Here is a 57,671-nt window from a genome sequence, read left to right as displayed (position 1 = left end):
AAAAGTAACCACTAATAAATAGTTGAGATGTAGGTTGGGTTGAGCGTAGCGAAACCCAACGAAAAAATACCCTACCAACAATGACAGATGCTTTGCATTATCGATTGATTAAGCTTTGACTCTTTTACTTCTCTTTGTGCAAATATTTTTTAAGTGAATTATTCACAAAGAGGATAAGAGGCGCTGCGCTTTTAGAGATAAATACACTGTGGCAGTTTCACTATAGAACGAACTATAAACACTGAGATATTTGGAAAAAATCACGCTACTGCCAAAAAGTAACTACTAATAAATAGTTGAGAAGTAGGTTGGGTTGAGCGCAGCGAAACCCAACGAAAAAACACTCTACCAATACGCACTACCACTATGCATTGTTGCAGGTTTATATAGCCTACTGACTTTCAGCTTAAACCAGCCTATTTAGCTGCGCCGTTCTATACTGACCGCTGATAACTTATAGCTGAAAACTCTTGTTTTAACCCACAAAAAAGCCGCTGTATTTTGCAATACAGCGGCTTTTAAACCATTACTCTAAATTAATAGATTATGATTTTGGAGCACGACCCGCACGCTTACGCTCACTTTCAGTTAAGTGACGCTTACGAATACGAATGTTCTCAGGTGTTACTTCTACTAACTCGTCATCATCGATGAACTCAAGCGCTTGCTCAAGTGTGTAGTTCAATGGTGGCGTCAATGTTTGTGCTTCATCTGTACCAGATGCACGAACGTTAGTAAGTTGCTTACCTTTAAGGGCGTTAACTGTAAGGTCGTTATCGCGGCTATGAATACCGATAACCATACCTTCGTAAACTTCAACACCGTGACCGATGAATAATTTACCACGCTCTTGTAAGTTAAATAATGCGTTAGTAAGTGCTTTACCTGTAGCATTTGCAATCATTACGCCGTTCTTACGAACACCTAGCTCGCCACCTTTGTGCGGACCGTAGTGATCGAATGTATGGTAAAGTAAACCAGAACCTGAAGTTAACGTCATGAACTCAGTTTGGAAACCGATTAAGCCACGGCTTGGGATCATAAAGTCTAAACGCATACGGCCCTTACCATCTGGTGCCATATCAGTAAGTTCACCTTTACGAAGACCAATTTGCTCCATGATAGAACCTTGATGCTCTTCTTCACAGTCAATTGTTAGTGTTTCGTACGGTTCTTCTAATACGCCATCAACAGTGCGTAAGATTACTTCTGGACGAGATACAGCTAGCTCATAACCTTCACGACGCATGTTTTCGATTAAGATACCAAGATGTAATTCACCACGGCCCGATACGCGGAAGCTATCTGGGTTGTCAGTATCTGCAACACGAAGTGCAACGTTATGTACTAATTCTTTGTCTAAACGCTCACGAATATTACGTGATGTTACAAACTTACCTTCTTTACCACAGAAAGGAGAGTTATTTACAGAGAACGTCATTGTTACTGTTGGCTCATCAACACTTAGTGGTGGTAATGCTTCAACGTTGTTAGGGCAACAAACAGTATCTGAAATCTTAAGCTCGCCAAGACCTGTTACCGTTACAATGTTACCAGCGTAAGCTTTATCTGTTTCGATACGCTCAAGACCTAGGTAGCTTTGTACTGAACCAATTTTGCCGTTACGCGTAGAGCCATCAGCACTAACAATCGTTACTTGCTGGTTAGGCACAACAGAACCACGTTTGATACGGCCAATACCGATTACACCTTTATAAGAGTTGTAATCAAGCTGAGAAATCTGCATTTGGAAGTCACCTTCAGGATCTGCATCCGGTGGTGATACTTCGTCAACGATCATTTGGAACATAGGTTCCATGTTGTCAGACGGCTCGTCTAAATCTAGTGTAGCCCAACCGTTGATTGCTGAAGCGTAGATTACTTTAAAGTCTAGCTGTTCGTCAGTTGCACCAAGGTTGTCGAATAAATCAAAGATTTGATCCATAACCCAATCAGGACGTGCACCTGGCTTGTCGATTTTGTTGATAACAACAATTGGCTTTAAGCCTTGCGCGAATGCTTTTTGCGTTACGAAACGCGTTTGCGGCATTGGACCTTCTTGAGCATCAACAAGTAATAATACTGAGTCAGCCATCGAAAGTACGCGTTCAACTTCACCACCAAAATCGGCGTGTCCCGGGGTATCTACGATATTGATATGGTAGTCTTTCCAAGAAATGGCTGTGTTTTTAGCCAAAATGGTAATACCACGTTCTTTCTCAATGTCGTTTGAGTCCATCACACGCTCTTCGTTACCGCCGCGTGTTTCTAATGTACCTGATTGCTCAAGTAGTTTGTCAACCAATGTCGTTTTACCGTGGTCAACGTGCGCGATAATCGCTATATTTCTTAACTGTTCGATGCTCATATTTTTACTCAGAGAAGTTTATTCTCATTGATCCTGCAAGATCTACGCACTCATCTGCGTTTTCACCAGATGTCCCAGCATAGGATTTAAAAGGGCGCATATTATCCCTCATTAATGACATGGATGAAAGTTTATCCAATACAATTTTAAAAACTTTCTTAATACTTTTACTAAGTATCTGTTTTTTATATGACAATTATATGAAATAAATTTCGACAAATTACATAAATTGTCGTTTTTTAGCTAATTTGTTGATTGCTTTGGCACTATTTACTATTTAAGTTAAGCTGATTTAGGTGATTAAAATACGTGCAGAATCGAGCGTGAAATTTTTGCACCAATGTGGATATTTTACGCACCACAAAAGTGCAAAGCGCATGACCGCTTTTGTGCAACCATAATTTTTAACTTAATAAACAGCAAGTTAAAATAATGGCATAAAATCGGCTTACTAAAAACCAAAGCATTTAATGCAGCAATAATAAAACCCAACAGTTGGAGGACACATGTCACAATCGGTTTTAGATTTTATTAAAGAAAATGACGTTAAGTTCATTGATTTACGCTTTACTGATACTAGAGGTAAAGAACAACATGTTTCTATTCCTCATCACCAAGTAGATGAAGATTTTTTTGAAGACGGCAAAATGTTCGACGGCTCTTCAATTGCAGGTTGGAAAGGCATTAACGAGTCAGACATGGTACTTATGCCAGTAGCTGATTCAGTAAAATTAGACCCATTCACAGAAGAAGCTACGCTAATCGTGCGTTGTGATGTTGTAGAGCCATCTACACTACAAGGTTACGAGCGTGACCCTCGTTCAGTTGCTAAACGCGCTGAAGAGTACATGAAATCTACCGGTATCGCAGATACAGTTTTATTTGGCCCTGAGCCAGAATTCTTCCTATTTGATGATGTTAAATACAAGTCAGATATGTCAGGTTCTATGTACAAAATTGATGCTGTTGAAGCAGCATGGAACTCAGATAAAGACTACGAAGGTGGTAACACAGGTCATCGCCCAGGTGTTAAAGGTGGTTACTTCCCATGTTCACCAGTTGACTCTTCACAAGATTGGCGTTCAGCTACTTGTTTAGTACTTGAAGAACTAGGCCAAGTAGTAGAAGCGCATCACCACGAAGTTGCAACAGCAGGTCAAAACGAAATCGCAACTCGCTTTAATACAATGGTATTAAAAGCGGATGAAATCCAAGAGATGAAATATGTTATTCATAACATGGCTCACCTTTACGGAAAAACGGCCACATTTATGCCTAAGCCTGTTGTAGGCGATAACGGTTCTGGTATGCACTGTCACCAATCTTTAGCAAAAGACGGTGTTAACCTTTTTGCTGGTGATAAGTACGGTGGTCTTTCTGAAGATGCACTTTACTACATTGGCGGTATTATTAAGCACGCTAAAGCAATCAATGCGTTTGCAAATGCCTCAACTAACTCGTACAAACGTTTAGTACCAGGTTTTGAAGCACCGGTAATGCTTGCATACTCTGCACGTAACCGTTCTGCATCAATCCGTATTCCAGTAGTACCATCTGAAAAAGGTCGTCGTATCGAAGTACGCTTCCCAGATCCAACTGCTAACCCATACCTTGCTTTCTCTGCAATGCTTATGGCTGGCCTTGACGGTATCAAAAACAAGATCCACCCTGGCGATGCTATGGACAAGGATTTATACGACCTACCAGCAGAAGAAGCAGCAGAAATTCCACAAGTTGCATCTTCACTAGATGAAGCGCTAGAAGCACTTAGTGCTGACCGTGAATTCTTAACGCAAGGTGGCGTATTCACTGATGATTTAATCGATGCTTACATTGCACTTAAATCTCAAGAAGTTGAAAAACTTAACATGACAACTCACCCAGTTGAGTTTGAAATGTACTACAGCGTTTAATACGCCGTAGACAAAATTATCGATAAGATAATAAATGTGTGTTCTCAAGCCCGCTCAGCGGGCTTTTTTTTATGGTAAATTAGGGTTATCTCCACTAAAGTTATGTAATTACAAAATATGCAGGGTAGCAATGTGAATTACAGGATATTATTACTATTTTTTGCTTTAGGATTAAGCATTTATAGTTATGCAGGCAATAAGAAAATTTATGCTTGGAAAGATAAAAATGGTGTTTTAGTGTTCTCAGATACACCACGTAGTGGCGCGCACGAAATAAAACTAAGCAGCCAAGATCTTACCCTGTCTGAGACCGATAAACACACCCCTGGTTCACCACAGCCAACGCACCCTAACCGTTTTCAAATTATGATATCGTCGCCTACACATAACCAAACCGTACGCGAAAACACCGGCTCGGTGTACGTAACAAGCCGCATAACACCGCGTTTTGAAGCTGGCTTTACCATACAGCTATTTTTAAACGGTAACGCTTATGGGCCCGCAAGCGATTTATCAACGTTTGCCATACGGGATGTAGAAAACGGAGCTCATACTTTGTATCTCAAACTTTATAATAAACAAAATCAAGCCATTGCTATCAGTCAGCCCAGTACCTTTGTGATGCAAAGAAAGGCTGTAAACTAAGTACAATGTCTCATGAAGCAAAATTAGCGCAGCAGTATTTACTGATTAAAACTTGCTTGCAAATATTAACGCACTAAAGTGGTGCAAAGATGTCAAACGAACAAAATTTTAGCCCTGAACTTCTCAATGCCATTTGGCAAAATCAAACTACATCGGTCATGTTACTTGATAAAAGTTTTACCCTTGTTTATGCCAACACCAGCACCAGCGAACTACTCGGCTTGGGTAAAAAGCGCATTATTGGGCAAACCTTTAACAGCTTATTTAATTACCATTCTGTGGATTTAGAGCGCATAGCCCAGTACTCACTTGTTGATGGTGTAGATTGCAGCCAGCACAGAGCTGACGTGGTCTTTATAGATTCTCGCCATGCAAAAATAGCCATTACATCACGCCAAGTTAAGTTTAAAAACGAACGCTATATTTTACTTGAGTGCCGTAAAACCGATGAAGAAATAAAACACGACAAAGCCTCTAACCAAATGCATCAATATCAAGCTGCACGAAATTTAATTAGAGGGCTTGCTCACGAAATTAAAAATCCTTTAGGGGGAATACGCGGAGCGGCGCAGTTATTGCAGTATGAGGTAGATCAACAAGAAAGGGACGAATGCGCTGAGCTTATAATTGAGCAAGCCGACCGATTACGCGAATTAGTTGATAGGCTGCTTGGGCCAAATCAGCTTCCGCAAAAGTCGTATGGCAATATTCATCAAACACTTGAGTCGGTTGTTAAATTAAGCACATTAGATAATTGTAAAAATATTAGTCTAGTTAAAGATTACGACCCAAGTATCCCTGATGTGTTTATTGACCAAGGCAAGGTTCAGCAAGTTGTACTTAATATTGTACGCAATGCTCAACAGGCGTTAGTTGATGGCGGTGAAATAAAAATAAAAACCCGCATTAATCATCAGTATCGCCGCCCCGGAAAAGCCCCTAAAAAAGCCTTGTTGATCCAGGTTTCTGATAATGGACCAGGCATAGACCCTAGCGTTCGCGAAACATTGTTTTACCCGATGATCACCAACAAAGAAGGTGGCTCAGGGCTAGGGCTTTCAATCGCACAAACGCTCATAGATCAGCACGACGGTTATATAGACTGCGATAGCTGGCCTGGCCATACTGAATTTAATATCTATCTGCCTTTTGCAGATTAATGTTTTGGAGTTGGCATGAAAACAGTTTGGCTTGTAGATGATGACGCATCAATTCGCTTTGTATTAGAAAAAGCGCTGACACGCGCAGGGTTTGAAGCAGAAAGCTTTGCAAATGCGCAAGACGTGTTAAGCGCGCTAAAATTTAGCCAGCCAACCGTGTTGGTATCTGACGTACGGATGCCAGGCATGGACGGCATGGCATTGCTTGAACTCATAGCAGAGCAAAACCCAGGGCTGCCGGTTATTATAATGACCGCCCACTCAGATTTAGACTCAGCGGTTAACGCATTTCAAAAAGGCGCGTTTGAGTACTTAGCCAAGCCATTTGATTTAAACGAAGCCGTGGCATTAATCGAAAGTGCCTGTAGAGCAAACTCAACTAAAAAAACTAAGCGTAAACAAGTTCCACCTAAAAGCGCGCACATTATTGGCGAAGCCCCTGCGATGCAGGAAGTGTTTAGAGCGATAGGTAAACTGTCGGCTTCAAGTATGAGCGTACTAATTAATGGTGAGTCAGGCACAGGTAAAGAGCTTGTTGCCAGCGCTTTACACAACCACAGCCCACGTAAAGAAAACCAGTTTATTGCATTAAACATGGCCGCTATTCCAAAAGAGCTTGTGGAGTCTGAGTTATTTGGCCATGAAAAAGGCGCATTTACTGGTGCCGATAGCGTTCGTAAAGGCCGCTTTGAACAAGCCAATGGCGGCACACTGTTTTTAGATGAAATTGGCGATATGCCACTGGATGTGCAAACACGTTTATTACGTGTACTCGCCGATGGTGAGTTTTACCGTGTGGGCGGGCACCAGAGTATTAAAGTAGATGTACGCATTATTGCTGCAACGCATCAAAATTTAGAAGATTTAGTAAAACAGGGTAAATTTAGGGACGATTTATTTCATCGTTTAAACGTTGTGCGCCTTCGTTTACCGGCTCTTAGAGAAAGAACTGAAGACATTGAACGCCTAGCGCAGCACTTTTTACACAAAAGCGCAAAAGACCTACAAGTAGAAAGTAAAGTACTAAGCCCAAAAGCCACAGAGCAGCTTAGGCTATTTAGCTGGCCTGGTAATGTTCGCCAACTCGAAAACACCTGTCGCTGGTTGACCGTTATGGCCCCTGGTGAATTAGTAAGTGAGCAAGACCTACCACCAGAGATCATTGATGCAGCGCCTGTTCAACAAGAAGGTGATTGGCTCGATGCGTTTCAGCAATGGCTCAATCAAGAGCTTAAGCAAGGTAAAGAAAACATTTGGCCCGATATTCAAGCTCAACTTGAAACTCGCCTTATAAAAACAGCACTGGCTAATTGCTCTGGCCATAAACAAGATGCAGCCATAAAAATTGGCTGGGGGCGCAACACGTTGACCCGCAAATTAAAAGAGCGCAATATTAGCTAGCTTCTAACCGTTACTCGTTGGCCCTAGGATGAAATTAATAGAACATATTCCATTGTTTAAACAAATGGAAATAGTGAATAGATTGCACTTTTTTAAAGACTTCACCCTTGCTGAACGCCAAGTTCTACTAGAGTCGTTTGGGTTATTGTATTTAGTTAACCAGCATCAGTTTTTATTTAAACAATACGATAACGACAAACGCTTATACATTGTATTAAGCGGTGCGTTACTTGTTTTTAAACATAACCACTTGCTGGAGCTTGGCACTATAGAGCCCGGTGAGTTTATCGGTGAAGGCGCATTTATTAATAACCGCGAGCGCAGTACGAGCGCTCGCGCTAAAACCGACACCATCGTACTTGCCATTACCCCAGAGGCACTTACTCGCTTGCCTAATGTAATACGCGAAAAAATTAAAGATAGAATCATAGAAGGTATGAGCCTGCGCATTGCAAAGCTTAGTGAGCACATAGAAACCCACGGTTAACTCTATCACTCAGTCCATATAAACAATTTGTAGTGAGCAATCAAGCCAGCTGGGGAGATTAACATGCGCCGTAAATGTATACGTATCGGATGGCTTAGCGCCAAAAGGCGTCGTTACAAGCGGCTGTGAGTGGCTATATGTTTGCGAGTAGGTTTTATAATAAATAACAACATAACCATATAAAAACTCCCAACCTAACCTTACAACAGCGCCACTGGGTAAGGTAAAGTCAGCATATTTATCTGTAAATGTGACGAGTAAATCATTGTACTTGTCTTCGCTGCATTGAGTTGTTCGTAACTTTTTAGGCATAACAAAAGTTGACCCCGCCACTGCATTTTTTAGATAAAAGCCTATATTGCCATCACCATAAAAGTGATTTGATCGTGTGGTGTAGTTAATTTCGGGCTGATAACCTAGCTCTTGCATAATAATAGCTAACTGCTCAGTTTCTTTTGGGTAAATTTTATCGCTTGATAAGAGTAATGTAGCCTCACCAAAGGTAGATGGGATTTCTAGCGCTACGTATTCATAAGGAAGATTTTGTGCTTTTAGCGCAGCATCGAGCTGCTTGCGCTGCTCATCTTGCAAGTTTTCACTAAAAACATAAACGGTAGGTTGTTGGCACGCAGTTAATAATAGTGCCCACATACAGATTAAAATGCGATTTTTCATAGCGACCCCCAATGATTACAACTGTAGTCTATTGGAGGTAACTATCTATAGCAACTTAATACTCATGTGCTTAATTAAGTATTATTGTACGTTGGTATAATTTGTTTGGCTGTCTAACCAGGCATCTACACTTTGGCGTGTATATAAAACTTCATTAAATAAGCGATGACGTTCAAATTCCAGTTTTGATTTTTTAAGTGTATCGCCACTAATTAGCCGACTGTGCGTATCGTTAAACTTAGAAATAACCGAAAAGCCGCGTTCATCTTGCTCTTTTTGTGTTTTTACCGAGTTAGCTAAGTGAGCTCTTACATCATCTGCTGTCAGCATATCTGAATTATCTAAGCCCATTAGCTCTTTTTTCATTGCTAATCTTATGCCCATTTACTGCTCCAATTATATGCAGACCTAAACAATTAAAACGGTGAAATAATTACCATGTTTTAGGTACGATTTTTTATTTGCCAAAGCAATAGCAAATAGCACACCAAATTTTTGCTAGAGCATACGCATCAAATGCTGCAGTTTTTTTAAAGTTGAAAAAAGTTTTATATTTATCACTCTTTTTTATCCCACTCGGGCGAGCTTGCTAGGTGCAAAAAACAGTGCAAGCCTTTATACTTGCTGCTTATGCGCCACCAACAGAGATAACCATGTCAGAAGAATACATTGAAATTGAACTTGAAGAAGAACCTATAGAGCTTTGTAAATTACTAAAAGTACTAGATTTAGTAGAAGGTGGCGGCCAAGCTAAAAACCTGATAGCGCAAGGTTATGTTGGGGTTAACCATGAAATATGTACAATAAAACGGAAAAAATTATACAGTGGCGATGTACTAGAATTTGATGGCGAGCTTTTTCAACTCACTTTAAGTGAAGATGCGACTCCTGTAGAGCGCCCAGTGGCAACAACCCAGCCACAGCCAGAAAAAACACCTAATGAAACAGCTCAAAAGCCGGCAAAAAATAAAAGAAAGCGCACTAAAAAGCCAAAGGTTGATGAAAATACAGGGCGCCGCCCTATCTCATTTGGCTAGCCATTAGCGCTTTGTGCCATTTTTATTATATGTATAGGCTAGCTTGAACAGTTAGCCTTTTTGCTCTTTAATTACCTCGTAAAATATAATAAAAACAAGGTAATAATATGACAACCTCAGCCATACCCAATTGGTTTAAACCCGCCCTGTGGGCAGCACTTATCTGGAATTTATTAGGTGTGTTTGCATTTATAATGCACCTTATGATGACCCCCGAGATGATAAGTAAACTTCCGTTAGATCAACAAGCTGCATATTCAAACGTGCCTTTATGGTCTACCATTGCGTTTGCTGTAGCGGTATTTGGTGGCACCCTTGGCTGCATACTACTATTGGCCAAAAATGCACTTGCAACGCCTACCTTTGCGCTATCGTTGGTAGCGATATTTATTCAGCAATTTTATAATTTCATTGTGATAAATAGCATTAAAATGCTGGGGGTAAGCGCGGTGTTTATGCCTATTTTAGTGATTGTTATTGCGTTTTTGCTTTTATATTTAAGTATAAAAAGCAAACAACAAGGTTGGTTGAACTAACTTTCCCCCCTTTTGTAAACTCATTATTTTGCTACTTGAAAAAACAATTTTAGGTAGCACTTCTATACTTAGTACTGTCTAAAAAACATGCATTGCGCTACCTGCTTTTTAGCCTGATTTGTCATATTTATTATCTCTGGTATGCACTTTGCAAACTATTGGCAAATAAACACGTTATTTTATCAAGGACATAATCCTAACTATCAAAGGGGCAAAAAATGAATAGTTTCGACACCCAACAACAATTAACGATTAATGGCGAGCAATACCATATTCACTCACTTAAAGGATTAGGCGACAAAGCAAAGCGATTGCCCTTTTCTCTCAAAGTATTACTAGAAAACCTGTTACGCAATGAAGATGGCGTAAATATTAAAGAACAAGACATTCAAGCCCTTCTTAACTGGGACCCTAAAGCAAAGCCCTCAGCTGAGGTGGCCTTTACGCCGGCACGTGTGGTAATGCAAGACTTTACAGGTGTTCCCGCCATTGTTGATTTAGCTGCCATGCGTGATGCAATGGAAAAGCTAGGTGGCGATCCTGCAAAAATAAACCCGCTTTCTCCTGCTGAACTTGTAATTGACCACTCAGTACAAGTAGATGGCTACGGTGACGACGGTGCGTTTGATTTAAATGCCAAGCTAGAATACGAACGAAATAAAGAACGCTACGAATTTTTACGATGGGGGCAAACTGCTTTTGATAATTTAAAAGTAGTGCCACCAGCTACAGGTATTGTGCACCAAGTAAACTTAGAGTTTTTAGCGCGTGTTGTTTTTAACGACAGTGAAAACGGAAAATCAATAGCCTACCCAGACACCCTTGTAGGGACTGATTCGCACACCACCATGATTAATGGTTTAGGTGTGTTAGGCTGGGGCGTAGGTGGTATTGAAGCCGAAGCAGCCATGCTTGGGCAACCAATTAGCTTGCTTATTCCTCAGGTAGTGGGCTTTAAATTAAATGGCCGCTTACCCGAGGGCACCACAGCTACCGATTTAGTGCTCACCGTTACCGAAATGCTACGTAATCACGGCGTAGTGGGTAAATTTGTTGAGTTTTATGGTGATGGCCTAGCTGATTTACCGCTCGCCGATAGAGCAACCATTGCCAACATGGCGCCAGAGTACGGTGCAACATGTGGTATTTTCCCCATTGATGATGAAACAATTAACTACCTGCGTTTAACGAACCGCGATGAAGATCACCTCAAACTGATTGAAGACTACGCTAAACACCAAGGCTTATGGCGCCATGAAGGCGACGAAGCGCATTACACAGACACCCTTGAGCTTAAATTAGACGATGTAGTACCTAGCCTTGCTGGCCCTAAACGCCCACAAGACAGAATTACACTTGATAAAGCCGGTGATGTGATAGGCCAGCACCTAAAAGGTTTCCAAGATGAGCGTATGGCTCGTCGTGATAAAAGCGATATTGAAGAAGCGCGCATTGAAAGTGAAGGCCCAACAACCAACCCTGATGAACCGGTAGACGAAGCGCAGTTTATGGGTGCAGCCAAAGTGAAGTTTAAAGGCCAAGAATTTGAACTAAACGATGGCGCCTGTGTTATTGCCGCTATTACAAGCTGTACAAATACCTCTAACCCCAGTGTTATTTTAGCTGCAGGCTTAGTGGCTAAAAAAGCTAAACAGCTGGGTATTAATGTAAAACCGTGGGTTAAAACATCGCTTGCACCCGGTTCGCAAGTGGTAACCGACTACCTTGAAAAAGCAGGCCTAATGGATGACTTAGAAAGCTTAGGCTTTAACTTGGTCGGTTATGGTTGTACCACGTGTATAGGTAACTCAGGCCCGCTTGCAGATGAGATTAGCGAGGCTATTCAAAAACACAAGCTAGTTGTAAGCTCTATTTTATCGGGTAACCGTAATTTTGAAGGGCGTATACACCAAGACGTTAAAATGAACTTTTTAGCCTCGCCTCCACTTGTGGTAGCGTATGCCATTGCAGGGCGTACAGACATAGATGTATACAACGAGCCATTAGCGCAAGATGAAAACGGTAACGATATTTACCTAAAAAATATTTGGCCAAGCGTGAGCGAAGTCAGCGAACTAGTACAAAAAACGGTAACCAGAGAAATGTTCGAAAAAAGCTATGCCAACGTATACGAAGGCGACAGCCGTTGGCAAAAAATCCAAATTCCTGATGGTAAGCTCTATGATTGGGATGACGGCTCAACTTACATTAAAAAAGCACCATTCTTTGAGGGCATGAGCGTTGAACCACCAGGCGTGCCAACAATTGAAGGGGCGCGTTGTTTAGCTAAACTTGGCGACTCAGTAACCACTGACCATATTTCTCCTGCGGGGGCCATTAAAGCTGAAGCGCCAGCCGGTATTTACTTACAGGAAAAAGGCGTAGAAAAAGCGCAGTTTAACTCGTACGGTTCACGCCGTGGTAACCACGAAGTGATGATGCGAGGCACATTTGCGAACGTTAGGCTTAAAAACTTACTCGCACCAGGTACAGAAGGTGGCGTTACTCGCACCCAACCTGATGATAAGCTTGCCAGCATTTACGATGCCGCAATGGAATATGAAAAGAGTAACACACCATTAATTGTGTTAGCTGGTAAAGAATACGGTACCGGTTCATCACGCGACTGGGCAGCAAAAGGCTCACTTTTATTAGGTGTAAAAGCGGTGGTTGCACAAAGTTATGAGCGTATTCACCGCTCTAACCTTATTGGTATGGGTGTGCTGCCTTTACAGTTTAAAGAAGGTGAGAGCCACGAATCATTAAATTTAACTGGCCAAGAGCAGTTTGATATTGAAGGTTTGTACGACAAAACGAATGAAGTGAGTATTATTGCCACTAATGCTGAGGGCAAAAAAGTCAGCTTTAGCGCCGATGTACGCATAGATACCCCTAAAGAGTGGGATTACTACAAGCACGGCGGTATTCTACAATACGTTTTACGTAACATGCTTGACTAATCATATACTTAAAACTAAAAAGCCTAGCAGTCGCTAGGCTTTTTTATGCGCTAAATAATTAACGAGTATTGCAACTTGGTATTGCTTTTAACTGGTTATAAGCCCTTAGCATAACGAAGGCGCAGTAACTCAGCTCACTAATTACAAACCCCGCACGATTAAAAACCCCTCATATTAAGTAAGTTTTAATGCTAAGCGCACAATAAAATTTAGTACCCACCTATACTTTGCATCTCTTTACTGCGCTGCTCTAATTTTTGCTTTGCCTTTTCGGCATCTTCAAACAGTTTTTGAATAGATTCAGCGTTGTAAACGGTAGGTGTAGGTGGTTGAATACTCTTTTTTGAGGTACTTGCACTGCTACTCAAAATTGAGGTGTCTTCTGCGGCTACAACAGTGACATCGCGGGCATCAAGTTTTACCTCAATACTTTTGCCATCTGCATTAGGCGTATCTGAAAAATGCCATTGGCCGTTTTTATCTTGCCACTTATAAATTTTGCTACCGGGTTTAATTGTCGCCGCATCATTGTTTACACTCTGCGCAATTTTATCGCCTGCTTGCTTTGCGCCTTGCACTGCCTGATTAAGCGTATTGGTAGATAACGCGACCATTTTTTCTTTAATTTTGTGAGATTCAGCACTAATAGATGAACTAGAAAGCCATGTTTGGCCATCTGGCTTTTTTAGGTAAAACAAAGAGATAACAGCAATGATCATGACTGATATTGCCAAGTAGGTGAAGTATTTCATAGCGTTCCTGCTTAAAAATGAATCCTTGAAAGGCAAGTCTAATAAAAAATACTTAATCAGGCAATTTTTTTGCAATAAAAAACGCAACCTAAGTTGCGTTTAAATAGTTGTTTAGCATTCGCTTTTTTTAAATACCATCGCCGTCAATATGCAGTCCGCATTCGCGGTTTAAACCAAAAAAGCGCGTTTCTTCTTCGCTCATACCTGGCTCAAGTTTACGCGTAGTATGCACATCACCCATCGACACATAACCTTGCTCCCATAATGGGTGGTAAGGTAAATCATGCTTGGTAAGGTATTGATAAACATCGCGGTTTGACCATTCAATAATCGGGTACACTTTTACCGTACCTCGGCTTATCTCAACAAACTGTTTATCTGCACGGGTCGATGATTGGTCACGGCGCAGGCCACTAAACCAAGTACCGGCACCTATTTCTTTTAATGCGCGGGTCATGGGCTCTACTTTATTAAGCTGATTATATTGCTTAATACCGTCCTCGCCTTGTTCCCATAATTTACCGTATTTAGCTTCTTGCCATGCAGGGCTTAGCTCAGCTTTATACACCTGTAAATTAAGTGATAGGCGCGCTGTCATTTGCTCAATAAACTGATACGTTTCTGGAAATAAATAACCCGTATCGGTTAATACCACAGGAATATCAGGACGCTGAGATGTTACTAAATGCAGCATGACCGCCGCTTGAATACCAAAGCTTGATGATAAAAAAGCTGTATCGGGTAAGTTCTCTAGTGCCCATGCAACACGCTGCTCCGCACTCATTGGTGCAAGTATGCCGTTTGCATCTGCAAGCAATGCCGCTTGGCTTTGCTTATCAAGCTGTAATATGTTTTTAAATTCACTCATGGTCAATTTTAAACCTCACCCACGCTCCGCGTGGGTATTTAATTAAGCGTGAAAATCGGTTACTGATACTTTTACTTCAGCAACAATGCCTTTGCGAATTACAAAGTCACCAAAACATTCACCGTCGTTTCGCTCACTTGCCCACTGGCCAATTAGCTTATCAAACGCGTCTAGGTAAACATCTTCACCTACGTTTTCTAGGTACAGTTTAGGAATGCGTGTACCTTCTAAATTACCGCCTAAGTAAACGTTGTATTTACCAGGGCCTTTACCTACTAAACCAGCTTCTGCAAGCATTGCGCGGCCACAACCGTTAGGACAACCTACAACACGCATAATAATGCTGTCATCAGGTATGCCATGCTTAGCAAGTAGTGCTTCGGTTTTTTCAATTAAGCTTGGTAAGTAACGCTCAGCTTCGGCCATAGCAAGCGGACACGTTGGCAATGCTACACACGCCATTGAGTTTTTACGTTGCTCAGTGTCTTTGTCATCAATTAGGCCGTGGTTACGGGCAATTTCTTCAATGACTGCTTTTTGATCGGCAGGCACACCGGCAATAATTAAGTTTTGGTTAGCCGTCATGCGCATATCGCCTTGGTGCACTTCTGCAATTTTACGACAGCCTGTTTTTAATGGTTTACCTGGGTAGTCTAAAATACGGCCACTTTGTATAAATAGCGTAAGGTGGTGCTTGCCATCAATGCCTTCTACCCAACCGATACGATCGCCACGGTGAGTAAACTCATAAGGGCGGCTTGGTGCAAAGCTTACACCGGCACGTTTTTCTACTTCGGCTTTAAATACGTCAGACCCAACACGGTCTAGTGTGTATTTAGTTTTTGCATTTTTACGGTTAGAACGGTTACCCCAATCGCGCTGCACTGATACAACGTGCTCAGCAATTTTTAAGGTGTCTTCTAGAGCAATAAAACCAAAGTCGTCAGCTTTACGCGGATACGTAGCCGTATCACCGTGGGTCATAGCTAGGCCACCACCTACAAGTACGTTAAAGCCAACAAGCTTGCCACCTTCAGCAATGGCAACAAAGTTTAAGTCATTCGCATGCACATCAACTTCGTTGTTAGGCGGAATGGTAACCGTGGTTTTAAACTTACGCGGTAAGTAGTTAGAACCTAAAATTGGCTCTTCTGTAGTTTCTGCTTTTTCGCCATTTAACCAAATTTCAGCGTATGCTTTCGTTTTTGGAAGTAAATGCTCAGAAATTTTTGCAGCCCACTCATACGCTTCTTGATGTAACTCTGACTCAACAGGGTTAGTCGTACATAGTACGTTACGGTTTACATCGCCCGCGGTGGCAATAGAGTCAATGCCAACGCTATTAAGCATTTGGTGCATGCCTTTAATATTTGGCTTTAATACACCATGAAATTGAAACGTTTGACGTGTTGTTAAACGAATACTGCCGTAGCTTGTTTTTTCATCGGCAAATTTATCAATTGCTAGCCATTGCTCAGGCTTGATAATACCGCCAGGCATACGTGCACGTAGCATTACGTTGTGCAGCGGCTCTAGCTTTTGCTTTGCGCGCTCTGGGCGTATATCGCGGTCATCTTGCTGGTACATACCGTGAAAACGTATAAGTTGGAAGTTATCGGCTGTGAAACCACCGGTAATTTCATCTTTTAAGTCTTGCTCTATGGTGCCACGTAAAAAGTTACTTTCTCTTTTCAAACGTTCGTTATCAGAAAGTTTTACGTTTTTATCTTGTTCGCTCATTTTAAATCCTAAATTTGTTACAGTGACGGCTGCTAGCTGTTAATAAAATAAGAAACGTGATTAATACACGTCTTTCTGATAGCGGTTAGCGCTACGTAAGTCTTTTAAATATTGCTCTGCGTCTTCGTAGCTTTTACCGGTGTTTTCGCTGATGATATCAACTAAGGCGTTGTGTACATCTTTTGCCATGCGGTTTGCATCACCACACACATAAAAATGCGCACCTGCTTCTAGCCACTCAAAAATTTCTTTTGAGTTTTTGCGTAGTTTGTCTTGTACATATACTTTTTCGGCTTGGTCACGGCTAAATGCAACGTCAACTTTGCTTAATAGGCCTGATTTTAAATAACCCTGAATTTCTACTTGATACAAGAAGTCTTGTGTAAAGTGTGGGTTACCGAAAAACAGCCAATTTTTGCCTTGTGCTTCTCGCGAGTCACGCTCTTGTAAAAATGCACGGAATGGCGCAATACCGGTACCTGGGCCAACCATAATAATGGGGGTATTATCATCGCTAGGTAAACGGAAGTTGTCGTTGTGCTCACTAAATACTTTAACTTTACACCCTTCTTCAGCACGGCGTGCTAAATAACCAGAGCAGCCACCTAAATGTTCGCTGCCAAAGGCGTCAAACTCAACTAAACCTACCGTTAAGTGCACTTCCTCTTCAACCTCGCTTTGGCTTGAAGCGATTGAGTATAAGCGCGCTTGTAGTTTACGTAGGCAATCAACTAAGGTTTGTGCGTCTATTTTTGCAGGATTTTGTGCCACTACATCAAAAATTTGACGAGGCTCAATGTACTCACGCATAGCGGCTTTATCTTCTACAAGCTTTAGTAGCTCTGGCGTGCCCGTTGCAACTGCGTATTTTTCTACAAAGCCTGGGTATGACTGAGTAAGCTCTAACTTTTCGATTAATGCATCGCGAATAGGCAGTGATTCTTCGCCCACTTTTACAAGTGTGCTTGGATCGATTTGCGTGTGTGTTAGTAGCTCATCTACGCGGGCTTCATCATTTAAAAAGTACACGCCTAATGAATCACCAGGTAAGTAGGTGATGTCTGAGCCTTCAAGGGAAATCTCAACATGGCGTACATCTTTAGTCGAATCGCGCCCTGTAATTTTTTGTACGGTAACAAGCTCTGCCGCAAATGGGTTTTGCTTAGTGTATTGACTTGCTGCCGCTGTTGGCGCGCCAAATGGCATTGATACAACTTGGCCGCCCGCAGCATCTTGCTGCGCTTTTAGATCAGGTTCGAATGCATCAAGTGCACCGGTGATCCAAGTGGCTGCTTCATCATCGTAATCAACATCTAGGTCGGCACGTTGGAAAATAGTTTCTGCGCCAAGTTTGTTTAAACGCTCTTCAAAGTCTTTTGCTGTTTGGCAGAAAAACTCATAGCTAGAGTCACCTAAACCCAGTACCGCGACTTTAACGCCATCTAACTTAGGTGCTTTTTTGGTAGTTAAAAATTCATACAGTGTTTCAGCATCTTCAGGTGGTTCACCCTCACCGTAGGTAGATACAACAACGGTTAAAAACTTTTCTTTTTTCAGGGCTGTAGGTTTGTAGTCAGACATGCTCACAAGTTTTACAGCTAAACCGCGCGACTCTGCTTGCTCTTTAAGCTTAGTCGCCACACCTTTTGCATTACCTGTTTGCGAACCATACAAAATAGTAAGTGGCGCAGCATCGCTTGCAGCCGCTGTAGGCGCTTGCCCACCAAGAGCCGCAGAATTAGCATTTGCAGCTAAGTAACCACTTACCCACGCTTGCTGAATCGGATTAAGTTCTGCTACTAAGCCTTGCAGCTTTTGTACTTGCTCTTGCGATAGCGGGCTTGCCGCTGCGTTAAGTTGACCTAACAACATGAATTTGTTCCCCATAACCCTGAAAATTACATACAGCCCACATGATGCGCTGTTCAAAATGAGTTTTACCTCACCCAGAGTAACTCTGCTGAGGTTTTATTAGTGTGCAGGATAGCGGGCTATGCGGTGAGAAAAAAAGAATAGAATCTGCTTTGTTATTCCATTTAGTTATTAATTTATATAAAGACCTTCAAAAACAGCTTAAAGGTTGATTATTGCCATTTTATTAATTTTGTATTTAACAAATTTGTAACCTTGTGCAGATAGTGTATGTTATTTACTCAACTATAAAAAATAGGAACAATCATGTCACACGGGACATACAAAAATAAGTTACTTAGCACGGCATTACTAATTGCCGCCACCCCAGCAATGGCCAATGTCGCAAATGGCGGCTTTGAGCAGTGGACAGGCAATACGCCTGACGCGTGGACCACAATTGATAGCGGTATTAATGTGTCGCGCTCAACCAGTATCGTAAATAACGCAAACAGCGCGGCGGCTATTAATGTGACCACCGGCTCGCAAAGCAATACCGACTTATTACAACAAGTTAGTGTGGAGGCGGGCAAAACATATGATTTCTCAGTGGATGTATATCACACTGAAGGAAGCATAAGCGCCCGCCTGTATGTAGATGGCTACCAAGGGTACTCTAACCAAGCGCAAACTAACCAGTGGCAAACAATTAGCCACAGTTATACGCCTAGCAGTAATAAAACCATTACTGTTGGTTTACGTTTTTACGATATGAGCGGCTTTGATGGCAATGAAACCGTTTATGTAGATAATTTTTTGCCTAATACAGATGGCGGCGCTTCAGGCAGCTGTAACGACCATAGCCTTACTTTAACACTTAATACCGATAACTACGGCAGCGAAACCAGCTGGGTGGTTAACAACAGCCAAGGTAGCAGCGTAGCCAGTGGCAGTGGTTATGCCTCTAACACACAATATAATGAGCAACTCTGTTTAACTGATGGCGCATACACCCTAGTTATAAGTGATAGCTATGGCGACGGTATGTGCTGTAACGTAGGTAATGGTAATTACGCGCTCACTCAGGGCAGCACCACACTTGCCAGTGGCGCAAGTTTTAATAACACAGATAGTACAACTTTTGAATTAGGCGATAGCTCTGGTGGTGATACTGGCGGTGGCACAAACCCAACACCAACAGGTTATTACGTAACAGCTCAGGGTCTATCTGGCTATGCATTAAAAACTGAGCTTTATAACATTATCAAAAATCACAGCTCGCAAGGTTACTCGGCTATTTGGAACTTTTTCGATTCTTCAGCACGCGATAAATACTTTGAAAACGATAACAGTATTTTAGATATGTATAGTGAAAAGCCAAATGGTAGCGACAGCTATACTTACACCGCGGTGAGCGATCAGTGTGGTACTTATAACAGTGAAGCAGATTGCTATAACCGCGAGCATTCGTTCCCTAAAAGCTGGTTTGGCGGCACAAATGAGCCAATGAATTCAGACGTGCACCACATTTATGCAACCGACGGTTATGTAAACTCAAAACGTAGTAACTACCCTTTTGGTGAAGTGGCTAGTGCATCATTTACATCAACAAACGGTAGTAAAGTCGGTTCAGCAGCAAGCTCTATTAATTACTCAGGTACGGTGTTTGAGCCAATTGATGAGTTTAAAGGTGACTTTGCCCGCGCTTATTTTTACATGGCAACCCGCTACGAGAATGTAATAGGCTCGTGGCAAAATAACACAACTGCCAGTAATGCAGTCCTTAATGGCACAAGCAATCAAGTATTCGAAAACTGGGTGGTAGCTATGCTACTTAACTGGCATAACGCCGACCCTGTTAGCCAAATGGAACTTGACCGTAACCAAGCAGCTTATGAGTTTCAAGGTAATCGTAACCCGTATATCGATCACCCTGAATTTGTTGAGATGATTTGGTAATAGCTTGGTTATAACTTTTTAGCCCCAGCATTAACTGGGGCTTTTTAATAACTGTACTTTTTGTTTGGCAATAAGTGACGCTACATACTGCTTTTCTAAATCCCACGGATGACGCTTCCAGCCCTTAAAACCAAAACCGATAATATACACCTGTGCTTGCTGCTTTAAAAAGTGCTCAATGGCTAACATTCCCGAACTGGGTGTTTTAGCTTTAAAAGCAGGTTTACCAAACGTATATAAGTGTTTTAATAATACTGCTTTATCGTGCTGGGCGATTCGACTCACGTTTGCATGCGGGCTATATTTACGTATTATTTCACCGCCATGGTCAATACAGCCCCTGCGGTTAATTAGCTTATAAAAAGGTTGAGTAAATAAGTTAGGTTTTGGGTCAGTGATCATGACATTTTTCAGCTGCGTTATATCTATATCTGGAAACGCTGCGCAAAGCATCGCGCCTTGCTTACCTCTTCCTACTAGCCATAAATCAGTACATTTACGGCCTAAGTATGCAGGCATGTTTGCACACATATTAAAGCGCACCACTCTATCAAAGCTGTTTAGGGCTTTACTTACATCCTTTTCGACGGGGCCATTACCTATAATTAACACTGTTTGCTTAGCCATACTACGCTCCTTGTACCTTTATTAGCGCATACTAACGTGCTCGCCACTCTTTACCAGAAAACTTATATTAAACTTTTTTTGCAGCCACTCACTGTGCGGTAAATTAACAGGCATTACTTTGGGTTTAAGGCCTGCTCTGCACGATCTATTGATTCGTAGCGTTTGCCTGTAATTTTTATCAGCCATACTTTATCTGTAAAGGTGCGGCTTAAATACACTGTTTGCCCATTTGGGATTTGCGGCATAAAGGAAGAAATAGATTCCCACTTGCCATCAACCTGCTCTTTTAACTTCAAGCTGGCGTTAAAGTGCGACCCCTCTGCGTTAGGCTTTACTTCAAGCGCCGTCATTTGCGTATCATCACCAATTTCTATCATTGCGCTTTTATTTAATAGCGTGAGTAGCTGAGGTTGATGCGTAGGGCTTAGATTTTTTAAAGCCTGCTCTATTTTACTATCTACGGTAATCTCATTCTGTAATTTATAAATACTGGCCTTAATTGCAAAAACAGGCTCTGCGTAACTGGGGTTTATAAAAAACAGTGAACTGATAAGCACTAAAATAGCGCTAGTAAATTTATTCGGCATATTATATCTCCTTATTAAAATCGAATTGAGCATACCTTATATTTTATTAAATTTAATATAAGCTATTAATATTCATAATATTCTTTATATTAATAAGCATGAATATACGCTTTTAGACTATTTATAAATACTAATTTTAGCGATAATAAAACGCTTAACTAATCAAATAAGAGCAGAGGGTATGCAAGCGTTAGGAATGGAGTTAAAACGCCTTAGAGCAAATAAAAAGTGGACTCAGGCTTATGCTGCGCGTGAAATTGGAATTCAACAGTCGTACCTTTCAAAGCTTGAAAATGGACAGTTTATCCCCTCAACTGAGGTAATTGAAAAGCTTAAACTTTGCTATGGCGAAGGCTGTATTGATAAATGCCTACCTATAAGTTCAGCGATAGATAAGCCCTCAAACATCACTTTAATTATGAGCCTGACTTTATTTATATGTGGGCTGATAGCGTGGTTGTGTGCAACATATGAAATTTTTTATCCACAAACCTACTTTACCTATCAAGCAAAGCTAGGTGACTTTTTAGCCTTTAACGTCACTCAGCAATACCAAGGCGAACGCTTTATTGAGGGGGATGTGACCTATCAAATTGTAGGAGAAAGGCAAGTCAGTCGAATCGAGAACCGCTTCTTAGTGGTAGGCTCTGCCGTGTGCATATTAATATCTATTGTTGCAGCTTTACTCTCGCAAAGGCATAGGTTTGGTAAATTATAGAGCTGTTATTTAGTTGTTCTTGTAAATTACTCCGGTATTACTCTACCTCAAACATCTATACAGTCGTACATCAGAAATTTTTATCTGTCGCTATAAATGCCTCATCACTTAACACGATTGGTATTATTTTCGATTAGTATTAGGACTATTACGTATTCGTGGTGTGCTTTTTTCTCAAGTGTTCTAGTCTCAACCCAAGCTACGGCGCTTCACTTCACTGCGAGCAGCTAACGACTGAAAGCTTCAAACTTACAGCTTTTTTAAACGCAAACAAAAAGCCCCGGCTAATGCCAGGGCTTTTTTTACAAAACTTACTTAATTTAAAAATTAAGCTTGTTTTGGACTAGAAACAACGTCTACTAAAGTCCAAGATTTATTCTTAGAAATTGGTGCGCATTCACGGATAGTAACTACGTCACCCGCTTTTGCTGTGTTGTTTTCGTCATGTACGTGTAGCTTAGTAGTACGTTTGATGAATTTCCCATAGATTGGGTGCTTCACGTAACGTGCGATAGCAACAGTGAAAGATTTTTCCATCTTGTCGCTTACTACACGGCCTTGAAGAGTACGAATTTTATCGCTCATTATTGACCTGCCTTCTGGTTAATAATTGTTTTTACACGCGCGATATCGCGACGTACTGTTCTTAGCGTGTGTGTCTGAGCTAACTGACCAGTGCTTGCTTGCATGCGCAGGTTAAACTGCTCACGAAGAAGTCCTAGAAGTTCAGCATTTAGCTCTTCTACGCTTTTGTCTTTTAGTTCGCTTGCTTTCATCACATTACCGTCCGAGTTACGAAAGTTGTTTTGAATGGCAGTTTACGAGCTGCAAGGTCAAACGCTTCACGAGCAAGCTCTTCAGAAACACCTTCCATTTCGTAAAGTACTTTACCAGGCTGAATTTCAGCAACCCAATATTCAACAGAACCTTTACCTTTACCCATACGAACTTCAAGAGGCTTTTCTGTGATCGGCTTGTCAGGGAAGACACGGATCCAGATTTTACCTTGACGTTTCACGTGACGCGTCATAGCACGACGAGCTGCTTCGATTTGACGAGCAGTCATGCGGCCACGACCAGTAGCTTTCAAACCGAAAGTACCGAAGCTTACTTTGTTACCGTTTTGCGCTAAACCGCGGTTGCGGCCTTTGTGCATTTTACGGAATTTTGTACGTTTTGGCTGTAACATTACTCGCTACCTCTACTTAGCACTTTTCTTGGCTTTCTTTGGTGCGCGTTTAGCTGGCTTCTCTTGCTCTTGTACTAGTGGTAAACCACCAATAACTTCGCCTTTGAAGATCCAAACTTTAACACCAATGATACCATAAGTGGTTAAGGCTTCAGAAGTTGCGTAGTCGATATCAGCACGAAGAGTATGTAGAGGTACACGACCTTCACGATACCATTCTGAACGTGCGATTTCTGCGCCGCCAAGACGACCGCTAACTTCAACTTTGATCCCTTTAGAACCGATGCGCATTGCATTTTGTACCGAACGCTTCATAGCGCGACGGAACATAACACGACGCTCTAGCTGAGAGGCAATGCCGTCTGCTACTAGTTGTGCATCTAACTCTGGTTTACGTACTTCAGAAATATTAATCTGAGCAGGTACACCTGCGATCTTAGTTACCGCTTGACGTAGCTTTTCAACGTCTTCGCCTTTTTTACCGATAACAACACCCGGACGAGCCGTGTGAATTGTTACGCGGATCGATTTTGCTGGACGCTCAATAACGATTTTAGACACAGAAGCCGCTTTTAATTCCTTTGTAAGGAAAGTACGTACTTTGTGATCGCCAAAAAGCTGATCAGAGAAATCTTTAGAACTCGCGTACCAGGTAGAAACCCAAGGTTTAGATATACCTAGGCGAATACCAGTAGGATGAACTTTTTGTCCCATTACTTATACTCCTAGCTATCTGAAACCACAACAGTGATGTGGCTTGTACGCTTAAGGATGCGGTCTGCGCGTCCTTTAGCACGTGGCATAATACGTTTCATTGTAGGACCATCGTCCACAAAAATCGTAGTTACACGTAGCTCATCAATGTCAGCACCTTCGTTATGCTCTGCGTTAGCAATAGCAGACTCAAGTACTTTTTTAACTAATACAGCCGCTTTTTTCGGGCTGTACGCCAGGATTTCTAGAGCGCGATCGACAGGTAGTCCGCGGATCTGATCTGCAACTAGACGAGCTTTTTGCGCCGAACCAGAGGCGAATTTATGTTTAGCTAATGCTTGCATTTATCATTCCCCTCTTAGCGTTTCTTCGCTTTCTTATCCGCAGCATGGCCACGGTAAGTGCGAGTTGGTGCAAATTCACCTAGTTTGTGACCGATCATTTCGTCAGAAACGAAAACTGGTACATGCTGGCGACCATTATGGACAGCAATGGTCAATCCGATCATGTTAGGTATGATCATTGAACGACGGCTCCAAGTTTTAATTGGCTTCTTTTCACCGCTTTCCAAAGCTTTCTCTACCTTCTTCAGCAAGTGTAGGTCTATAAAAGGACCCTTCTTGAGAGAGCGTGGCATGGCTATTCCTCAATATTACTTAGTACGACGACGTACTATAAATTTATCCGTACGCTTGTTCTTACGCGTCTTAGCACCTTTAGTAGGCTTACCCCATGGAGACACAGGATGACGACCACCAGATGTACGACCTTCACCACCACCGTGTGGGTGATCTACCGGGTTCATGGCAACACCACGAACTGTCGGACGAATACCACGCCAGCGATTTGCACCTGCTTTACCAAGTGAACGAAGCATATGCTCAGCATTGCCTACTTCACCTAGCGTTGCACGACAATCAGATTGTACTTTACGTACTTCGCCAGAACGAAGACGTAATGTTACGTATTGACCATCACGCGCAAGGATTTGAACGTATGCACCAGCAGAACGTGCGATTTGAGCACCTTTACCTGGTTTTAATTCTACGTTGTGAACAGTCGAACCTACAGGCATGTTACGCATAGGTAATGCATTACCAGGCTTGATTGGTGCATCAACACCAGACTGGATTGCATCGCCAGCTTTTAAGCCTTTAGGTGCGATAATGTAACGACGCTCACCGTCTGCATATAATACAAGAGCGATGTTTGCGCTACGGTTTGGATCATATTCCAAACGCTCAACAGTGGCTGGAATGCCATCTTTAGTACGTTTAAAATCGATTAAACGGTAATGATGCTTATGACCACCACCGATATGACGAACCGTAATACGACCATTGTTATTACGACCACCTGATTTAGAGTTTTTCTCTAATAGTGGTGCGTAAGGTTTACCCTTATGTAAATCTGGGTTAACCACTTTAACTAGGTGACGACGACCCGCAGAAGTTGGTTTACACTTTTGAAGTGCCATAATTCTAACTCCCCTTATTACTCGGCGCCGCCGACAAAGTCTAGCTCGCTACCTTCTTTAAGAGTAACGTAAGCTTTCTTCCAGTCGCTACGACGACCGAAACGCATGCCAGTACGTTTTGTTTTACCCTTAACGTTAAGTGTGCGAACACCCGTTACTTCTACTTCAAAAAGCTTCTCAACTGCTGCTTTAATTTCAGCTTTAGTTGCGTCATTTGTTACTTTAAAAACAATAGTATTGTTTTCTTCAGCAGCAATTGTGCTTTTTTCAGAGATATGTGGAGCAAGGATCACTTTTAAAAGACGTTCTTCACGGATCATGCTAGCGCCTCCTCAAGTTGCTTAACAGCAGCAGCTGTAATAAGTACCTTGTCGAAAGCAATTAAGCTTACAGGATCGATACCAGCTACATCACGCGTGTCAACCTTGTACAGGTTACGTGCCGATAAGAAAAGATTTTCATCTACTTCTTCAGTCACGATAAGAACATCTTTAAGCTCAAGTTCTTTAAGCTTAGAAACTAGTTCTTTAGTCTTTGGTGCTTCAAGACCAAAGCTTTCAACAACGATTAAACGCTCTTGACGAACTAATTCAGATAAGATGCTTTTGATCGCACCGCGGTACATTTTACGGTTTACTTTTTGGCTGTGGTCTTGTGGTTTAGCTGCGAAGCTAACGCCACCTGAACGCCAAATTGGACTACGGATTGTACCAGCACGTGCACGGCCAGTACCTTTTTGAGCCCATGGTTTTTTACCACCACCGCTTACTTCAGAACGTGTCTTCTGAGCACGAGTACCTTGACGAGCACCTGCTGCGTATGCAACAACTACTTGGTGTACTAATGCTTCGTTAAACTCACGTCCAAAAGTAGCTTCAGAAACTTCAAGAGCGCCAGAAGCGTCTTTAATTGCTAATTCCATCACTAAATCTCCAGGACTTATGCTTTAACAGCTGGTTTAACGATAACGTCACCGCCGATAGCGCCAGGTACTGCACCTTTAACTAAAAGCAAGTTACGCTCAGCGTCAACGCGAACTAGTTCTAAGTTTTGAGTCGTTACACGCTCAGCACCCATATGACCGGCCATTTTCTTACCTTTAAACACCTTACCAGGTGATTGGTTTTGACCGATTGAACCAGGAGCACGGTGAGATAGAGAGTTACCGTGAGTAGCGTCTTGCATGCTGAAATTCCAGCGCTTAACACCACCTTGGAAACCTTTACCTTTAGAAGTACCGGTTACGTCAACTTTGTTGATTTCGTTGAATAATTCAACAGTAAGCTCAGCGCCTACTTCAAAATCGCCTTCACCACCATTTAGGCGGAATTCCCACAGACCGCGACCCGCTTCAACACCAGCTTTAGCGAAATGACCCGCTGCTGCTTTGTTTACACGGCTTGCTTTTTTAGTGCCTGCGGTTACTTGAAGCGCGTTATAACCGTCTGTTGCGTCAGATTTGATCTGAGCAATGCGGTTAGGAGTCGCTTCGATAACTGTCACAGGGATAGATACACCATCTTCAGTGAAGATACGTGTCATACCCACTTTACGACCGACTAGACCTAATGCCATTTTCCTATAACCTCTCTAATCTTTCGATTAACCCAGGCTGATTTGAACATCAACACCAGCAGCAAGATCTAAACGCATTAATGCGTCAACAGTCTTGTCAGTTGGTTCTACGATGTCGATCAGACGTTTATGGGTGCGGATCTCGTACTGATCACGCGCATCTTTGTTTACGTGCGGTGAAGTTAGTACAGTAAAACGTTCAAAGCGTGTAGGTAGTGGGATTGGACCACGTACTTGTGCGCCTGTGCGTTTCGCAGTTTCCACGATTTCCGCCGTTGATTGGTCAATCAAACGGTGGTCAAAAGCTTTTAGGCGAATACGAATGCGTTGATTTGACATTCTTAAACCTCAATATAAAGAGCATTTAAAGAGCATAAAAAAACGACCGAAACAATCTTAATAATTAAGATGCCGGTTGTTGATTTATATCTACGATGAGTTCCAAATCGGAACTCCTGTTTATTAGCTTGAAATCCAAGCTTAATTTATCCCTTCAAGTTCCAGAGGAATCTTGAAAGCCTGCGTATTATAGTGATATTGGTGATAAATGCAACAACTAATTGCAAATTAATTACGGGTGTAAGGCTGCCCAAATAACCGCCACTGGTTATTTATAGCTATAATTGAACTGCTCAGCGCCAAATTAGTCTTATGTTTATAATTTAACCGATTACGCAAATTACAGGATTTTATAGATATTATGGTATCCTATGCGCTAATTTTGCTTTTAATACTCTCAATATGGTGAGTCGATGCGTTTATTAAATTATTGTTTGAATTTTCTTACTAGCTGCGTAAGCCGTGTTTTGGTAAAAAGTAAGGTCCTTCCCCAAAGCCCTATAGAGCAATATGACCTTAATCCTGAACACCCTACTTTTTATATAGTACGTTTAAATTCGCGTTTCGATTTAGCCGCGCTTACTAATGTATGTAAAAAGCATGGTTTGCCTAACCCATGCGAATATCAAACGTTAGGAAACCAAGAGTTGGCCCGCTTTATTGGTATTAAAAATCCGCCGCCTTTATTTGGCGATACCGCTAAACCGACCGCCGCTTTATCACAGGGTAAGCAAATAGTTGAGCATTTATTAAATAGCGGGCAAAAGAATGTACAAGTGGTGCCGGTAACTATTTTATGGGGGCGCGACCCAGGAAAAGAAAAGCCAGGTATTCGTACCTTAATTACCCACTCTCTTACGCCTAGTTGGTTTAGAAAATTTTTCGTTGTGCTTTTTTCTGGGCGCGATAACTTTATTCGCTTTAGCCAGCCACTCGATTTATCACTTATCGTGAACGAAAAAGCCGACGTAAATGAGCTACCACAAAAACTATTGCGTGTTGCTCGTGTGCACTTTAAACGCCAAAAACTGGCCGCTACGGGCCCTAAAATGCCCTCGCGCGAGCAACTATTTAACTCACTTTTGGCTTCGCCGACAATAAAAAAAGCAATTCAAGATGAAGCAAAGTCAAAAGGAATAAGCCAAACAGAAGCCCGCCAAAACGCGTTAAAACTACTAGATGAAATTGCTGCTAATTACTCTGAGGCAATGATACGTGTAGGCGACAGAATTTTAACGTGGCTGTGGACTAAGCTTTATAACGGTATAGATATAAAATACACCGAGCAAATTCATGAGCTAACAAATAAAGGTCACGAGATAATCTATATGCCGTGTCATCGCAGCCACATGGATTACTTGTTACTTACCTATGCCATATACCATCAAGGTTTGGTGCCGCCGCATATTGCCGCGGGCATTAATCTTAACTTTTTCCCTGCCGGTGGTATTTTTCGCCGCTCAGGGGCGTTTTTTATCCGCCGCTCCTTTGCCGGTAATAAACTTTACTCAGCCGTATTTAAAGAGTATTTAAGCCAGCTATTTATTAAAGGTTACTCAGTTAAGTTTTACACTGAAGGCGGGCGCAGCCGCACAGGCCGATTACTACCGCCAAAAACCGGTATGCTCGCCATGACGTTGCAAGCAATGCTACGCGGCATAGACCGCCCGGTTTCTATTGTGCCGGTATACATTGGCTATGAGCATGTAATGGAAATCAATACCTACTTAAAAGAGCTTGCCGGTAAAGATAAAAAAGGCGAGTCCATTTTTGGTATTTTTAAAGCCATTAAAAACCTTAAAAATTATGGCCGTGGTTACTTAAACTTTGGCGACCCTATTTCTATAAACCAATACTTAAACGACAACCAACCAGATTGGCGCGATGCAATACACCCTACCGATGTGCAAAAGCCGCAATGGCTAGGCCCTCAAGTAGCCGCATTAGCCGACCAAGTAATGGTAAAAATTAATAATGCCGCAGCACTCAACGCTGTGAATTTACTGGCTATGATTTTGCTAGTTAACGACAAGCACGCGTTAAGTAAGCCTAAGCTATTAGCGCAACTAGATTTTTACTTACGCCTACAACGCGATGCAAGCTATAGCGATAAAGTCACCGCCCCCGATGAAACACCAGAGCAGCTATTAACGCACGCCATTAAGCTTAATAAGTTTGATGTTATTAGCGATGAATTTGGCGAAATTATTGCAATTAACGATAAAGAAAAAACTCTGTTTAACTATTATCGTAATAATATTTTGCACTTATTTGCTGTGCCAAGCCTTATTGCTTTGCACTTATTTAAGCAACACAGTAGTACGGTAGAGCAATGCCAAAAGCTTGTTTCGGCTTTTTACCCTCTGTTTGCAAAAGAATGGTATCTACAGCCGCTAGATGAAAACTACATAAGCCGTATTTTGGCTAACTTTAGCGATCAAAACTTAATTGAGCTTGATGGCGATACCATTCATGTTACTAACACGAATGATTCGTTAGCCAAACTTGAAATGCTAGGAAGGTCGCTTAGCTTTACGTTGCAACGTTATGCTATTGTTGTGGGCTTTATTCAAACCAGTAACGGAATTGAAAAAGCCGAACTAGAGCGTGAAAGCCAAGTACTGGCAAACCGTTTAGGCACCTTACACGGCATTAAAACCCCGGAGTTTTTTGATAAAAAAGTACTGGTAAGCTTTATTGATAATTTACGCGGTGAGCTGCTAATTACTGAAGGTGAAAATGGTATTCACGGTAGTACACAACTGTGTGAAATATACATGTACTTAAAAACCTTATTACCTGCGCGTATATGGCAATCGGTTAGCGACATAGTGCAAGATCAATGTAATTAGCGAGTTGCTGTAATTTAAGCTCTAATTAAACACCATTAAAAAAGCCTCAACATTTAACATGTTGAGGCTTTTTTGTACGTTTAGTTATTAAACAGCAACGCTACATAGAGACGCTTATCTCTTGGCAAAACCTTTAGCGAAAGCACTGCTAATTTGCGCTTAACGGCCAGTCTATTGCCAGTAAGTCTAATCAAATTAACGCTGGCGCATCACCCCTTCTTGAATCGTTGATGCGACTAAATTACCTTGGCGGTCAAAAAACTGGCCTCTTACCAAGCCTCGCCCAGAACTAGCACTTGGGCTGTCTATGGTATATAAAATCCAATCGTCCATTCTAAATGGGCGGTGAAACCACATAGCATGGTCAATCGTTGCCACTTGCATATTTGGCTGCATAAACGATACGCCATGAGGCTGTAATGCCGTAGGTAAAAACTCAAAGTCAGAGGCATACGCTAATAAGTAATTATGAATGCGTTGATCGTCGGGCATATCGCCATTGGCTTTAATCCAAATGTGCTTTACGGGCTCAATAACCTCTGGCTTAAACGGGTTATGAAAAGTAACCGGGCGCATTTCAATAGGCATCTCGCGTATAAACTTATTACGGATCACCTCGGGTATGTGGTGGGCGTTTTCTTGATAAAACTCAAGCGACGAGCGAAGCTCCTCTGGTGGCGGTACATTAGGCATGGTTGCTTGATGCGATAAGCCTTCTTCTTCACCCTGAAACGACGCAGTCATATAAAAAATAGGTTTACCGTATTGAATAGCGCTTACTCGGCGGGTGCTAAAGCTTTTACCATCGCGGATGGTTTCTACGTCGTAAACAATCGGTTTTGCGGCGTCGCCGGGGCGTAAAAAGTAAGAGTGTAATGAATGAACAACACGTCCTTTTGGTAGCGTTTCTTTTGCAGCAGACAATGCCTGCCCCATTACTTGGCCACCAAATACCGCTCTAAACCCTAAATCTTGGCTTTGCCCACGATATAAACCTTGTTCAATTTCTTCAAGTGACAATAACGATAATAAATCATCTAATACTTGGCTCATTTGCTGTTCTCTCAATCCCCAGATAAGCTAATGATACTATACAATGCAGCTATGTAAATCTAACTAAATGAGTAACGCTATGAATTATTGGTTATTTAAAACTGAGCCCGATGCTTTTTCGATTGATGATTTAAAAACAGCGCCGCAACAAACCACCCTGTGGGAAGGCGTGCGTAATTATCAGGCACGTAACTTTATGCGTGACGATATAAAATTAGGTGACTTAGTATTTATTTACCACTCTAGCTGCAAACAAGTAGGCGTTGTGGGCATAGCCACTGTTACTAAAGAAGCCTACCCCGACCCAACTCAGTTTGATTTAAATAGTGACTATTACGATGCGAAGGCCACGCCGGACAAGCCACGCTGGTTTGTAGTTGAAGTAACCTATAAAAGCCATTTAAACAAACGCGTAAGCTTAAAAGACATTAAAGCTAACGAGGCTATTACCGAATTAGCCCTTAAAAAAGCAGGCCGTCTTTCGGTAATGCCAGTCACACAAAACGACTGGGAGCAAATAATAGCCATGAGCAATTAAGCTCAGTAAGTAAATATCAAGCTGTATTAGTAGCTAACCATTAACGGGCTAAAGCTTGGCTATGTTTGACCTCATTTGGCCGTGTTTGATACGATCCCCCGCGAGTTATAATTGGGGGATTAATGAAACTACTGTATTGGTTAGATGAATGGTTAACGCTTTGCCGTGATGAACAACAAACTAAGCTGCCTATGTCTGGCGGCGACCTACTCGGCGATGTGTATGTAAAATACGAATTTGTTGATTTAAATAAGCCCCTGCTTTTTACTTTTTCCCCCGCGGGCACCAACGTCCAAGAACACGACCTAACCGATGACTTTGCCCCTTGGGGCTATCACTTAGCGCAAAAACAAAATGTTAATGTTATTTCGTTCCAACATTTAGGCAAAAGCAATTGGTTTAGAAGCCGTAATTTAATCTTCTTTTTGGAGCAGTTATCAAGCTTACTTACACCGTTTAAGTGCCGCTTAGGCTATGGCCTTAGTCGCGGTGGTTTTGCTGTTGGCGCATTTGCAAAATTACTTAAATTAGATCAGGTTTTATTTTTTCATCCTGTTAGCACCAAAAACACCGAAACAGTTCCGTGGGACACCCGCTCCAGCACAGAGCTTGCGCAGCAATTTGATTGGCAAAGTGAGTATAACGACCTCGATTTAGGCCATGCTAAGGGGTATATAATTTATGACCCCACCAATAAAATAGACCGCCTACATGCTAAGCGGTACCCGCAACTGACCCATTTAAGAGTGTTTGGCATGGGCCACGGTACCCACGCAAGCTACCTCACTAAGTTTGGCTTTTACAAACAAGTGGCTGTTGATTTTATACGCCACCAGCAAATTGATATAGCGCAGTTTCGTTTGCAAACCAAAACCTTGCGCTTAAAAGAAGAGTATTATCAAAGCCTAAATAAGGCAAATGCGAGTTCGCCTCATCGCTTGGCATTATTAAGTACAGCACATCAAATTTTAGCAGATGAAAAAGAAGTGCATGTGCAAGAACATCAGGCCAAAATAGATATTCAGCCGTTAATAGATGTCGCACTTAAACATCAAGATGAACACCCAAATGATGCTATTCAATTATTAGAAGTTGCCCAACAAATAGTGCCAGATGACCCGCTGGTTGAGCACAAACTCAAGCAGCTAGAATAGACCTATGACGGTTTATTCTTCTTTCTTTTTTTGTGACCATGCTTGGGCACAATCGTAAAATACATAAAAAGCCCCAACCACGAAAAAATAATTACGCCTAATAACCAGCCGTTTTTTTCGTGGCCTTGGGTGCGCTTACTATTAACCACTATCACCACGGGTAATATATAAGCGCTTAAAATAATTATTAAAAATACTACTTCATTCATTATTTAACCTAAGCCTTGTTATTTGGCCAAGCTTTGCCAATCTACTTCATTTGTTAGCACACGTTCAAGGGCAATGTAGTGCAGGATATCGCCCGCATTTACCTTGTAATCAAGTGGCGGATTTAAATCCATATTTTGTGCACTTAAGTTATGCGCCACCCCTAACAAAATAGCATTATAGTCATGCTTAAAATGATGAAATAAAGTACCAAACTCCATCTCTTCGCATTCACTTGGAATAGCTAGGCTAAACTGCGTGTCGCCGTGCAATGTAGATAATAGCTCTTCTTGTACTCGACTCGAGCCTGGGTCTTGCATTGAGCGTACTAAAATCTCAGCCGACTTAGCGCTACTACACTCCACATTTTGGCAATGCTCAAGCAACATATCGACCTTGGTTTCATCTAAAAAGTGCGCGCTAATATGGCACTCATCTTTAACTAAACGGCTAATACGCAGTGCCGTTGTAAATGTTTGGTCGTCATCTTGCCCATCAATAATAACTTTGTCGGCACGGCTTATAGCTACACGCTCAAGCTCTTCTAAATCGGTAAAACTTGTTAGGCGGGCAAAGTCGACATTTTCGTTAGTTAAAAATGGGTGATCCATTTGCTCGGTCACCGCCAACAAAATACGGCGGTCGGTACGTTTGGTATCGGCCAGGATATAATCAATCATCTTTTTTGTTCGGGTATCGTGCCAACCAAAAATAATAATGTGGTTGTTACTGTGAGCAAAGTTTTTATCACCAGTCATAGCGCGCCTAATTAAGTAAGTCACTGTTTGCCCTGTTTTTCCTAACAGAACGCCAAATAAAGCTAATCCAAATGGAATTTGTATTAAAGCTACAACCCAACGCCCCAGCTCGCTGGTTGGGCTAAAATCGCCGTAACCCACTGTTGAGGTAGTTACTGTGTAGTAGTAAAAAAAGGTTGTAAACGAGGTAAGCGCTTGCTCATTTGCAATAAATAGCAGCCCCCAAGTCACTAACATATGAGCAAGTATTGCAAGCACCACGGCTTGCCAGCTCAGCTGATCGATATGAGCACGAACAAGTAGCGCTAGCCTCTTAAATATTACCGGCATGATACAAAATCTTTGTTAGTAAATTATCTATAAACAGTACGTTACTGTAAGCCATGCTTTTAAGCAACGTTTAAGCCTTTAAGTAAGGCCTGTTACCCTTTTAGGATTAAATTTTGTTCAACCTATAAGATACTCAGACCCTAAAATATAAGACTAAATGCGGGTTTGCTAATGTGCTAAGAGCATGATTAATTATAATAAGACTAAAAAACACACAGACACATTATGCTTAATAAAATTGCCACACCGTTTACCAAATTAGTAGAGCGCTACTTACCCGACCCTTTTATATTTGTCATATTGCTGAGCTTAATTACTTTACTCTCTGCCAGTATTTTTACCCCCGCAACACATATTGAAGTTATTAACGCATGGGGGAGTGGTTTTTGGAACCTGCTTAGCTTTGCCATGCAAATGCTATTAGTGCTGATTACAGGTTACATGCTAGCAAGCACGCCCATTATCAATTCGTTATTAAACAAACTGGCGGCGCTTGCTAATTCAGCGCCAAAAGCGATTATTTTAGTCACGCTTATTTCGCTATTAGCCAGCTGGCTTAATTGGGGGTTTGGCTTAGTTATTGGGGCTTTATTTGCCAAAGCAATTGCAAGGCAAACACAGGTCGATTACCGCCTATTAGTTGCCAGTGCTTATTCTGGCTTTGTGGTGTGGCATGGCGGCTTAGCAGGCTCAATTCCGCTTACGATTGCTACCGAAGGGCACTTTTCACAAAATAGCATTGGCATAATTAGTACCGAGCAAACCCTGTTTGCTGGTTTTAACATAGCCATACTTATTGGCTTATTTATTATTATGCCGTTGGTTAACCGCTACATGCTACCCAGTGATAAAAACAGCGTATATGTAGACCCAGCACTTATTAAAGAGCCCCCGCCCGCACATGAAAAAATTACTCGCCCTGCTCAGCATTTAGAACACACAAAGCTGCTTGGCATTTCGATTGGTTTACTTGGCCTTTGCTATTTGGCGTATTACTTTATAGTTGCAGGCGGTAGCCTAAACCTAAACAGCATTATTGCTGTGTTTTTGTTTTTAGCCATTACCTTGCACCAAACACCCCATAACTTGCTTAATAGCTTGCAACAAGCAATTCCCAGCGGTGCGGGTATTGTCATTCAATTTCCGTTTTATGCAGGTATTATGGCTGTGATGGTCGACAGCGGTTTAGCGCAGCAAATATCGCGTGGTTTTATAGCTGTTGCTGATGCCGATAGCCTGCCATTTTTTAGCTTTATAAGTGCAGGACTCGTTAATATGTTTGTACCTTCTGGTGGCGGCCAATGGGCAGTACAAGCACCTATTGTTATACCCGCAGCGCAAGAGCTGGGCGCCGATATATCACGTGTTGCTATGGCTGTTGCGTGGGGCGATGCGTGGACCAATTTAATTCAACCCTTTTGGGCTTTACCTGTACTGGCAATAGCAGGGTTAAAAGCGAAAGACATTATGGGGTTTTGTGTAGTGCAGTTATTTGTAACGGGGGTATTTATATCGCTAGTGCTGAGCTTTTACTAACCCTTAATAACGCGCAGTATTTAGGTATACTGCGCGTATAGCGATTAGCTCGATAAAATCGTCATCGGCAGGCTAAGTATTGGGTTTTCTGAATCTGCAAAGTGCATCATTACTGCCACATGGCCTGCAACTACAATAGCGTACATAGCGGCTGAAAAACCTTGGCCGTATTTATCAAGCGGCAATAAATGCGAGTAATGTCGACCGCGCCATTCAAATACAATTTCCAGTGCGCCCACAAACAAAAAGAACACCAGCAACATTAAGCCAAATGTATAACTAAGCCATAATCCAAATAGCACGCCCAATAAGCACACACTTAAACCGACCCAAGATCGCATTGAAAAACTGATACTTTTTAACACATGTCCGCCATCAAGCGGTAAAATAGGCAAAAGGTTAAACAAATTCAATAAGGCACTGAGTACTGCAACGCCGGCAAATATGTCCATTTCGGTGGCGTAATATAAAACCACACCCAGCACTGAGGTAAATAAACCAAACGCTGGCCCCATGAGGGATATAACTACATCTTGCCAGCGCGTTGTTATTTTATCGTCACTAACAGCTAGCCCACCTACAAAGGGGATTAAGTAAATACCTTTGGTTTTTATGCCAAAGTATTTCATGGCTCTTACGTGCCCATACTCATGCACCACTAAACACGCTATAAGCATAAGTGCAAATTCAATACTAAATAACCAGGCATAGCCAGCAACCGATGCACCTGCCAGCGCCACCTTAATTACTTTTGCACTTTTAAATAATTTAAAGCCCAATGCCGCTAGCCCTAAAAAGCCTTTTTTGGGCTGGCTATTTACCGGCGCAGGCAAAGCTAGTTCAGTAGCAAACACACCATCAACAAATAACGATAAAGACTGCTCATGAACATGTGAGCTATCAATCCCTATTTGCTTATTATCTAAAGTAAATTCGGCGTAATGCTCTTTGGGTGTTGTAAAGCTTATGGCCTGTTGATTATGAAATATTTGTACTATTTTATGCCCAGATACCATTAGCGTTAATGGTTGCTCTGCAAGCATGAGATCGATTTTTATCATGACTAAAACCAGTTAAAACAATGGCGCTAGTATACCGATGAATTTAAAAAACACGAATTGCCTTAAACCATAAGCGCAAAAGCACTTCGAAGATAAAAAATAATATAAAACTAGGCTGACAAAAGGCTGATCAGGCGCTATTTTTACAGTACTAATATATTAAGCAGTTACAAGGATAGAGCATGTCGATTTCGGTACCCAATATTTTAGTTGTGGATGACTCAAAGGCGATTTTAATTGTTATGGAGGCCATTTTAAATGAGCTAGGAGTCTCGAATAAAGTTACAAAATGCCTGAGTGCTCAGCAAGCGCTAACTCATGTAACCGACGATATAAACTTTTACGATATTGTATTTACAGACTTAAACATGCCTGAAATGGATGGTATGGAGTTTATAAGAAAGCTAGGCGAGCTTAATTTTACAGGCGCAGTAGTTATAATTTCGGAGATGGATCATAAGGTTATTAACCTAGCTGCCAATTTAGCGCGTCATAGCAATATTCATTTAGTCGCAAATTTAGCTAAACCCGTGCAACTTAGCCAAGTAAAAACCGTTTTACAAAAAGCAAAGCATTTAGCAGTACATAACGACCTTTCTCATGCCTCTATTTCAGAAAAGGCATTGCATGAGGCAATCAATTTAAACGAGATAATCCCTTACTATCAGCCAAAAATAAATTCTCAAACCAGTGAAATAGAAAGTATTGAGGTGCTAGCGCGCATCGTTAAAACGCACACTGGCGAAATTATCTCGCCCAATCGGTTTATTTCGTTATCGGAGCAATCGGGGTTAATTAATCAAATTACCTTTAGCTTATTTGAGCAAGCCACCAGCGATTTAAAAGCTATACGTACAAACATTGCTGCGCATCTAAAACTGGCTTTTAACCTATCTCCCACGCAACTAGATGATTTAAGCTGCCCCAACAAGCTGATGCTTATACTGCAGCTCAATGAGCTATCACCTAGTGATATAATTTTAGAGATTACCGAGCAACATGCGCTGTCTAGCCTTTCTCAGCTAGAAACCTTAAACAGATTAAGAATGCATGGCTTTGGCATATCATTGGATGACTTTGGTGTAGGTTTTACCAACATGAACCAGATTAAGCGCCTGCCTTTTACTGAAATAAAAATTGACCGTACACTTATTAGTAATATTGAAACAGATCAGTTTTCGCAAGTGGTGGTCAGCTCACTGGTTGATATTGCCAGCCAAGAGCAACTAGCCCTTGTGGCCGAAGGCGTAGAGCGCGCCGAAGAATCACTCTACTTAAAAAACTACCGCACTAATTTAGCCATGCAAGGATTTTTGTTTACCTGCCCTAAAGCCAAAGACGATTTTATAGAGTGGGCACTAAACTGGGTAAATACGACGGGGGGCACAATTAAACGCTAACCTTCAACCCCGTCGTAATTATTTATTATCTCGGGGCGTGTCGTCATCTTCACTAACTATGTGCTCGCTGCTTGCTAAACGCTGGCGCCAGCGCTGCTTGGCAACCATGCGCATATTGGTCGATTGGTCGCGCTCATCAACAATTTCAAGCCCCATAAGGGCTTCTATCATATCCTCTAGGGTTACAATGCCTTGAACATCACCGTATTCATCAACAATTAAACATATGTGAGTGCGCTGTTTAAGTAAGGTTTGTAGTAGCGAGGACACATTATGCCCTTCGGGTACCGTATGAATAGGCTTAACTAATTTGCTAATTTTATAATCGGTACCTAAGCGGTGATAAGCCAACATAATGTCGTTTTTATGTACAAAGCCAATTATGTCATCGGCGTCTTTATCAAATACTAACACGCGCGAAAATGAAGACGAGCCGTGCTCGCTCATGTATTGATCGACCGTTAACCCTTTATGCACTTTATACAGCACAGTACGTGGCGTCATTAAGTCGGTTAATTTCGCATGCCTAAAATGTAAAAGGTTGCGGATTATTTCTGACTCATCGGCATGGATTGCCCCTGTTTCGGTGCCTATATCTGCCATGGCTTCTATTTCTTGGCGAATATAAAAAGCCTCATCGTGCTTGGCCCCCATTAAATTAGTAAGCTTTTGAGCAAGCCACACAAATGGTTTTAGCGATATCACTAAAAAGCGTAAAGAATAGGTCACGCTAGGGGTTAAGGCACGCCAATAATTGGCCCCTAAGGTTTTTGGAATAATCTCTGAAAGTACCAATACTAAAAGTGTCATTATGGCAGAGGCAATTCCTACTGCCGCATCTGAAAAAACCACAGCGGCTTGTGCACCCACACCTGCAGCACCTGCAGTATGGGCCACTGTGTTAAGCGTTAGTATTGCAGCAAGCGGTTGATCTACATTATTTTTTAGTTTTTCGAGCTGCTTTGCAAGTTCAGGCTGTTTTTTGCGTAATAGCGCCACATAGCTGGGCGAAATACTTAACAGTACAGCTTCCATTACAGAGCATAAAAAAGAAATAACGATGGCAGCAACCATGTACACAATCAGTAAAGTCACTTTTTCTCCGATGAGTTGAACATATGGGCATGGTAACAATACATGCTATATTTGGCCAAATAACTATCAATAATAGGCACAAATATGAGAATTAGCTCACCTTGGACCACAAAAAATAAATTACTAAAACAAGCAGCTACCTTTTTTGCTCTTGGCAACTTGAGCTTGACAGCAATAGCAGCCCCGCTTGATAAATCAAATATCGAGTTTATTGGCCCTTTAGGCGAAAACATGCAAGTTAAGCCATTTCAAACACCACACGGCCAAGTCATTATTAATAACTTATTAGAGCAGTTGCAACGTAATACGCAAAGTGTGTCTGTATTTGGTAAAAAGCATAGCTGGCAGCCGTTTAATAAAGTAAACGCACTTACTTTAGGTGGCCTACAAGCGCTTAAGTTCAATATTGAAACAACCCGCTATAGCCAAGGCACATTAACTATAAAAGGGATAGAGAACGCTCAGTTGTTTATTGATGCCAAGCTTCAAAAAGGCGATAACCACACATACTCTTTATCGTTAACTAATGGCTCTCATAGTGTGATTGTAGTGGCGCAACAAGTGGCTAACTGGAACAACGTTTCTCTCGATTTTGAACCCAAGGCCGACACTGACAACATTACAATTAACACCTCTACAACTAAGCGACTTTCAGCCGAGCAGCTTTTTGATGCCCCCACCATTAATGGACTTTCTTTAGCGCCCGATGCTAAACAATACGTTACCAGCACGCGCAGCTATTCAAATAAAACAGCTAACCAAGCAAACGTGGTAACTGAGCTTAAAAATAGCCAAAATCAAACCTTGTATCGCTTTGAAGGCCAGCAACCAAGCAATATGGTATGGAGCCCCAATAATCAATTTTTAGTTTATATGCTAGGGAGTGAGCTAAAACAGCTAAACCGTAAAAACTTCAGCATTAAAACATTGGCCAGAGAGCTTGAAGGCGCGAGTAACTTTAATTTTTATGATAACAACAGCCTTATTTTTAGCTGGTCTAAAACCCCCGAAGACAACAACAGCTTAACTAAGCACTACAAAGGCCTTCAAGATAGATGGTCATACGCACGCAACGTAAGTCAGCTCTATATGTTAGACACCAACAGCGGCTTAACCAAAGCGCTTAGCCAAGGCCCTATTTCGCATAGCTTTGAAGATGCAAACACTAATCGTGGCAAAGTATTAATGAGCCGCCAAGTTATGGTTATGCAAGCCACCACCCACCCAGAAACTGAACTGGTGGAACTTGACTTACAATCGAATAAAATAACGTCTTTTGGTAAATTTAAAACCTTTAACCATGCAAAGTACGCCAACAAAGATGTGTACGTTGTTGCTGGCCCAGATTTTAAAAATGGCGCAGGCCGTGCCCTTCCAAAAGGGATGTTAGCTAATAATTACGACGGCCAATTGTACTTACTTAGCGATAACGGTAAAAACGTAAAAGCGCTTAGTAAGCAGTTTGACCCCGCTATAGGTGAATTACATGTGCTTGATAACGGCGATGCACTTATAAAAGTAACAGAGCAAGATACCCAACCTTTGTATCTATATGACTTGAGCAAACAGCGCTTTAAAAAACTTAATACGGGTTTAGATATCGTTGAGCAATTTAGCTACTCGCACGAGAGAAACCCGCAAGTGCTACTAAGCGGTACCACAGCATCCACCCCTCAGCAGCTTAAACGCTTAAATATAAGTAAAAATAAAACAGACCTAATCTGGGACTCTAAGCCGCTTGCCTACGCTAATACACAAATACCGACTCTGGAAGAGTTTAACTTTACAAATAAAGACGGCGTAGAAATTACAGGGCGTGTGTACATACCTACCAACTTAGATAAAACTAAAAAACACCCTGCACTTGTCTATTACTACGGTGGCACCTCACCGGTTACCCGTGGTTTTACAGGGCGCTACCCATTTAACTTGTGGGCAGCAAATGGCTATGTTGTTTATGTATTGCAGCCAACAGGAGCAACTGGCTTTGGGCAAACATTTTCTGCTCAGCACGTTAACGCCTGGGGCGATTATACCGCTAGCGATATAATGCAAGGTACGCAGGCCTTTTTAAAAAAATACGATTTTGTTGATAGCAAAAAAGTGGGTAATTTAGGCGCCTCATACGGAGGCTTCATGACCATGCTACTTGCCACCAAAACAGACATGTTTAGTGCATCTATTGCGCATGCGGGTATATCAAACTTAACCTCGTATTGGGGCGAAGGTTGGTGGGGGTATTTATACTCAGGCGAAGCATCAAAAAATAGCTTTCCGTGGAATAACGCTTCACTTTATAGCGATCACAGCCCTGTATTTCATGCCGATAAAGTAACGACCCCTTTACTGCTGTTACACGGCGATAGCGATACCAATGTACCTGTTGGCGAAAGCTTAACCATGTATACCGCCTTAAAGCTTTTAAATAAAGACGTAGAGCTTATTGAATATAAAGGCGCCGACCATCAAATTTTTGCTCGTGATAAACGCTTTGATTGGTGGAACACCATGCTTGCTTATTTTGATAAAAAACTAAAAGGCGAACCACAGTGGTGGGACGCAATGTATTCAGATAAGTAACACAGCGCTCAGCACATTTTTAGCTAAATGTGCTGAGCTTTCTCACATAAACAGCAACCTTAGGTAAGCCGCCTTTTATATCTGAAACATAAAGTTACCGAAAAGTTACACCGCCCCCTTCTCAGCATTTAACGATTGGTGCTACCATACAGAGCTATAAATATACAAAAATAAGTCCTATGGCAATTAACGTTTTATTGGTTGAAGACGACGAGCTACTCGTTAAGCGCATCCAAAATCACTTTACAGACACCGAATTTTCGATAGAAATAGACCCCACAGGTGCCGATGCCCTAAACATAGTTAGGCAACGCGTAAACCTACGCAGTGCTATTTCTCTTGCCATTATTGATATTGTATTACCCAAGCGTGATGGGTTGCAGCTTGCCAAAGAGCTCAACACTTTGACCGATATTGGCGTGATTGTTTTATCTAGCCGCGACTCTCAAGCCGATCGTATTGCAGGGCTTGCACAAGGTGCTGATGACTATATTTGTAAGCCTGTTGATTTATTAGAACTTGAGCTGCGCATGCGCGCACTTTATAAACGTATTGCAATTAATCAAGACGATGATGAAAGCGAAGAGTTTATAGAATACGCCGACTTTAAGCTCCACCCCGATAACCGCACATTAATTACCTCATCAGGTATTGAATCGCGCTTAACCGAAGCCGAGCATAAAGTGCTAATTTGTTTAATTAGCAACGCAGGCAAAGCAACCTCGCGAGAAAAAATATCAGAAGAAATAGGCCAACCAGATTGGAGCCCAAATGACCGTACTGTGGATGTTTTAATTGGCCGTTTGCGTAAAAAACTATACGATGAAAAAGACCAAAAACGCATTGTAACCGTGCGCGGCAAAGGTTACATGCTCTCAATTTAGCGCATTAAAATTTTAAACACAGAAAAACGCAGCAAGCACCGAGCTTAGCACCTTAAAATAATTAAACATTATTGCGGTTCGGTATTATTTCCAGCAGCGTTTAGTTTATTTAGTTAACTGCGCTAGTAACCGCTCAAAAGCGCGATAGTTTAGCGCCTCTTTTAGCTCTTCTAAACTAATATGCTCTGCACCTTTTAAATCACTAATAGTACGCGCCACTTTAATGACCCTATGGTACGAGCGTGGCGATAACGACAGCTTTTCGCTAGCGCGCGCTAAAAACTGCAACTCAGCAGGGGCTAAAGTGCAATGGATATTCATTTCTTTATTATTTAATCGTGCATTAACCTTACCTTGGCGCTTTAGCTGTGCACTGTAGGCTGCCTCTACTCGGGCTCTTACTTGGGCGCTGGTTTCTTCAGGCTCGGTACTTTGTAGCTCAACACTTGTTAGTCGCGGCAGCTCTATTTGTAAATCTATACGGTCTATAAACGGGCCTGATACGCGCGATAAATAGCGCATCACTTGTTCAGGTGTTGCTCGCTTATCATTATGACACCCGGTAGGGCTTGGGTTTAGTGCGGCTATAAGCTGAAACTGCGCCGGAAACTCCATTTGCCTTGCAGCCCGCGAAATAACCACCGAGCCGGTTTCCATGGGTTCACGCAGCGAATCAAGTACCTTACGTTCAAATTCCGGAAGCTCGTCCAAAAACAACACCCCGTTATGCGCAAGTGAAATTTCACCCGGTTTAGGGTTTGAAGAGCCACCAACTAAAGCGACTGCCGAGCAAGTGTGGTGTGGGTTTCGAAAAGGCCGTTGGCGCCAATTATTTAAATCAATTGATTGGCCAATAATAGAATACAGTGCAGCCGTTGATATTGCCTCATCGTCAGACATGGTTGGCATTATCGTAGCCATACGCTGCGCTAGCATAGATTTACCCGTACCAGGCGGGCCTAAAAAAAGTAGGTTATGGCCTCCAGCGGCGGCTATTTCTAGCACTCGCTTAGCACCGGGTTGGCCTTTAACATCACTTAAATCGAGTAAAAAGTCGGGAGACTGGGCGCAATCTGGGTATTCAATATTTAAAGGTAGTGGCTGCTGATTTAATAAATCCCCCCATACTTCTTGTAACGAGTTAACCGCTTTACGCTTAACGCCGTTCACCAAACTTGCGAGACTATCATTGGTAAAAGGTAAAAAGCAGCAACGGTTTTGCTCTTTTGCAGCAAGTACAGAAGGCAAAATGGCATTAACTCCCCGCACTTCACCATTAAGGGCAAGCTCACCGTAAAATTCATATTTATGTATATCTGGACACACTACCTGCCCCGAGGCCACTAAAATACCTACGGCAATGGCTAAGTCGAAACGCCCGCCATCTTTAGGTAAATCGGCAGGGGCTAAATTTACAGTAATACGTTGATCAGGAAAACCAAATTGAGAGTTTTCTAGGGCGCTACGCACCCTGTCTTTTGATTCTTTAACTGAGGCCTCTGGCAGCCCAACAATATTAAATGCCGGTAAACCATTACCTAGGTGTACTTCTACAATAACCTCGGGGGCGTTTATACCCACTTGGGCACGAGAATAAATGCGAGCTAGCGACATTCCTTATCCTAATTAATGGTTTAATTAATTAGTTTAGTCAGAATATTTAAAAACGTGTACTGTGATTTGCCATTTAATAGCCGCAATACGAAGCAATAAGGTGGTTACCATTGCCATTACCATGGCCAGCTCGGTCGCGAACGCAAAGTGAATTCCCAGCGTGTAAACTACACCGCCAGCAATACAGGTAATAGCATATAACTCGCCTTTTAGCAGCATAGGAATTTCGCGAGCAAGCACATCACGGAGCATGCCCCCAAAGCAACCTGTAATTACACCCATAATAATCGCGGTCATATTTGGCATGCCGGCTAGTAAGGCTTTTTGGGTGCCCATTACCGCAAAAAATGCTAAACCAAATGCATCGGCAATTTGTAATGTGTAGTGCGGAATCGACTTCTGCTTGTTAATAAGCCGCGTGGTAATAAATACCGCGGCTAAAATAGCATAAAAAAAACTTTGATCGTGTAGCCAAAATACCGGAACATCTAATATGAGATCGCGAACCGTACCGCCCCCAATCGCTGTTACCGCTGCTAATACTACAACACCAAAACCATCCATTTTCTTTTCGTGTGCGACCAAAGTACCTGTAACAGCAAACACAGCAATGCCGATTAAATCAAACCAGTGATAAAGTTCAGTCATGTGTAACAACCCAAAATTATTTGTGCCGTTTTAACATAAACTATACAAAGTTTTAAGTAATAACGTATTTTTAGAGAAGTTTATAATATTTATAGATATTACTTGGAGGTATAAATCTAAGAGTGCTTTATAGGGAAATAAATATAAATTTCAGGCATAAAAAAACACGCTTTTGGCGTGTCGATTTAATATAACTTATTATTTCAGTGGTTGCGGGAGCCAGAACTTATGAAAGGTGAACCGACGACCTTTGCTGGCTTATGGAGAGCTGAGACCGACGAGCTATCCATTTCACTGTATTTTAGGCATAAAAAAACACGCTTTAAGCGTGTCGATTTAATATAACTTATTATTTCAGTGGTTGCGGGAGCCGGATTTGAACCGACGACCTTCGGGTTATGAGCCCGACGAGCTACCAGGCTGCTCCATCCCGCGCCTGAAATATGTATACTTATTTAGCGTTGCTTACATTACAACGTGGCTGCCAACTCCCTAAAGGAAATTGGTTGCGGGAGCCGAATTTAAAACGACTACCTTTGCTGGCTAATGAAGAGCTGAGACCGACAAGCTTTTCTTTAACTAACATTTTACAGTAACCTCAAGCCCCTAAAGGAAATTGGTTGCGGGAGCCGGATTTGAACCGACGACCTTCGGGTTATGAGCCCGACGAGCTACCAGGCTGCTCCATCCCGCGCCTGTATATTTTAAGTCTATCGACTACTTAATTTAATCTCTTAAGTTAGAGTTTACAGTAACCAAGCTTTTAAAAAAATTGGTTGCGGGAGCCGGATTTGAACCGACGACCTTCGGGTTATGAGCCCGACGAGCTACCAGGCTGCTCCATCCCGCGCCTGTAATTTCTTTGAAATAGTTTCGTGTTAATAACGAGCCTGTTTCGAAGAGAGCGCTATAATATAGGAATAAACTTATATTGCAAGGCTTTAACTAGTTAATTGTGTTCAACCGAACAAAAAGCAATCAACAAGCCCTATAAATAGCTATCTCTGGTGTGGGCTTATCATTTTTTGAAACTCCCAATCTGGGTGCCCCATTACAATAAAGTCAGGATTTTCAGTGCTCTCACGCTGGTTATAAGTAAGCGGATTAAATTCTGCATCGGTTATACACCCGCCCGCCTCTTCTACAATAACTTGTGACGCGCCGGTGTCCCACTCGCCTGTAGGACCAATTCGTAAAAAGCAGTCGGCTTTGCCCTCGGCAACTATACATGCTTTTAGCGAGCACGAGCCTACTGCAATAGTGGCAAACTGCGTATTTAAATACTGACTGACCGCTTCAATTTTTTGTCTACGGCTTACTGCCAACGTTAGGTTATCGGGTGTTGCTACCGACATTTTTGTGTCGCTACCATTTTCTCGTTTAAATGCACCCTGATTAGCAGTAGCAAAGTAAGTGATCCCTTTTGCTGGCCAATGAATCACACCTAAAACGGGGTGGTTATTTTCAATAAGTGCAATATTAACGGCAAAGTCACCACTTTCTAAAATAAACTCGCCAGTGCCATCCATCGGATCTAATAACCAATATCGCTGCCAGTTCTTTCTTTGGGCAAGTGCCGGAATAGGCGTTTCTTCCGACATGATAGGGATGTCGGGCGCAAGCGCTTTTAAACCAGCAACAAGCACATCGTTAGACGCTAAGTCTGCTTTTGTAACAGGCGTAGAGTCTGATTTTTCTTGCTGGCCAATATCGTCTTTTTTATAAATAGCCATAATGGCATCGCCTGCACTTTGTGCAAGTTCAATACAAGGCTCTAGTAATTTATTCATTTGCAGCTCCAGACGCTAAATACTTATTTAATAATAGCAAAGCGGCAACACTGCGAGCTTCGGTAAAATCGTCTTGCTCTAATAATGACTGCCAATCTGTTAATGGCCACTTAACAACCACTAAAGGTTCGGGCTCATCACCTTCTAACGTTTGCGGATATAGTTGCTTAGCAAATAAAATATGCATGGTCGCGTTAAAGTAACTTGGCGCCATTGATACTACTTTTAGCGGCTCAAAAAATTCAGCACCAAAACCCACTTCTTCTTTAAGCTCTCTGTTTGCTGCTTGCTGTGGTGTTTCGCCTGGGTCTATCAAGCCTTTAGGAAAGCCTAATTGGTAGTCGTTTGTGCCCGCGCAATACTCACGTACCAGTAGCATTTCGTTATCTGCAGTTATTGGTACAATCATTACAGCCCCGCGGCCACCGCCACGTATGCGCTCATACTGGCGCTCTTCGTCATTAGAAAACTTAAGCTCTAACGATTCAACAGTAAATAAACGGCTTTTAGCAACTACATTGTTACTAATAATTTGAGGCGGAGTTGGGTGCTTTTTCTGTGTCATTGGCGTTATTTTGCTATCATGGCAGTTGTGCTTAATCATAAACTTTTCACAAGGAAAAGCCCATGCTAAATTGGTCAAAAATCGATACCGTTTTACTCGATATGGACGGAACATTACTCGATTTACATTTCGATAGTCACTTTTGGCTTAACGTTGTACCAGAGCAACTTGCGCTCACTCGCAATATTACCCTTGATGAAGCAAAAGCCGATATGCACAAACGCTATCAAGCGGTAAGTGGTCAAATACAGTGGTATTGCTTAGATTATTGGCAAGAGCAACTCAATTTACCTATAATGGAATTAAAACGCCAAACCCAGCACTTAATAAAAGTACGCGAAGATGTGCCCCACTTTTTAACAGAGTTAAAAAAAGCAGGTAAAGAGCTAATTCTTTTAACTAACGCCCACCCTGAAAACGTCATGCTTAAATTTGAACATACCGCGATAGATAATTATTTAGATGGCGTGGTGTCTACTCATCAATACGGAGTGAGTAAAGAGCAGCAAAGTTTATGGCATCAAGTACAAAAGGACTTAGGGTTTAATAAGCAGCGCACTTTGTTTGTTGATGACAGTGTGCCAGTTTTAAATGCTGCCCGAGAATACGGCATTGAACATTTACTTGCGGTGGCCAACCCAGATAGCCAGCAACCACATAATGTAATAGCCGATTACTTAAACGTAACCGACTACAGAAACATAATCTAGCAGCTAGATTATTGTTGCGGGTAACGCGCCACTAGGCCTTGATATACTAACTTTGCAAAGTCGGCATGTTCGGTATCAAGGCTTTTAACGACTTCGACTAAATGCTCGTTATCTTCTTGGCCATTCCATACTTTGATGTAGCTGCCATCTTTGTAGCCATGATCTTGGCGGAAAAAGTTTAACGTGTTTTTACCTACGTAACCGCGGTATAAATCGTCAATATCCATCCCTATTTGCGCCATACACCCTGCAAACGCGGCCGCGTTAAAGGTTTTATTTGCAACTGCTGAAGCTGCTAATATTTCAAGAGTTTGTTTAAAGTCATCTGCGGCCTGTGGTGCGCTAAGTTCTTGTTCTAGCTGCTTAGCTAACTCTTCGTAAGAGGTTGTTCCGTCAATTCTTAACGACAAACCAAAATGAAATATATCAACCAATTCTAGAATTACTTGCTCGGTGTCTGGGGTTTGTTTTTTCCACCACTTCCAACCGTAATGATCTAGCATTTCTGCACACTCTACCCAAATGGCTCTGTACCACTCAAAGCCTTGGCTAAACCATTGATCATGAACTTTAGTGTTCATGGCATTTTGCATTTCTAGCATTACTACTAGCTTATTTAAGTTGGCTGACATATCGTTTCCACTTGAGCTTTTAAATTACGCTTATGATACAGGCAAATAATAAAAAGTGCATTTTTGATCTATTATAAACAGCACATAAAAACAGGGCAGGAAATAATGATGAGTAAAGTGTTACTGCACACCTTGGCGAGTATTGTAATGGCTGCTTTTTTAGTAACGAATGCGCAAGCAAGTACAGAAGGAATTGCTGCAGCCCCCGAGCAAGTATCACCATTATTACCGGGCTTAAGCGTGCCTAATATAACGCTCAAAGATCAACATGGTAATAATGTAGAGTTACAAAAGCGCTTTGCTGAAAAAACAACGGTGCTTATTATTTACCGCGGAGGTTGGTGTCCTTATTGCTCAAAGCAACTGGCTAATATACAAAAAATTGAGCAGCAACTCGCTAATTTAAACGCGCAAATTATTGCAGTATCGCCAGATAGTCCAGAAAAACTAGCCCAAAGTAAAATAAGTTCACCAAATTATTTACTGCTTTCAGATGATAGCTTAACCCTAACAAAAGCCTTAGGTTTAGCTTATTTTTTAGATGATAAAACAGCCGCTATCTATCGCAATAAGCGCGGTGTTAACTTTGTTGATGCCCAAGGCAAGGTAAACGTCGCTTTACCTGTACCGGCTGTATTTGTAATTGATAAAAGTAGCGTTGTGTATTTTCAATACGCAAACCCTAATTACAAAGTACGTTTAACAGAGGAGCTATTATTAGCTGGCGTTAAATCAATAGAAAATCAATAATCTGTAGTTATACCAATCGACTTAAATATTTAATCATTCTAGGGGGCTAAATAGAGCGCTATAAATGTCTAATAACTTTACACCATTGATATTACAAAAAAGGCCAACTAGGTTGGCCTTTTAAACGTTTAACGCGAGCCACTAAACTCAGCCCACGACTCTATTAAATCTATAAAATCTTCAAAGCCACAACCACTCACTAGGCCATTTTCTTCAAGCATTAAGTCATCATCTTGATAGGCGACTAAATCTTCGCTGTCTTGGTGTAGAGCATGGGCTTCAAATAAGGCTTCGTCTTTAGAGAGTATTAAGTCTATCTCTTGGCCTTTTAACGTTATTGGCTCGTAACTTGTTTTTACCGAGCTAATAAGTGCTTGTACCATCGCGACTTTTTCTTTGCCAATTTCTTCGTTTAACCAGCGGCCAATTAGGGCATGCTCGCTACTTATTTTAATGCGCAGCCCACTAATGGGGTCACGTATAAATTGATATTCCATAATTTTTACTTTTAAAACGCTAATGCACTAATTATACCCATAAATAGCCTTAAACACCGACCCTAAAACGCAAAATAGCGCCAATGGGCGCTATTTAAATAGGTGACATAAAAGCTAACTTCGCGATCTAAAACGTGCAGCATCTATAATCGACCATAAATAAATAATAGGCACGAGTACGAAGCCTACTAATACATAAATAAGTGCGTAACTAATTATAATAGCTAGCGCAAAAAAGATAGCGGCTAAAATTCGCCCTTGTACCAATTGCCCTAAACCAGGAAAAAATATATTGCACAACGCTGCAATAACATTACCGCCAGAACCTTGATCAGCCATACTCACCTCTGTAGTTAATTAATTTTAATTTTAAGTTTTAGTTATTTACTTACTATCACACTTTATGCCAATTTATTAAAGCTTAAAAATCAAATAGTTAAATTACTACTAAATAACTGCTTTAGTATTTTTTACTAAATATAGGTCAATTTGATTATTTTTATTATTAATTATCGTTACTTAAGAGTACAAAAAAGCGACTAAGCGATTAGTTTTACAAGTATTTTTAGAATAGCTGTTCATAAAAACAGTATTTTATTTAGCCTAACAAAAACACCTGTTATACTGCCCTCATTATTGATTGAAAAGGCGTAACGATGGACGTTTCTGAATTACTCGATGGCTTAAATGACAAACAACGCGATGCCGTTGCAGCCCCACTACAAAACATGCTGGTATTAGCAGGTGCTGGTTCGGGTAAAACACGTGTTTTAGTTCATCGTATCGCGTGGTTAATGCAGGTTGAGCAAGCCTCTGCTTATAGTATTTTTGCGGTTACCTTTACTAATAAAGCCGCTAAAGAAATGCGCACCCGTGTTGAAGAAACCCTAAAAGCCCCTGTCGGTGGCATGTGGATTGGTACATTCCATGGTCTATCACACCGTATTTTGCGCGCTCACCATCGAGAAGCAAACCTACCAGAAGCCTTTCAAATTTTAGACTCTGACGATCAACTTAGAATGATCAAGCGCTTATTAAAATCAATGAATATTGATGACAAAAAGTGGCCCGCCAAACAATTTGGCTGGTACATCAGTGCTAAAAAAGATGAAGCCCTGCGCCCTAAAGATATTCAAGCCTACGATATAAACGAGCAAATGATGCTGCGTGTATATGCCGCGTATCAAGAAGCGTGTGACCGTGCAGGTTTAGTCGATTTTGCAGAAATACTGCTACGTAGCTACGAAGTACTTAAAAATAACCCTACGCTACTTCGCCATTACCAGCAGCGCTTTGCCCACATGCTGGTAGACGAGTTCCAAGATACCAATACCATTCAATACGCATGGTTAAAGCTACTTGCTGGTGATACACAAAGCATTATGATTGTAGGCGACGATGACCAAAGTATTTACGGTTGGCGCGGCGCTAAAATAGAAAACATTAAACGCTTTTTAACTGATTTTGACGCCGAAACTATTCGTCTTGAGCAAAACTACCGCTCAACCGCGACCATTCTAAAAGCATCTAATGCGCTAATTAAAAATAATTCAGAGCGCATGGGTAAAAGCCTTTGGACCGATGGTAACGAAGGCGAGCCTATATCAATTTATGCCGCCTTTAACGAGCTAGACGAAGCCCGCTTTGTAAGCAGCAAGCTACGCAGCTGGTTAAATGCTGGTAATGCGTTGCAAGACGCCGCTATTTTATACCGTAGTAACGCGCAATCTCGTGTACTCGAGGAAGCCATGCTACAAGAAGGCTTAAAATACCGTATTTACGGTGGTATGCGATTCTTCGAACGTCAAGAAATTAAAGATGCGCTATCGTACTTACGATTGGTAGGAAACCGCCAAGACGACGCCGCATTTGAGCGTGTAATTAACACCCCTGCGCGCGGTATTGGCGATAAAACACTTAGCCATATACGCGACTGTGCGCGTGCTGAGTCTCTGCCTCTTTGGTACGCAGCTAAAGCAATTGTTGAACAACAACATTTATCGGGTCGTGCGGCAAGCGCTGTTACAAAATTTGTAGAGTTGGTAGAGCACATAGAAGATAAAATTAGCGACCTTACACTGCAAGAGCAAGCCAAATACGCTATTCAAACCTCTGGCCTTATGGCTATGTATCAAGCTGAAAAAGGCGAAAAAGGCCGAGCTCGCGTAGAAAACTTAGAAGAGCTTATCAGTGCCTGCGATCAGTATGAACTCCCCGAAGAAGAAGAGTTTAGTTCACCACTACAAGGCTTTTTAGCCTACACCTCACTTGAATCTGGTGAAGGCCAAGCCGATGAACACGAAGATGCTGTGCAAATGATGACTCTTCACTCTGCTAAGGGCTTAGAGTTTCCACTGGTGTTTATGGTAGGCGTTGAAGAAGGCATGTTCCCATCGCAGCAAAGTAATGAAGAATCAGGGCGCTTAGAAGAAGAACGCCGCCTTTGTTACGTGGGCATGACCCGTGCCATGGACAAGCTTTACATAAGCCATGCCGAAAGCCGTCGTTTATACGGCCAAGAAAAGTACCATAGCCCATCGCGATTTTTACGTGAAATACCCGAAGATTGCGTAGAAGAAATTCGTATTAAAACACAGGTATCACGACCGCCTGCAGCAGGACGTTTTAGCGCATCAGTAAGCCATGCTGTATTTGAAGAAAGTGGTTTTAACTTAGGCCAACGTGTACTGCACGCTAAATTTGGTATTGGCACTGTGCTTAATTACGAAGGCAGCGGCGCGCAATCGCGTGTGCAAGTAAACTTTGATGACCTTGGTAGCAAATGGTTAGTAACCGCATATGCACGACTTCAAGCTGTATAAGCGCAGTGTTGAGCAATTAACGCAGCAACTAACTGGCGCAAAGCATCGCCAGTTAGTGCTGATTACAGGCCAGCCTACGTGGTGCTATGAGCTATTAAGCGCGTTAACCCGTTCGGATGATGTAAAGTTACTTTCAAGCAGCCTTGCCAATGCAAGTTGGCCTGAGCATACTCATCAACTACTTGGGCAAGAGTTTCCTCATGTCGTTTATGATGGCTTTAGTGGCATTTACCCCGATAAACTCGCTGCATTAGCCGGCACCGTAAAAGCCGGCGGGCTTTTATTTTTATTACTGCCTGATTTACAACGTTTAGCGTCATGGCAAGACCCTGCGCTGCAAAGCCTGCAATCTTATGGATGTAGTAATCAGCAAAGCTATTTTAATTTACGTTTTTCTCGCCTTTTACAAACGCTACCTGCCATACACTTTGATGAACACACTGACTTTAAACAGCCGCCGCTCAAAAGCAATGTAACAAATAAAATTGAGTATCAGGCGCAGCAACAATGCGTTGAGCAAATAATTAAGGTGGCCACAGGGCGTGCGAACAGGCCTTTAATTATTAATGCCGACAGAGGGCGAGGAAAATCAGCCGCGCTAGGTCTTGCAGCCGCAGCACTACATGATAAAAAAATCATTGTATGTGCAACACAATTTAGAGCCACCCATAGCTGTTTTAAGCATTTAGCTAAAAGCTTACAGGTTGAATACAAGGCTCAGCAAAAACATTTAGCTAATTTACAATACATGGCGCCCGATGCACTGCTTAATCAGTTGCCGCCATGTGATTTATTACTGGTTGATGAAGCCGCCGCAATACCTGTCCCACTACTGTTAACCATGTTAAAGCACTACCCGCGTATAGTCTTTGCAAGCACCTTGGTAGGCTACGAGGGTAATGGCCGAGGCTATACCATTCGCTTTACGCAACATATTAAAGCAAATTACAAAGCGGCAAAAATTGTAAACTTAGAAGACCCTTTACGTTTTGCCAAGGGCGACCCTCTTGAGCAACATGTACGCACACTCTTTGCTTTAGATGCACAATATAACGAATACCCACCCACTTTAAATAGCATTGAGCACGTTGAAGTCACTCAACAGCAACTCGTTGACAATGAGCCTTTACTGCAGCAAATAGTTGCGTTGCTAGCACTTGCCCATTACCAGAGCAGTGTTAACGATTTACGCCAATTACTTGATGCCCCAGCGCAAAGGCTGTTTATTAGTAGATGCGACATGCATGTTGTGGGTGTGTGTTTAATAGCAGTTGAAGGCGGTATGGATGCAGAGCTAGCTAAGCAAGTAATCAGTGGTGAGCGCCGCCCACAAGGGCATTTAATGGCACAATCGCTCGCGCAATTAAGCGCACAGCCAAGCTATTTAACAAAACAAAGCGCACGCGTTATTCGTATAGCTGTTGCACCTAACCTGCAGCAACAAGGCGTAGGTAAAGCATTGCTAGCGCATTGCCAACATCAGCTAACCCCCACCTGTAGTTATATAGGTGCAAGTTTTGGGGCTACAGCAGGGCTTTTACGTTTTTGGCAATCTCAGGACTTTAGTGCTGTAAAGCTAGGTTATCAGCGAGATAAAAGCACGGGTGAGCACTCAGCCCTCGTTATTAAAGCATTAAACACATCCACGCAGGGCTTACATACCTTAGCTCAGCAATTTAAAAGTGATTTGTTTTATGGTTTATTAACGCACTTTAGCCAACTCGACAGTGAGTTAGTCAGTGAGCTAATAAGTAAATTTATCGATGAATCTAGCGTGCCCAGCCCACCTATAAACACTGCAATTAGTACAATAAATCGCTTTAATACCGCGCCAAAACTATGGTATTTATTTAACCACTCCCCATCCAGCCTAATGGCAACTAAAAGTGAAGATCGCCACTTGCTGATACAAATGGTATTACAAAACCACAGTAATGAGCAGCTAATCAAGCAACATTGCTTAAGTGGAAAAAAAGCATTAGAGCAACAATTTAAACTCGCAGTTAAGTCACTAATTAAAAAACCACACAACCTTTAAGCTATTTATCTATTTTGTTCTATCCTTAAAGCATTACAAGGCAATTAAAGATAAAGGTATGGAATTCATAAACTTTCAAGTGGGCTGTAAAACCATTTCACTTAAAATTCTCGATATTTTACTCACCGAGCGGTTTGATAATAACCTCACTACATTGCCAAATAACAATAAGAGCTTTATTGGTGTAAAAGACTACATGGAAACACCCACGCCGGTGTTCGACCTAGGTGTTATTTTAAATGGCAGCTCTACAGAGCAAAGTAATAAAAAAGCACTTAATGAGCTAAGAACCTGGCAAGCTTCGCTTAATGATTGGTTTAGCCAATTTGAAAAAAGCATCGCGCAACAGAGCCACCTAATAACAAACGATAAAACTCAGCTGCACAACATCGCCGTATTTTATAAAGAGTTTAAAACTGACAACAGTGACCTAAAATCTATCATAGAAAAACTTGATGAGCCTTTTCAAGCGCTAGTAACAACTACAGATCGCGCAGTTAGTACTCATAACGAGCAAGACTATAAACAAGCCAGTAAATATTTAGCGAGTATAAAGCGCAACAGCTTTATGCAATTACAACGACTGTTTGATGCGGCAAAAGAGCAAATAACACTCGATTATAAACCTATTATTGTTTTTACTACTAAAGATGGGCTCAACCCGCATATCGGATTACTAGTAGATAAAGTAGAGGACAATATAGATTATAAAAAAGAAGACATTAAGCCACTCGATAAATTAACCGAAGTAGGCTTTGATATAGACCCGCAAACCAAAGGCATGATGCGAGGGCTAATAAAGTTAGCCGAAAAACACAGTGTTTTAATAGACCCTAGCGCAATATTTAGACCTGATCATTTAGCACAAGAGGAAGACGAAGAAACACAAGCGTATGGTTTATTCTAAAAATAAAAAAGCCGAGAAGGCTCTCGGCTAATTAACTTATAGCAACACGTTATACAGTAGCTATAATATCTTCAACTGGTAAACGCGCTTTAGGTTTGCCAAAGTTCCAATCTTCTTCTTCAACTGGGTAACCCATTGCAAGTGCCACTTCACAAATATGACCATCAAGCTCTTCGCTAAACTTCTCACCGATTAACTCTGGGTCAACACCTTCCATAGGCGTAGATGCAATATTTAAACGCGCCAGTGTATGCATAATGTTACCCAGTGCTAGGTAAACTTGTGCTTTAGTCCAGCTGCCATTGTAGCCATTTTCATCCGTATTCATTTCAGCAAAAGCGTAGGCTCCCATAAAGCTTTCACGCAGTTGCGCTGGTAAGTGACCAGAGCTCACTTCAACATCCACACGTTTAACAAACTTCTCTTTAGTAAACTTAGGATCGTAAGCTAATAACAGCGTATGCGACGCTTCTTTAGCGTGTAATTGATTAAACTGGTGCTTGTTAGCAAATGTATCGTGCAAACGCTGCTTAGCTTCATCACTTTCTACCAATACAAACTTCCAAGGTTGAGAGTTGATTGAAGAAGCAGACAAGCGAATAGCTTCTTTAATTACGTCAAGATCCGCCGATGAAATACGTTTGCTCGTATCGTATTTTTTAGCCGTGTAACGGTTATGTAAGTCTTTAATAATTTGATGAGACATGCTCTTCTCCCCTTTGGTAAGGTATGTAAATACAAGATGGGGCAAGTTTATAGGCTTTGCTATCAATTGATAATTAGCAAAATACTTAAAAGACTTTCTAAAAAAATTTGATAATAGATCAAGCCTATACCTTTTGGGGTTACAGCTTTATTGTTGCGAGATCGGTCGTTACGAAACATATAGAGGCGGATACTGTTGCTGCTGGTAATCCAGCTCGTGAGATAAGAACACTATATTTACCATACAAAGATGTGCGGCGAGCCTTATCCGCGGGTTTCGTGATACTCAACCCACGCTACGGTGGTGGTGGAGACTGTGCGAATAATATCAGGAATGTATTTTTTACTTTTCTGCAGACGTAAAAAAAGCCCGGCTCTTTCGAGTCGGGCTTTCTTGTATTTGGAGCCTGGCAATGTCGTAGTGCCCACAGCGGTAGAGAGTCACATAGCAAATGCTACACTATCGTTGCCCCGGCTCGCCTTCGAGCTGTTTTACTTCTCTGATGAGTTAGCCATGGGTCTGGCTATTTATTAAATCCCAGACAGCAAAAAACCCGTCACATCGCTGTAACGGGTTTCTCTTATTTGAAGCCTGGCAATGTCCTACTTTCACATAGCAAATGCTACACTATCATCGGCGCTGTTTCGTTTCACTACTGAGTTCGGCATGGGATCAGGTGGGTCCAAAACGCTATGGTTACCAAGCAAATTTGGGTGTCAGTCCGTTTTCACGTACCAACTAAATTTGGAAAAATTCTGATAATATTTTTTAAGTCTAAGTATTTATCTACTTTAGCTATTAACTTCTGTCGCTTGTTTCTGTCACAAAACGCGTTTGGTGTTGTATGGTTAAGCCTCACGGGTAATTAGTACAAGTTAGCTTAATGGCTCACACCACTTCCACATCTTGCCTATCAACGTTGTAGTCTTCAACGGCCCTTCAGAGACTTTAAAAGTCTAGTGAGAA

55 protein-coding genes, 3 tRNA genes and 2 rRNA genes are annotated in these 57,671 nt (G+C 41.8%); 22 read left to right on the top strand and 38 right to left on the bottom strand.

Features of this window, described 5'->3' with window-relative positions:
* Window positions 1-544: 544 nt before the first annotated feature.
* Window positions 545-2,368, bottom strand: a complete 1,824-nt coding sequence (gene typA, locus NQT65_RS15905) for a translational GTPase TypA (protein ID WP_004589455.1) — start codon at window positions 2,366-2,368, stop codon at window positions 545-547.
* A gap of 506 nt (window positions 2,369-2,874) precedes the next feature.
* Here typA and glnA point away from each other — a divergent pair.
* From glnA to NQT65_RS15880, 5 genes are all read left to right on the top strand, one after another.
* Window positions 2,875-4,281: a glutamate--ammonia ligase gene (gene glnA, locus NQT65_RS15900; protein WP_024031998.1), complete on the top strand. Its 1,407-nt coding sequence runs from the start codon at window positions 2,875-2,877 to the stop codon at window positions 4,279-4,281.
* A gap of 132 nt (window positions 4,282-4,413) precedes the next feature.
* Window positions 4,414-4,926 carry a DUF4124 domain-containing protein gene (locus NQT65_RS15895; RefSeq protein WP_024031997.1) on the top strand — a complete coding sequence of 171 codons (513 nt, stop codon included), beginning with the start codon at window positions 4,414-4,416 and terminating at the stop codon, window positions 4,924-4,926.
* A gap of 89 nt (window positions 4,927-5,015) precedes the next feature.
* Window positions 5,016-6,086, top strand: a complete 1,071-nt coding sequence (gene glnL, locus NQT65_RS15890) for a nitrogen regulation protein NR(II) (protein ID WP_004589452.1) — start codon at window positions 5,016-5,018, stop codon at window positions 6,084-6,086.
* Between the two features lie 15 nt (window positions 6,087-6,101).
* The gene (gene glnG / locus NQT65_RS15885; RefSeq protein ID WP_004589451.1) at window positions 6,102-7,487 is read left to right on the top strand and encodes a nitrogen regulation protein NR(I); all 1,386 of its coding nucleotides are present in this window, start codon (window positions 6,102-6,104) and stop codon (window positions 7,485-7,487) included.
* A 28-nt stretch (window positions 7,488-7,515) separates the two neighbouring features.
* Entirely contained in the window at window positions 7,516-7,974 is a 459-nt protein-coding gene (locus tag NQT65_RS15880; protein WP_004589450.1) for a cyclic nucleotide-binding domain-containing protein, read from the top strand.
* 9 nt (window positions 7,975-7,983) lie between these two features.
* On the opposite strand, the gene NQT65_RS15875 is transcribed toward NQT65_RS15880, so the two are convergent.
* On the bottom strand, window positions 7,984-8,649 hold the full coding sequence (locus NQT65_RS15875; protein WP_256851525.1) for a hypothetical protein: 666 nt from the start codon (window positions 8,647-8,649) through the stop codon (window positions 7,984-7,986).
* Between the two features lie 81 nt (window positions 8,650-8,730).
* Window positions 8,731-9,033 (bottom strand): hypothetical protein, encoded by a 303-nt coding sequence (locus tag NQT65_RS15870; protein ID WP_126005524.1) that lies wholly within the window; start codon window positions 9,031-9,033, stop codon window positions 8,731-8,733.
* A gap of 269 nt (window positions 9,034-9,302) precedes the next feature.
* Between NQT65_RS15870 and NQT65_RS15865 the strand changes: the two genes are divergently transcribed.
* From NQT65_RS15865 to acnA, 3 genes are all read left to right on the top strand, one after another.
* Complete coding sequence (locus NQT65_RS15865; protein ID WP_024031994.1) at window positions 9,303-9,686, top strand: RNA-binding S4 domain-containing protein; 384 nt, start codon at window positions 9,303-9,305, stop codon at window positions 9,684-9,686.
* Window positions 9,687-9,793: 107 nt separating this feature from the next.
* A complete protein-coding gene (locus NQT65_RS15860; protein WP_256851524.1) occupies window positions 9,794-10,222 on the top strand; it encodes a hypothetical protein in 429 nt (142 codons plus the stop codon).
* A gap of 218 nt (window positions 10,223-10,440) precedes the next feature.
* Window positions 10,441-13,182 (top strand): aconitate hydratase AcnA, encoded by a 2,742-nt coding sequence (gene acnA / locus NQT65_RS15855; protein WP_256851523.1) that lies wholly within the window; start codon window positions 10,441-10,443, stop codon window positions 13,180-13,182.
* 209 nt (window positions 13,183-13,391) lie between these two features.
* On the opposite strand, the gene NQT65_RS15850 is transcribed toward acnA, so the two are convergent.
* From NQT65_RS15850 to NQT65_RS15835, 4 genes are all read right to left on the bottom strand, one after another.
* Entirely contained in the window at window positions 13,392-13,934 is a 543-nt protein-coding gene (locus tag NQT65_RS15850; protein ID WP_004589443.1) for a DUF4124 domain-containing protein, read from the bottom strand.
* A gap of 127 nt (window positions 13,935-14,061) precedes the next feature.
* Complete coding sequence (locus NQT65_RS15845) at window positions 14,062-14,802, bottom strand: phosphoadenylyl-sulfate reductase (protein ID WP_004589442.1); 741 nt, start codon at window positions 14,800-14,802, stop codon at window positions 14,062-14,064.
* A gap of 42 nt (window positions 14,803-14,844) precedes the next feature.
* Window positions 14,845-16,542 (bottom strand): assimilatory sulfite reductase (NADPH) hemoprotein subunit, encoded by a 1,698-nt coding sequence (cysI, locus tag NQT65_RS15840; RefSeq protein ID WP_256851522.1) that lies wholly within the window; start codon window positions 16,540-16,542, stop codon window positions 14,845-14,847.
* A gap of 60 nt (window positions 16,543-16,602) precedes the next feature.
* Window positions 16,603-18,414: an assimilatory sulfite reductase (NADPH) flavoprotein subunit gene (locus NQT65_RS15835; RefSeq protein WP_121636828.1), complete on the bottom strand. Its 1,812-nt coding sequence runs from the start codon at window positions 18,412-18,414 to the stop codon at window positions 16,603-16,605.
* Between the two features lie 306 nt (window positions 18,415-18,720).
* Here NQT65_RS15835 and NQT65_RS15830 point away from each other — a divergent pair, with 306 nt between their 5' ends.
* A complete protein-coding gene (locus NQT65_RS15830; RefSeq protein ID WP_256851521.1) occupies window positions 18,721-20,352 on the top strand; it encodes an endonuclease in 1,632 nt (543 codons plus the stop codon).
* A 30-nt stretch (window positions 20,353-20,382) separates the two neighbouring features.
* Here NQT65_RS15830 and NQT65_RS15825 read toward each other — a convergent pair whose 3' ends face one another.
* Window positions 20,383-20,979 (bottom strand): hypothetical protein, encoded by a 597-nt coding sequence (locus NQT65_RS15825; protein ID WP_256851520.1) that lies wholly within the window; start codon window positions 20,977-20,979, stop codon window positions 20,383-20,385.
* 113 nt (window positions 20,980-21,092) lie between these two features.
* On the bottom strand, window positions 21,093-21,566 hold the full coding sequence (locus NQT65_RS15820; protein WP_256851519.1) for a hypothetical protein: 474 nt from the start codon (window positions 21,564-21,566) through the stop codon (window positions 21,093-21,095).
* A 181-nt stretch (window positions 21,567-21,747) separates the two neighbouring features.
* Here NQT65_RS15820 and NQT65_RS15815 point away from each other — a divergent pair, with 181 nt between their 5' ends.
* Complete coding sequence (locus tag NQT65_RS15815) at window positions 21,748-22,284, top strand: helix-turn-helix domain-containing protein (protein WP_096738922.1); 537 nt, start codon at window positions 21,748-21,750, stop codon at window positions 22,282-22,284.
* A 327-nt stretch (window positions 22,285-22,611) separates the two neighbouring features.
* Here NQT65_RS15815 and rpsQ read toward each other — a convergent pair whose 3' ends face one another.
* Genes rpsQ through rpsJ form a run of 11 tightly spaced genes read right to left on the bottom strand, consistent with a single transcriptional unit; the run spans window position 22,612 to window position 27,578 of the window.
* Window positions 22,612-22,869 (bottom strand): 30S ribosomal protein S17, encoded by a 258-nt coding sequence (gene rpsQ / locus NQT65_RS15810; RefSeq protein ID WP_004588693.1) that lies wholly within the window; start codon window positions 22,867-22,869, stop codon window positions 22,612-22,614.
* Window positions 22,869-23,060, bottom strand: coding sequence for a 50S ribosomal protein L29 (gene rpmC / locus NQT65_RS15805; protein ID WP_004588692.1), 192 nt, complete (start codon window positions 23,058-23,060; stop codon window positions 22,869-22,871). Before rpmC ends, rpsQ begins: the two co-directional genes overlap by 1 nt.
* Entirely contained in the window at window positions 23,060-23,473 is a 414-nt protein-coding gene (gene rplP / locus NQT65_RS15800; protein WP_002957890.1) for a 50S ribosomal protein L16, read from the bottom strand. The genes rpmC and rplP overlap by 1 nt, the downstream gene beginning before the upstream one ends.
* Before the next feature lie 12 nt (window positions 23,474-23,485).
* On the bottom strand, window positions 23,486-24,187 hold the full coding sequence (gene rpsC, locus NQT65_RS15795) for a 30S ribosomal protein S3 (protein ID WP_004588691.1): 702 nt from the start codon (window positions 24,185-24,187) through the stop codon (window positions 23,486-23,488).
* Between the two features lie 11 nt (window positions 24,188-24,198).
* Window positions 24,199-24,531, bottom strand: coding sequence for a 50S ribosomal protein L22 (rplV, locus tag NQT65_RS15790; protein WP_004588690.1), 333 nt, complete (start codon window positions 24,529-24,531; stop codon window positions 24,199-24,201).
* A gap of 14 nt (window positions 24,532-24,545) precedes the next feature.
* Complete coding sequence (gene rpsS, locus NQT65_RS15785; RefSeq protein WP_004588689.1) at window positions 24,546-24,824, bottom strand: 30S ribosomal protein S19; 279 nt, start codon at window positions 24,822-24,824, stop codon at window positions 24,546-24,548.
* A 15-nt stretch (window positions 24,825-24,839) separates the two neighbouring features.
* Window positions 24,840-25,664: a 50S ribosomal protein L2 gene (gene rplB / locus NQT65_RS15780; RefSeq protein ID WP_004588688.1), complete on the bottom strand. Its 825-nt coding sequence runs from the start codon at window positions 25,662-25,664 to the stop codon at window positions 24,840-24,842.
* Between the two features lie 17 nt (window positions 25,665-25,681).
* Entirely contained in the window at window positions 25,682-25,984 is a 303-nt protein-coding gene (gene rplW / locus NQT65_RS15775) for a 50S ribosomal protein L23 (protein ID WP_004588687.1), read from the bottom strand.
* Window positions 25,981-26,586: a 50S ribosomal protein L4 gene (rplD, locus tag NQT65_RS15770; RefSeq protein ID WP_004588686.1), complete on the bottom strand. Its 606-nt coding sequence runs from the start codon at window positions 26,584-26,586 to the stop codon at window positions 25,981-25,983. Before rplD ends, rplW begins: the two co-directional genes overlap by 4 nt.
* 17 nt (window positions 26,587-26,603) lie before the next feature.
* Window positions 26,604-27,239, bottom strand: coding sequence for a 50S ribosomal protein L3 (gene rplC, locus NQT65_RS15765; RefSeq protein WP_004588685.1), 636 nt, complete (start codon window positions 27,237-27,239; stop codon window positions 26,604-26,606).
* 27 nt (window positions 27,240-27,266) lie between these two features.
* A complete protein-coding gene (gene rpsJ, locus NQT65_RS15760; protein ID WP_002957900.1) occupies window positions 27,267-27,578 on the bottom strand; it encodes a 30S ribosomal protein S10 in 312 nt (103 codons plus the stop codon).
* 413 nt (window positions 27,579-27,991) lie between these two features.
* Here rpsJ and plsB point away from each other — a divergent pair, with 413 nt between their 5' ends.
* Window positions 27,992-30,430 (top strand): glycerol-3-phosphate 1-O-acyltransferase PlsB, encoded by a 2,439-nt coding sequence (gene plsB, locus NQT65_RS15755; protein WP_029773518.1) that lies wholly within the window; start codon window positions 27,992-27,994, stop codon window positions 30,428-30,430.
* Window positions 30,431-30,625: 195 nt separating this feature from the next.
* Here plsB and tesB read toward each other — a convergent pair whose 3' ends face one another.
* Complete coding sequence (gene tesB / locus NQT65_RS15750; RefSeq protein ID WP_004588683.1) at window positions 30,626-31,483, bottom strand: acyl-CoA thioesterase II; 858 nt, start codon at window positions 31,481-31,483, stop codon at window positions 30,626-30,628.
* 79 nt (window positions 31,484-31,562) lie between these two features.
* Here tesB and NQT65_RS15745 point away from each other — a divergent pair, with 79 nt between their 5' ends.
* The gene (locus tag NQT65_RS15745) at window positions 31,563-32,021 is read left to right on the top strand and encodes an EVE domain-containing protein (protein WP_029773519.1); all 459 of its coding nucleotides are present in this window, start codon (window positions 31,563-31,565) and stop codon (window positions 32,019-32,021) included.
* A gap of 122 nt (window positions 32,022-32,143) precedes the next feature.
* Entirely contained in the window at window positions 32,144-33,175 is a 1,032-nt protein-coding gene (locus NQT65_RS15740; RefSeq protein WP_029773520.1) for a hypothetical protein, read from the top strand.
* A gap of 2 nt (window positions 33,176-33,177) precedes the next feature.
* On the opposite strand, the gene NQT65_RS15735 is transcribed toward NQT65_RS15740, so the two are convergent.
* On the bottom strand, window positions 33,178-33,384 hold the full coding sequence (locus tag NQT65_RS15735; protein WP_004588680.1) for a PLDc N-terminal domain-containing protein: 207 nt from the start codon (window positions 33,382-33,384) through the stop codon (window positions 33,178-33,180).
* Window positions 33,385-33,402: 18 nt separating this feature from the next.
* Window positions 33,403-34,470 carry a potassium channel family protein gene (locus tag NQT65_RS15730; RefSeq protein ID WP_024031979.1) on the bottom strand — a complete coding sequence of 356 codons (1,068 nt, stop codon included), beginning with the start codon at window positions 34,468-34,470 and terminating at the stop codon, window positions 33,403-33,405.
* Window positions 34,471-34,695: 225 nt separating this feature from the next.
* Here NQT65_RS15730 and NQT65_RS15725 point away from each other — a divergent pair, with 225 nt between their 5' ends.
* The gene (locus NQT65_RS15725) at window positions 34,696-36,006 is read left to right on the top strand and encodes a short-chain fatty acid transporter (protein WP_256851518.1); all 1,311 of its coding nucleotides are present in this window, start codon (window positions 34,696-34,698) and stop codon (window positions 36,004-36,006) included.
* A gap of 44 nt (window positions 36,007-36,050) precedes the next feature.
* Here the strand turns inward: NQT65_RS15725 and NQT65_RS15720 are convergent, their stop codons facing one another.
* Window positions 36,051-37,067, bottom strand: coding sequence for a metalloprotease (locus NQT65_RS15720; RefSeq protein ID WP_126005502.1), 1,017 nt, complete (start codon window positions 37,065-37,067; stop codon window positions 36,051-36,053).
* Between the two features lie 182 nt (window positions 37,068-37,249).
* On the opposite strand from NQT65_RS15720, the gene NQT65_RS15715 reads away from it, so the two are divergent.
* Window positions 37,250-38,467 carry an EAL domain-containing response regulator gene (locus tag NQT65_RS15715; protein WP_004588676.1) on the top strand — a complete coding sequence of 406 codons (1,218 nt, stop codon included), beginning with the start codon at window positions 37,250-37,252 and terminating at the stop codon, window positions 38,465-38,467.
* Window positions 38,468-38,485: 18 nt separating this feature from the next.
* On the opposite strand, the gene NQT65_RS15710 is transcribed toward NQT65_RS15715, so the two are convergent.
* A complete protein-coding gene (locus NQT65_RS15710) occupies window positions 38,486-39,562 on the bottom strand; it encodes a CNNM domain-containing protein (RefSeq protein WP_004588675.1) in 1,077 nt (358 codons plus the stop codon).
* Window positions 39,563-39,646: 84 nt separating this feature from the next.
* On the opposite strand from NQT65_RS15710, the gene NQT65_RS15705 reads away from it, so the two are divergent.
* A complete protein-coding gene (locus NQT65_RS15705) occupies window positions 39,647-42,142 on the top strand; it encodes an alpha/beta hydrolase family protein (RefSeq protein WP_256851517.1) in 2,496 nt (831 codons plus the stop codon).
* 179 nt (window positions 42,143-42,321) lie between these two features.
* Window positions 42,322-43,026 carry a response regulator transcription factor gene (locus NQT65_RS15700; RefSeq protein ID WP_004588673.1) on the top strand — a complete coding sequence of 235 codons (705 nt, stop codon included), beginning with the start codon at window positions 42,322-42,324 and terminating at the stop codon, window positions 43,024-43,026.
* 105 nt (window positions 43,027-43,131) lie between these two features.
* On the opposite strand, the gene NQT65_RS15695 is transcribed toward NQT65_RS15700, so the two are convergent.
* From NQT65_RS15695 to nudE, 7 genes are all read right to left on the bottom strand, one after another.
* Window positions 43,132-44,640: a YifB family Mg chelatase-like AAA ATPase gene (locus tag NQT65_RS15695; protein WP_256851516.1), complete on the bottom strand. Its 1,509-nt coding sequence runs from the start codon at window positions 44,638-44,640 to the stop codon at window positions 43,132-43,134.
* A gap of 33 nt (window positions 44,641-44,673) precedes the next feature.
* The gene (locus NQT65_RS15690) at window positions 44,674-45,288 is read right to left on the bottom strand and encodes a trimeric intracellular cation channel family protein (protein WP_256851515.1); all 615 of its coding nucleotides are present in this window, start codon (window positions 45,286-45,288) and stop codon (window positions 44,674-44,676) included.
* A 358-nt stretch (window positions 45,289-45,646) separates the two neighbouring features.
* Window positions 45,647-45,723: transfer RNA gene (locus NQT65_RS15685), tRNA-Met, on the bottom strand.
* A gap of 182 nt (window positions 45,724-45,905) precedes the next feature.
* Window positions 45,906-45,982 (bottom strand) — tRNA-Met (locus NQT65_RS15680).
* 79 nt (window positions 45,983-46,061) lie between these two features.
* Window positions 46,062-46,138: transfer RNA gene (locus tag NQT65_RS15675), tRNA-Met, on the bottom strand.
* Window positions 46,139-46,286: 148 nt separating this feature from the next.
* Window positions 46,287-47,078: a 3'(2'),5'-bisphosphate nucleotidase CysQ gene (cysQ, locus tag NQT65_RS15670; RefSeq protein ID WP_004588670.1), complete on the bottom strand. Its 792-nt coding sequence runs from the start codon at window positions 47,076-47,078 to the stop codon at window positions 46,287-46,289.
* Window positions 47,071-47,643, bottom strand: coding sequence for an ADP compounds hydrolase NudE (nudE, locus tag NQT65_RS15665; RefSeq protein ID WP_029772216.1), 573 nt, complete (start codon window positions 47,641-47,643; stop codon window positions 47,071-47,073). Before nudE ends, cysQ begins: the two co-directional genes overlap by 8 nt.
* Before the next feature lie 62 nt (window positions 47,644-47,705).
* On the opposite strand from nudE, the gene yrfG reads away from it, so the two are divergent.
* Entirely contained in the window at window positions 47,706-48,353 is a 648-nt protein-coding gene (gene yrfG, locus NQT65_RS15660) for a GMP/IMP nucleotidase (RefSeq protein WP_004588668.1), read from the top strand.
* Window positions 48,354-48,361: 8 nt separating this feature from the next.
* On the opposite strand, the gene NQT65_RS15655 is transcribed toward yrfG, so the two are convergent.
* Window positions 48,362-48,985, bottom strand: a complete 624-nt coding sequence (locus NQT65_RS15655) for a dUTP diphosphatase (protein WP_004588667.1) — start codon at window positions 48,983-48,985, stop codon at window positions 48,362-48,364.
* A 105-nt stretch (window positions 48,986-49,090) separates the two neighbouring features.
* On the opposite strand from NQT65_RS15655, the gene NQT65_RS15650 reads away from it, so the two are divergent.
* The gene (locus tag NQT65_RS15650) at window positions 49,091-49,735 is read left to right on the top strand and encodes a peroxiredoxin-like family protein (RefSeq protein ID WP_256851514.1); all 645 of its coding nucleotides are present in this window, start codon (window positions 49,091-49,093) and stop codon (window positions 49,733-49,735) included.
* Window positions 49,736-49,863: 128 nt separating this feature from the next.
* Here the strand turns inward: NQT65_RS15650 and NQT65_RS15645 are convergent, their stop codons facing one another.
* Both NQT65_RS15645 and NQT65_RS15640 read right to left on the bottom strand, forming a co-directional pair.
* Complete coding sequence (locus NQT65_RS15645) at window positions 49,864-50,232, bottom strand: YacL family protein (protein ID WP_054983969.1); 369 nt, start codon at window positions 50,230-50,232, stop codon at window positions 49,864-49,866.
* A 114-nt stretch (window positions 50,233-50,346) separates the two neighbouring features.
* Complete coding sequence (locus NQT65_RS15640; RefSeq protein ID WP_004588664.1) at window positions 50,347-50,571, bottom strand: hypothetical protein; 225 nt, start codon at window positions 50,569-50,571, stop codon at window positions 50,347-50,349.
* 317 nt (window positions 50,572-50,888) lie between these two features.
* On the opposite strand from NQT65_RS15640, the gene uvrD reads away from it, so the two are divergent.
* The 3 genes from uvrD to NQT65_RS15625 are packed head-to-tail and all read left to right on the top strand — an operon-like array spanning window position 50,889 to window position 55,999.
* Window positions 50,889-53,054: a DNA helicase II gene (gene uvrD / locus NQT65_RS15635; protein ID WP_024031969.1), complete on the top strand. Its 2,166-nt coding sequence runs from the start codon at window positions 50,889-50,891 to the stop codon at window positions 53,052-53,054.
* Window positions 53,032-55,092, top strand: a complete 2,061-nt coding sequence (locus NQT65_RS15630) for a tRNA(Met) cytidine acetyltransferase TmcA domain-containing protein (RefSeq protein WP_256851513.1) — start codon at window positions 53,032-53,034, stop codon at window positions 55,090-55,092. Before uvrD ends, NQT65_RS15630 begins: the two co-directional genes overlap by 23 nt.
* Window positions 55,093-55,150: 58 nt before the next feature.
* Complete coding sequence (locus NQT65_RS15625; protein ID WP_256851512.1) at window positions 55,151-55,999, top strand: chemotaxis protein; 849 nt, start codon at window positions 55,151-55,153, stop codon at window positions 55,997-55,999.
* 49 nt (window positions 56,000-56,048) lie between these two features.
* Here the strand turns inward: NQT65_RS15625 and NQT65_RS15620 are convergent, their stop codons facing one another.
* From NQT65_RS15620 to NQT65_RS15610, 3 genes are all read right to left on the bottom strand, one after another.
* Window positions 56,049-56,705, bottom strand: a complete 657-nt coding sequence (locus tag NQT65_RS15620; RefSeq protein WP_024031966.1) for an NAD(P)H-dependent oxidoreductase — start codon at window positions 56,703-56,705, stop codon at window positions 56,049-56,051.
* A gap of 589 nt (window positions 56,706-57,294) precedes the next feature.
* Window positions 57,295-57,409 (bottom strand): 5S ribosomal RNA (gene rrf / locus NQT65_RS15615).
* Window positions 57,410-57,549: 140 nt separating this feature from the next.
* Window positions 57,550-57,671 (bottom strand): 23S ribosomal RNA (locus NQT65_RS15610); the annotation flags it as partial.

Source organism: Pseudoalteromonas agarivorans, from assembly GCF_024518735.1.
Classification (GTDB): Bacteria; Pseudomonadota; Gammaproteobacteria; order Enterobacterales; family Alteromonadaceae; genus Pseudoalteromonas; species Pseudoalteromonas atlantica.
The sequence above is the reverse complement of the archived record's forward strand: the minus strand, read 5'-3'. Positions and strand labels throughout refer to the sequence as shown.

What these genes read in the sequence shown, in the direction of transcription:
- NQT65_RS15850 (WP_004589443.1), bottom strand. Translation starts at nt 13,934, where the DNA reads ATGAAATACTTCACCTACTTGGCAATATCAGTCATGATCATTGCTGTT.
- NQT65_RS15650 (WP_256851514.1), top strand. Translation starts at nt 49,091, where the DNA reads ATGATGAGTAAAGTGTTACTGCACACCTTGGCGAGTATTGTAATGGCT.
- plsB (WP_029773518.1), top strand. Translation starts at nt 27,992, where the DNA reads ATGCGTTTATTAAATTATTGTTTGAATTTTCTTACTAGCTGCGTAAGC.
- NQT65_RS15845 (WP_004589442.1), bottom strand. Translation starts at nt 14,802, where the DNA reads ATGAGTGAATTTAAAAACATATTACAGCTTGATAAGCAAAGCCAAGCG.
- NQT65_RS15825 (WP_256851520.1), bottom strand. Translation starts at nt 20,979, where the DNA reads ATGGCTAAGCAAACAGTGTTAATTATAGGTAATGGCCCCGTCGAAAAG.
- cysQ (WP_004588670.1), bottom strand. Translation starts at nt 47,078, where the DNA reads ATGAATAAATTACTAGAGCCTTGTATTGAACTTGCACAAAGTGCAGGC.
- rplP (WP_002957890.1), bottom strand. Translation starts at nt 23,473, where the DNA reads ATGTTACAGCCAAAACGTACAAAATTCCGTAAAATGCACAAAGGCCGC.
- rplW (WP_004588687.1), bottom strand. Translation starts at nt 25,984, where the DNA reads ATGATCCGTGAAGAACGTCTTTTAAAAGTGATCCTTGCTCCACATATC.
- NQT65_RS15640 (WP_004588664.1), bottom strand. Translation starts at nt 50,571, where the DNA reads ATGGCTGATCAAGGTTCTGGCGGTAATGTTATTGCAGCGTTGTGCAAT.
- NQT65_RS15870 (WP_126005524.1), bottom strand. Translation starts at nt 9,033, where the DNA reads ATGGGCATAAGATTAGCAATGAAAAAAGAGCTAATGGGCTTAGATAAT.
- NQT65_RS15835 (WP_121636828.1), bottom strand. Translation starts at nt 18,414, where the DNA reads ATGTTGTTAGGTCAACTTAACGCAGCGGCAAGCCCGCTATCGCAAGAG.
- NQT65_RS15735 (WP_004588680.1), bottom strand. Translation starts at nt 33,384, where the DNA reads ATGAATGAAGTAGTATTTTTAATAATTATTTTAAGCGCTTATATATTA.
- acnA (WP_256851523.1), top strand. Translation starts at nt 10,441, where the DNA reads ATGAATAGTTTCGACACCCAACAACAATTAACGATTAATGGCGAGCAA.
- rpsC (WP_004588691.1), bottom strand. Translation starts at nt 24,187, where the DNA reads ATGGGACAAAAAGTTCATCCTACTGGTATTCGCCTAGGTATATCTAAA.
- NQT65_RS15695 (WP_256851516.1), bottom strand. Translation starts at nt 44,640, where the DNA reads ATGTCGCTAGCTCGCATTTATTCTCGTGCCCAAGTGGGTATAAACGCC.
- nudE (WP_029772216.1), bottom strand. Translation starts at nt 47,643, where the DNA reads ATGACACAGAAAAAGCACCCAACTCCGCCTCAAATTATTAGTAACAAT.
- rplD (WP_004588686.1), bottom strand. Translation starts at nt 26,586, where the DNA reads ATGGAATTAGCAATTAAAGACGCTTCTGGCGCTCTTGAAGTTTCTGAA.
- rplV (WP_004588690.1), bottom strand. Translation starts at nt 24,531, where the DNA reads ATGCAAGCATTAGCTAAACATAAATTCGCCTCTGGTTCGGCGCAAAAA.
- NQT65_RS15700 (WP_004588673.1), top strand. Translation starts at nt 42,322, where the DNA reads ATGGCAATTAACGTTTTATTGGTTGAAGACGACGAGCTACTCGTTAAG.
- NQT65_RS15830 (WP_256851521.1), top strand. Translation starts at nt 18,721, where the DNA reads ATGTCACACGGGACATACAAAAATAAGTTACTTAGCACGGCATTACTA.
- rpmC (WP_004588692.1), bottom strand. Translation starts at nt 23,060, where the DNA reads ATGAAAGCAAGCGAACTAAAAGACAAAAGCGTAGAAGAGCTAAATGCT.
- tesB (WP_004588683.1), bottom strand. Translation starts at nt 31,483, where the DNA reads ATGAGCCAAGTATTAGATGATTTATTATCGTTATTGTCACTTGAAGAA.
- NQT65_RS15740 (WP_029773520.1), top strand. Translation starts at nt 32,144, where the DNA reads ATGAAACTACTGTATTGGTTAGATGAATGGTTAACGCTTTGCCGTGAT.
- rpsJ (WP_002957900.1), bottom strand. Translation starts at nt 27,578, where the DNA reads ATGTCAAATCAACGCATTCGTATTCGCCTAAAAGCTTTTGACCACCGT.
- NQT65_RS15880 (WP_004589450.1), top strand. Translation starts at nt 7,516, where the DNA reads ATGAAATTAATAGAACATATTCCATTGTTTAAACAAATGGAAATAGTG.
- typA (WP_004589455.1), bottom strand. Translation starts at nt 2,368, where the DNA reads ATGAGCATCGAACAGTTAAGAAATATAGCGATTATCGCGCACGTTGAC.
- NQT65_RS15720 (WP_126005502.1), bottom strand. Translation starts at nt 37,067, where the DNA reads ATGATAAAAATCGATCTCATGCTTGCAGAGCAACCATTAACGCTAATG.
- rpsS (WP_004588689.1), bottom strand. Translation starts at nt 24,824, where the DNA reads ATGCCACGCTCTCTCAAGAAGGGTCCTTTTATAGACCTACACTTGCTG.
- glnA (WP_024031998.1), top strand. Translation starts at nt 2,875, where the DNA reads ATGTCACAATCGGTTTTAGATTTTATTAAAGAAAATGACGTTAAGTTC.
- NQT65_RS15620 (WP_024031966.1), bottom strand. Translation starts at nt 56,705, where the DNA reads ATGTCTCATCAAATTATTAAAGACTTACATAACCGTTACACGGCTAAA.
- glnG (WP_004589451.1), top strand. Translation starts at nt 6,102, where the DNA reads ATGAAAACAGTTTGGCTTGTAGATGATGACGCATCAATTCGCTTTGTA.
- rpsQ (WP_004588693.1), bottom strand. Translation starts at nt 22,869, where the DNA reads ATGAGCGATAAAATTCGTACTCTTCAAGGCCGTGTAGTAAGCGACAAG.
- cysI (WP_256851522.1), bottom strand. Translation starts at nt 16,542, where the DNA reads ATGAGCGAACAAGATAAAAACGTAAAACTTTCTGATAACGAACGTTTG.
- NQT65_RS15730 (WP_024031979.1), bottom strand. Translation starts at nt 34,470, where the DNA reads ATGCCGGTAATATTTAAGAGGCTAGCGCTACTTGTTCGTGCTCATATC.
- NQT65_RS15715 (WP_004588676.1), top strand. Translation starts at nt 37,250, where the DNA reads ATGTCGATTTCGGTACCCAATATTTTAGTTGTGGATGACTCAAAGGCG.
- NQT65_RS15860 (WP_256851524.1), top strand. Translation starts at nt 9,794, where the DNA reads ATGACAACCTCAGCCATACCCAATTGGTTTAAACCCGCCCTGTGGGCA.
- rplC (WP_004588685.1), bottom strand. Translation starts at nt 27,239, where the DNA reads ATGGCATTAGGTCTAGTCGGTCGTAAAGTGGGTATGACACGTATCTTC.
- NQT65_RS15630 (WP_256851513.1), top strand. Translation starts at nt 53,032, where the DNA reads ATGCACGACTTCAAGCTGTATAAGCGCAGTGTTGAGCAATTAACGCAG.
- NQT65_RS15725 (WP_256851518.1), top strand. Translation starts at nt 34,696, where the DNA reads ATGCTTAATAAAATTGCCACACCGTTTACCAAATTAGTAGAGCGCTAC.
- NQT65_RS15625 (WP_256851512.1), top strand. Translation starts at nt 55,151, where the DNA reads ATGGAATTCATAAACTTTCAAGTGGGCTGTAAAACCATTTCACTTAAA.
- uvrD (WP_024031969.1), top strand. Translation starts at nt 50,889, where the DNA reads ATGGACGTTTCTGAATTACTCGATGGCTTAAATGACAAACAACGCGAT.
- NQT65_RS15815 (WP_096738922.1), top strand. Translation starts at nt 21,748, where the DNA reads ATGCAAGCGTTAGGAATGGAGTTAAAACGCCTTAGAGCAAATAAAAAG.
- yrfG (WP_004588668.1), top strand. Translation starts at nt 47,706, where the DNA reads ATGCTAAATTGGTCAAAAATCGATACCGTTTTACTCGATATGGACGGA.
- NQT65_RS15820 (WP_256851519.1), bottom strand. Translation starts at nt 21,566, where the DNA reads ATGCCGAATAAATTTACTAGCGCTATTTTAGTGCTTATCAGTTCACTG.
- NQT65_RS15865 (WP_024031994.1), top strand. Translation starts at nt 9,303, where the DNA reads ATGTCAGAAGAATACATTGAAATTGAACTTGAAGAAGAACCTATAGAG.
- NQT65_RS15705 (WP_256851517.1), top strand. Translation starts at nt 39,647, where the DNA reads ATGAGAATTAGCTCACCTTGGACCACAAAAAATAAATTACTAAAACAA.
- glnL (WP_004589452.1), top strand. Translation starts at nt 5,016, where the DNA reads ATGTCAAACGAACAAAATTTTAGCCCTGAACTTCTCAATGCCATTTGG.
- NQT65_RS15745 (WP_029773519.1), top strand. Translation starts at nt 31,563, where the DNA reads ATGAATTATTGGTTATTTAAAACTGAGCCCGATGCTTTTTCGATTGAT.
- rplB (WP_004588688.1), bottom strand. Translation starts at nt 25,664, where the DNA reads ATGGCACTTCAAAAGTGTAAACCAACTTCTGCGGGTCGTCGTCACCTA.
- NQT65_RS15655 (WP_004588667.1), bottom strand. Translation starts at nt 48,985, where the DNA reads ATGTCAGCCAACTTAAATAAGCTAGTAGTAATGCTAGAAATGCAAAAT.
- NQT65_RS15645 (WP_054983969.1), bottom strand. Translation starts at nt 50,232, where the DNA reads ATGGAATATCAATTTATACGTGACCCCATTAGTGGGCTGCGCATTAAA.
- NQT65_RS15875 (WP_256851525.1), bottom strand. Translation starts at nt 8,649, where the DNA reads ATGAAAAATCGCATTTTAATCTGTATGTGGGCACTATTATTAACTGCG.
- NQT65_RS15690 (WP_256851515.1), bottom strand. Translation starts at nt 45,288, where the DNA reads ATGACTGAACTTTATCACTGGTTTGATTTAATCGGCATTGCTGTGTTT.